52 protein-coding genes and 1 riboswitch (1 of these 53 only partly in view) are annotated in these 56,985 nt (G+C 71.7%); of the genes, 20 read left to right on the plus strand and 32 right to left on the minus strand.

The window, feature by feature from the left end:
• Positions 1 to 45: 45 nt before the first annotated feature.
• The 16 genes from ACFV0T_RS32815 to rsmH all read right to left on the minus strand — a co-directional run bounded on the left by ACFV0T_RS32815 (position 46) and on the right by rsmH (position 17,981).
• Positions 46 to 1,305, minus strand: a complete 1,260-nt coding sequence (locus ACFV0T_RS32815) for a DivIVA domain-containing protein (protein WP_385787236.1) — start codon at positions 1,303 to 1,305, stop codon at positions 46 to 48.
• A gap of 52 nt (positions 1,306 to 1,357) precedes the next feature.
• Positions 1,358 to 1,648 (minus strand): YggT family protein, encoded by a 291-nt coding sequence (locus ACFV0T_RS32820; protein ID WP_385787238.1) that lies wholly within the window; start codon positions 1,646 to 1,648, stop codon positions 1,358 to 1,360.
• Positions 1,649 to 1,698: 50 nt separating this feature from the next.
• Positions 1,699 to 2,340, minus strand: a complete 642-nt coding sequence (locus tag ACFV0T_RS32825; RefSeq protein ID WP_385787241.1) for a cell division protein SepF — start codon at positions 2,338 to 2,340, stop codon at positions 1,699 to 1,701.
• Positions 2,341 to 2,468: 128 nt separating this feature from the next.
• Positions 2,469 to 3,188, minus strand: a complete 720-nt coding sequence (locus ACFV0T_RS32830; protein WP_385787244.1) for a YggS family pyridoxal phosphate-dependent enzyme — start codon at positions 3,186 to 3,188, stop codon at positions 2,469 to 2,471.
• 6 nt (positions 3,189 to 3,194) lie between these two features.
• The gene (gene pgeF, locus ACFV0T_RS32835; protein ID WP_385787247.1) at positions 3,195 to 3,932 is read right to left on the minus strand and encodes a peptidoglycan editing factor PgeF; all 738 of its coding nucleotides are present in this window, start codon (positions 3,930 to 3,932) and stop codon (positions 3,195 to 3,197) included.
• The gene (gene ftsZ / locus ACFV0T_RS32840) at positions 3,929 to 5,125 is read right to left on the minus strand and encodes a cell division protein FtsZ (protein ID WP_385787250.1); all 1,197 of its coding nucleotides are present in this window, start codon (positions 5,123 to 5,125) and stop codon (positions 3,929 to 3,931) included. Before ftsZ ends, pgeF begins: the two co-directional genes overlap by 4 nt.
• Before the next feature lie 277 nt (positions 5,126 to 5,402).
• Positions 5,403 to 6,197, minus strand: a complete 795-nt coding sequence (locus tag ACFV0T_RS32845) for a cell division protein FtsQ/DivIB (protein WP_385787253.1) — start codon at positions 6,195 to 6,197, stop codon at positions 5,403 to 5,405.
• Positions 6,198 to 6,334: 137 nt separating this feature from the next.
• The gene (murG, locus tag ACFV0T_RS32850; protein ID WP_385787256.1) at positions 6,335 to 7,429 is read right to left on the minus strand and encodes an undecaprenyldiphospho-muramoylpentapeptide beta-N-acetylglucosaminyltransferase; all 1,095 of its coding nucleotides are present in this window, start codon (positions 7,427 to 7,429) and stop codon (positions 6,335 to 6,337) included.
• 6 nt (positions 7,430 to 7,435) lie between these two features.
• Positions 7,436 to 8,797, minus strand: coding sequence for a putative lipid II flippase FtsW (gene ftsW, locus ACFV0T_RS32855; protein ID WP_385787258.1), 1,362 nt, complete (start codon positions 8,795 to 8,797; stop codon positions 7,436 to 7,438).
• 95 nt (positions 8,798 to 8,892) lie between these two features.
• Positions 8,893 to 10,320: a UDP-N-acetylmuramoyl-L-alanine--D-glutamate ligase gene (gene murD / locus ACFV0T_RS32860; protein ID WP_385787261.1), complete on the minus strand. Its 1,428-nt coding sequence runs from the start codon at positions 10,318 to 10,320 to the stop codon at positions 8,893 to 8,895.
• A complete protein-coding gene (mraY, locus tag ACFV0T_RS32865; protein ID WP_385787396.1) occupies positions 10,302 to 11,372 on the minus strand; it encodes a phospho-N-acetylmuramoyl-pentapeptide-transferase in 1,071 nt (356 codons plus the stop codon). The genes murD and mraY overlap by 19 nt, the downstream gene beginning before the upstream one ends.
• Complete coding sequence (gene murF, locus ACFV0T_RS32870) at positions 11,372 to 12,802, minus strand: UDP-N-acetylmuramoyl-tripeptide--D-alanyl-D-alanine ligase (RefSeq protein ID WP_385787263.1); 1,431 nt, start codon at positions 12,800 to 12,802, stop codon at positions 11,372 to 11,374. The genes mraY and murF overlap by 1 nt, the downstream gene beginning before the upstream one ends.
• Positions 12,803 to 12,806: 4 nt before the next feature.
• The gene (locus tag ACFV0T_RS32875; RefSeq protein ID WP_385787266.1) at positions 12,807 to 14,462 is read right to left on the minus strand and encodes a UDP-N-acetylmuramoyl-L-alanyl-D-glutamate--2,6-diaminopimelate ligase; all 1,656 of its coding nucleotides are present in this window, start codon (positions 14,460 to 14,462) and stop codon (positions 12,807 to 12,809) included.
• Between the two features lie 52 nt (positions 14,463 to 14,514).
• Positions 14,515 to 16,485, minus strand: a complete 1,971-nt coding sequence (locus ACFV0T_RS32880) for a peptidoglycan D,D-transpeptidase FtsI family protein (protein WP_385787269.1) — start codon at positions 16,483 to 16,485, stop codon at positions 14,515 to 14,517.
• Complete coding sequence (locus tag ACFV0T_RS32885; protein ID WP_385787272.1) at positions 16,482 to 16,952, minus strand: septum formation initiator family protein; 471 nt, start codon at positions 16,950 to 16,952, stop codon at positions 16,482 to 16,484. Before ACFV0T_RS32885 ends, ACFV0T_RS32880 begins: the two co-directional genes overlap by 4 nt.
• Before the next feature lie 72 nt (positions 16,953 to 17,024).
• Positions 17,025 to 17,981 (minus strand): 16S rRNA (cytosine(1402)-N(4))-methyltransferase RsmH, encoded by a 957-nt coding sequence (gene rsmH, locus ACFV0T_RS32890; RefSeq protein WP_385787275.1) that lies wholly within the window; start codon positions 17,979 to 17,981, stop codon positions 17,025 to 17,027.
• Between the two features lie 421 nt (positions 17,982 to 18,402).
• On the opposite strand from rsmH, the gene ACFV0T_RS32895 reads away from it, so the two are divergent.
• The 4 genes from ACFV0T_RS32895 (at position 18,403) to ACFV0T_RS32910 (ending at position 24,085) form a co-directional block, all read left to right on the plus strand.
• The gene (locus ACFV0T_RS32895) at positions 18,403 to 18,948 is read left to right on the plus strand and encodes a beta-class carbonic anhydrase (protein WP_385787277.1); all 546 of its coding nucleotides are present in this window, start codon (positions 18,403 to 18,405) and stop codon (positions 18,946 to 18,948) included.
• A 192-nt stretch (positions 18,949 to 19,140) separates the two neighbouring features.
• On the plus strand, positions 19,141 to 20,178 hold the full coding sequence (locus ACFV0T_RS32900) for an AAA family ATPase (protein WP_385787280.1): 1,038 nt from the start codon (positions 19,141 to 19,143) through the stop codon (positions 20,176 to 20,178).
• Complete coding sequence (locus ACFV0T_RS32905; protein WP_385787283.1) at positions 20,178 to 21,593, plus strand: DUF58 domain-containing protein; 1,416 nt, start codon at positions 20,178 to 20,180, stop codon at positions 21,591 to 21,593. The genes ACFV0T_RS32900 and ACFV0T_RS32905 overlap by 1 nt, the downstream gene beginning before the upstream one ends.
• Complete coding sequence (locus ACFV0T_RS32910) at positions 21,590 to 24,085, plus strand: DUF3488 and DUF4129 domain-containing transglutaminase family protein (protein ID WP_385787286.1); 2,496 nt, start codon at positions 21,590 to 21,592, stop codon at positions 24,083 to 24,085. Before ACFV0T_RS32905 ends, ACFV0T_RS32910 begins: the two co-directional genes overlap by 4 nt.
• Before the next feature lie 110 nt (positions 24,086 to 24,195).
• Here ACFV0T_RS32910 and ACFV0T_RS32915 read toward each other — a convergent pair whose 3' ends face one another.
• The 3 genes from ACFV0T_RS32915 to ACFV0T_RS32925 all read right to left on the minus strand — a co-directional run bounded on the left by ACFV0T_RS32915 (position 24,196) and on the right by ACFV0T_RS32925 (position 26,394).
• Positions 24,196 to 24,588 carry a DUF3040 domain-containing protein gene (locus ACFV0T_RS32915; RefSeq protein WP_385787289.1) on the minus strand — a complete coding sequence of 131 codons (393 nt, stop codon included), beginning with the start codon at positions 24,586 to 24,588 and terminating at the stop codon, positions 24,196 to 24,198.
• Between the two features lie 266 nt (positions 24,589 to 24,854).
• The gene (locus ACFV0T_RS32920; RefSeq protein ID WP_385787291.1) at positions 24,855 to 25,625 is read right to left on the minus strand and encodes a class I SAM-dependent methyltransferase; all 771 of its coding nucleotides are present in this window, start codon (positions 25,623 to 25,625) and stop codon (positions 24,855 to 24,857) included.
• Positions 25,626 to 25,803: 178 nt separating this feature from the next.
• On the minus strand, positions 25,804 to 26,394 hold the full coding sequence (locus ACFV0T_RS32925) for an SAV_6107 family HEPN domain-containing protein (RefSeq protein ID WP_385787294.1): 591 nt from the start codon (positions 26,392 to 26,394) through the stop codon (positions 25,804 to 25,806).
• Positions 26,395 to 26,617: 223 nt separating this feature from the next.
• On the opposite strand from ACFV0T_RS32925, the gene ACFV0T_RS32930 reads away from it, so the two are divergent.
• The 5 genes from ACFV0T_RS32930 to ACFV0T_RS32950 all read left to right on the plus strand — a co-directional run bounded on the left by ACFV0T_RS32930 (position 26,618) and on the right by ACFV0T_RS32950 (position 32,929).
• On the plus strand, positions 26,618 to 27,517 hold the full coding sequence (locus tag ACFV0T_RS32930; RefSeq protein WP_385787296.1) for an ATP-binding cassette domain-containing protein: 900 nt from the start codon (positions 26,618 to 26,620) through the stop codon (positions 27,515 to 27,517).
• A complete protein-coding gene (locus ACFV0T_RS32935; protein ID WP_385787299.1) occupies positions 27,489 to 29,573 on the plus strand; it encodes a YhgE/Pip family protein in 2,085 nt (694 codons plus the stop codon). The genes ACFV0T_RS32930 and ACFV0T_RS32935 overlap by 29 nt, the downstream gene beginning before the upstream one ends.
• Before the next feature lie 47 nt (positions 29,574 to 29,620).
• Complete coding sequence (locus tag ACFV0T_RS32940; RefSeq protein ID WP_385787302.1) at positions 29,621 to 30,250, plus strand: TetR/AcrR family transcriptional regulator; 630 nt, start codon at positions 29,621 to 29,623, stop codon at positions 30,248 to 30,250.
• A gap of 506 nt (positions 30,251 to 30,756) precedes the next feature.
• Positions 30,757 to 31,371 (plus strand): DUF4126 domain-containing protein, encoded by a 615-nt coding sequence (locus ACFV0T_RS32945; protein WP_385787305.1) that lies wholly within the window; start codon positions 30,757 to 30,759, stop codon positions 31,369 to 31,371.
• A 46-nt stretch (positions 31,372 to 31,417) separates the two neighbouring features.
• Positions 31,418 to 32,929 carry a phytoene desaturase family protein gene (locus ACFV0T_RS32950; protein WP_385787308.1) on the plus strand — a complete coding sequence of 504 codons (1,512 nt, stop codon included), beginning with the start codon at positions 31,418 to 31,420 and terminating at the stop codon, positions 32,927 to 32,929.
• Positions 32,930 to 32,950: 21 nt separating this feature from the next.
• On the opposite strand, the gene ACFV0T_RS32955 is transcribed toward ACFV0T_RS32950, so the two are convergent.
• The 6 genes from ACFV0T_RS32955 to ACFV0T_RS32980 form a co-directional block, all read right to left on the minus strand.
• Complete coding sequence (locus ACFV0T_RS32955) at positions 32,951 to 33,904, minus strand: hypothetical protein (protein WP_385787310.1); 954 nt, start codon at positions 33,902 to 33,904, stop codon at positions 32,951 to 32,953.
• Positions 33,905 to 33,960: 56 nt separating this feature from the next.
• Positions 33,961 to 34,884, minus strand: a complete 924-nt coding sequence (gene metF / locus ACFV0T_RS32960) for a methylenetetrahydrofolate reductase [NAD(P)H] (protein WP_385787313.1) — start codon at positions 34,882 to 34,884, stop codon at positions 33,961 to 33,963.
• Positions 34,885 to 35,009: 125 nt separating this feature from the next.
• Entirely contained in the window at positions 35,010 to 35,669 is a 660-nt protein-coding gene (gene thiE / locus ACFV0T_RS32965; protein WP_385787315.1) for a thiamine phosphate synthase, read from the minus strand.
• 112 nt (positions 35,670 to 35,781) lie between these two features.
• Positions 35,782 to 36,147: an Rv2175c family DNA-binding protein gene (locus ACFV0T_RS32970; protein WP_385787319.1), complete on the minus strand. Its 366-nt coding sequence runs from the start codon at positions 36,145 to 36,147 to the stop codon at positions 35,782 to 35,784.
• A 56-nt stretch (positions 36,148 to 36,203) separates the two neighbouring features.
• Positions 36,204 to 37,448 carry an NAD(P)/FAD-dependent oxidoreductase gene (locus tag ACFV0T_RS32975; RefSeq protein WP_385787321.1) on the minus strand — a complete coding sequence of 415 codons (1,245 nt, stop codon included), beginning with the start codon at positions 37,446 to 37,448 and terminating at the stop codon, positions 36,204 to 36,206.
• Positions 37,449 to 37,750: 302 nt separating this feature from the next.
• The gene (locus tag ACFV0T_RS32980) at positions 37,751 to 37,981 is read right to left on the minus strand and encodes an HAD hydrolase-like protein (protein WP_385787324.1); all 231 of its coding nucleotides are present in this window, start codon (positions 37,979 to 37,981) and stop codon (positions 37,751 to 37,753) included.
• Between ACFV0T_RS32980 and ACFV0T_RS32985 the strand changes: the two genes are divergently transcribed.
• Both ACFV0T_RS32985 and ACFV0T_RS32990 read left to right on the plus strand, forming a co-directional pair.
• A complete protein-coding gene (locus tag ACFV0T_RS32985; protein ID WP_385787327.1) occupies positions 37,974 to 38,234 on the plus strand; it encodes a hypothetical protein in 261 nt (86 codons plus the stop codon). The two genes, ACFV0T_RS32980 and ACFV0T_RS32985, sit on opposite strands and share 8 nt — an antisense overlap.
• Before the next feature lie 78 nt (positions 38,235 to 38,312).
• Complete coding sequence (locus ACFV0T_RS32990; RefSeq protein ID WP_385787330.1) at positions 38,313 to 42,032, plus strand: S8 family serine peptidase; 3,720 nt, start codon at positions 38,313 to 38,315, stop codon at positions 42,030 to 42,032.
• A gap of 160 nt (positions 42,033 to 42,192) precedes the next feature.
• Here the strand turns inward: ACFV0T_RS32990 and ACFV0T_RS32995 are convergent, their stop codons facing one another.
• Complete coding sequence (locus ACFV0T_RS32995; RefSeq protein WP_385787333.1) at positions 42,193 to 42,555, minus strand: hypothetical protein; 363 nt, start codon at positions 42,553 to 42,555, stop codon at positions 42,193 to 42,195.
• A 52-nt stretch (positions 42,556 to 42,607) separates the two neighbouring features.
• A riboswitch (TPP riboswitch) is annotated at positions 42,608 to 42,719 on the plus strand.
• On the opposite strand from ACFV0T_RS32995, the gene thiO reads away from it, so the two are divergent.
• The 6 genes from thiO to ACFV0T_RS33025 all read left to right on the plus strand — a co-directional run bounded on the left by thiO (position 42,717) and on the right by ACFV0T_RS33025 (position 48,539).
• Positions 42,717 to 43,883: a glycine oxidase ThiO gene (gene thiO, locus ACFV0T_RS33000; protein WP_385787336.1), complete on the plus strand. Its 1,167-nt coding sequence runs from the start codon at positions 42,717 to 42,719 to the stop codon at positions 43,881 to 43,883. (Overlaps the previous riboswitch by 3 nt.)
• Positions 43,880 to 44,092, plus strand: coding sequence for a sulfur carrier protein ThiS (gene thiS / locus ACFV0T_RS33005; RefSeq protein ID WP_385787339.1), 213 nt, complete (start codon positions 43,880 to 43,882; stop codon positions 44,090 to 44,092). Before thiO ends, thiS begins: the two co-directional genes overlap by 4 nt.
• Positions 44,093 to 44,095: 3 nt before the next feature.
• Positions 44,096 to 44,890, plus strand: coding sequence for a thiazole synthase (locus ACFV0T_RS33010; RefSeq protein WP_385787342.1), 795 nt, complete (start codon positions 44,096 to 44,098; stop codon positions 44,888 to 44,890).
• 180 nt (positions 44,891 to 45,070) lie between these two features.
• A complete protein-coding gene (pknB, locus tag ACFV0T_RS33015) occupies positions 45,071 to 47,002 on the plus strand; it encodes a Stk1 family PASTA domain-containing Ser/Thr kinase (protein WP_385787345.1) in 1,932 nt (643 codons plus the stop codon).
• Positions 47,003 to 47,088: 86 nt separating this feature from the next.
• Positions 47,089 to 47,967 carry a deoxyribonuclease IV gene (locus ACFV0T_RS33020; RefSeq protein WP_385787348.1) on the plus strand — a complete coding sequence of 293 codons (879 nt, stop codon included), beginning with the start codon at positions 47,089 to 47,091 and terminating at the stop codon, positions 47,965 to 47,967.
• A gap of 77 nt (positions 47,968 to 48,044) precedes the next feature.
• Positions 48,045 to 48,539 carry a DUF4396 domain-containing protein gene (locus ACFV0T_RS33025; RefSeq protein WP_385787351.1) on the plus strand — a complete coding sequence of 165 codons (495 nt, stop codon included), beginning with the start codon at positions 48,045 to 48,047 and terminating at the stop codon, positions 48,537 to 48,539.
• 4 nt (positions 48,540 to 48,543) lie between these two features.
• Here the strand turns inward: ACFV0T_RS33025 and ACFV0T_RS33030 are convergent, their stop codons facing one another.
• On the minus strand, positions 48,544 to 49,176 hold the full coding sequence (locus ACFV0T_RS33030) for a sulfite oxidase-like oxidoreductase (protein WP_385787354.1): 633 nt from the start codon (positions 49,174 to 49,176) through the stop codon (positions 48,544 to 48,546).
• 175 nt (positions 49,177 to 49,351) lie between these two features.
• Between ACFV0T_RS33030 and bfr the strand changes: the two genes are divergently transcribed.
• Positions 49,352 to 49,831, plus strand: coding sequence for a bacterioferritin (gene bfr, locus ACFV0T_RS33035; protein WP_066992767.1), 480 nt, complete (start codon positions 49,352 to 49,354; stop codon positions 49,829 to 49,831).
• A gap of 14 nt (positions 49,832 to 49,845) precedes the next feature.
• Here the strand turns inward: bfr and ACFV0T_RS33040 are convergent, their stop codons facing one another.
• Positions 49,846 to 50,088, minus strand: coding sequence for a bacterioferritin-associated ferredoxin (locus ACFV0T_RS33040; protein WP_385787358.1), 243 nt, complete (start codon positions 50,086 to 50,088; stop codon positions 49,846 to 49,848).
• Between the two features lie 187 nt (positions 50,089 to 50,275).
• A complete protein-coding gene (locus ACFV0T_RS33045; RefSeq protein ID WP_385787361.1) occupies positions 50,276 to 51,628 on the minus strand; it encodes a class II 3-deoxy-7-phosphoheptulonate synthase in 1,353 nt (450 codons plus the stop codon).
• 111 nt (positions 51,629 to 51,739) lie between these two features.
• Between ACFV0T_RS33045 and ACFV0T_RS33050 the strand changes: the two genes are divergently transcribed.
• On the plus strand, positions 51,740 to 51,808 hold the full coding sequence (locus ACFV0T_RS33050; protein ID WP_385787399.1) for a trp operon leader peptide: 69 nt from the start codon (positions 51,740 to 51,742) through the stop codon (positions 51,806 to 51,808).
• A gap of 100 nt (positions 51,809 to 51,908) precedes the next feature.
• Positions 51,909 to 53,831, plus strand: a complete 1,923-nt coding sequence (locus tag ACFV0T_RS33055; protein WP_385787364.1) for an anthranilate synthase family protein — start codon at positions 51,909 to 51,911, stop codon at positions 53,829 to 53,831.
• A gap of 306 nt (positions 53,832 to 54,137) precedes the next feature.
• Here ACFV0T_RS33055 and ACFV0T_RS33060 read toward each other — a convergent pair whose 3' ends face one another.
• The 3 genes from ACFV0T_RS33060 to macS form a co-directional block, all read right to left on the minus strand.
• The gene (locus tag ACFV0T_RS33060) at positions 54,138 to 55,166 is read right to left on the minus strand and encodes a 6-phosphofructokinase (RefSeq protein ID WP_385787367.1); all 1,029 of its coding nucleotides are present in this window, start codon (positions 55,164 to 55,166) and stop codon (positions 54,138 to 54,140) included.
• Between the two features lie 222 nt (positions 55,167 to 55,388).
• On the minus strand, positions 55,389 to 56,066 hold the full coding sequence (locus tag ACFV0T_RS33065) for a response regulator (RefSeq protein WP_385787369.1): 678 nt from the start codon (positions 56,064 to 56,066) through the stop codon (positions 55,389 to 55,391).
• A 31-nt stretch (positions 56,067 to 56,097) separates the two neighbouring features.
• Positions 56,098 to 56,985: the 3' portion of a MacS family sensor histidine kinase gene (gene macS / locus ACFV0T_RS33070; RefSeq protein ID WP_385787402.1), read on the minus strand. It continues 417 nt past the right edge of the window; 888 of the gene's 1,305 nt are visible here — the last part of the coding sequence; its start codon lies beyond the right edge, outside the window — the gene reads right to left on this strand; the stop codon is at positions 56,098 to 56,100.

The following is a 56,985-nucleotide window of genomic DNA, read 5'->3' on the forward strand; positions in this document are numbered from 1 at the left end:
GCCTCGCCCTGAACGCTGCCGACGCCTAAGGCGTACCTATGACCGTCAGTTGTCGTCCTCGTCGATGAGGAACCCGCGCATCGGCGAGGGCGCCTGGCCCATCGGCGACGGGCCCTGCGGCCGCACCGGCGCCATCGGCTGGGTCATGGCCGGCGTCATCTGCTGCTGGCCGCCGTAGGACGGGGGAGCGGGGCTCGGCCCACCACCCATGCCCTGGCTGGTGCCGTACGACGGGGCGCTCGCGCCGGCCGGGGCCATGGAAGGCGCCGGGGACGGCGGCAGAGACGCGGCCGCCGGGGTACGCGGCGGAGCCAGCGAGTCGTCGGCCTGGGTCTCCAGCTGGCGCAGCTGCGACTCCAGGTAGGACTTCAGACGCGTGCGGTACTCGCGCTCGAAGCCACGCAGGTCCTCGACCTTGCGCTCCAGCGTGGCGCGGGCGGACTCCAGGGAGCCCATCGCGACGCGGTGCTTCTCCTGCGCGTCCCGCTCCAGGGCGTCGGCCTTGGCACGGGCGTCACGCTCGAGACCCTCGGCACGGCTGCGAGCCTCGCCGACGATCTTGTTGGCCTCGGAGCGGGCCTCGGCGATCGCCTGGTCGGCGGTCTGCTGGGCCAGCGAGAGGACACGGGCGGCGCTGTCGCCACCGGGGCCCTGACCGGGGCCGCCCATCGGACCGCCCATGGGGCCGCCCATCGGGCCACCCATCTGCTGCATGGGGGGCTGGCCACCCATCGGACCCTGGCCCATCGGACCCTGACCCATGGGGCCCTGGCCCATCGGACCACCCTGGCCCATGGGGCCCTGGCCCATCGGACCCTGACCCATCGGGCCGGGACCCTGCGGACCACCCTGACCACCGCCGGGACCGGCGGGCAGCTGCGGCGCACCGCTCGGCAGCTGGGGCGGGCCACCCATGGGGCCACCCATCTGCTGCTGCGGCGGGCCCGATATGCCGGCCGGCACGGGGCCGCCGGGACCACGCATGCCCTGCTGCGGCATCCCCTGCTGAGGCATGCCCTGCTGCGGCATCCCCTGCTGAGGCATGCCCTGCTGCGGCATCCCCTGCTGAGGCATGCCCTGCTGCTGGTCCTGTTCCGGAGGCTTGCGCATGTTCTGCTGGTTCTGGGCAGCAGCACGCGTGGCCGCGGCCAGCTTGGCGCGCAGGTCCTCGTTCTCGCGCAGCAGGCGCGTCAGTTCGGCTTCGACCTCGTCGAGGAAGGCATCGACCTCGTCCTCGTCATAGCCTTCTCGGAGGCGGACGGTCGTGAACTGCTTGTTCCGCACGTCCTCGGGGGTCAACGGCATCTCTTCACCTCAACGTAGTCATCGGCAGTCGGCAAGACCGTATCGTCCACAGTCACCTCGCGAGACTTCCCACGACGGAGATCAGGATGTAGACGATGATCATCAGTACGAAGAAGGACAGGTCTAGCGCCACGCCCCCGAGACGCAGCGGCGGAATGAACCGCCGCAGAAGCTTCAGCGGCGGATCGGTGACAGTGTAGGTGGCCTCCAGAACGACCACCATCGCCTTGCCGGGTTGCCACGAGCGGGCGAACTGGAAGACGTAGTCCATGACCAGTCGGAAGATCAGGATGATGAGGAAAAGCAGCAGCGCGTAGTAGATCACCTGCGCGAACACGCTCATGACTTGTGCTTCCCTCTCCCCTGTTCCGTACGACGTTCCGGTCCTGCGTCTCAGCTCTGGTTGAAGAACCCGCCCTCTGCGATGCGGGCCTTGTCCTCCGCCGTGACATCGACGTTAGCAGGCGACAACAGGAACACCTTCTGCGTCACCCGCTCGATGCTGCCGTGAAGACCAAACACCAAACCGGCAGCAAAGTCGACAAGTCGCTTCGCATCTGTGTCATCCATCTCAGTCAGATTCATGATCACCGGCGTGCCCTCGCGGAAGTGTTCCCCGATGGTACGGGCCTCGTTGTAGGTCCGGGGGTGAAGCGTGGTGATCCGGTACGGCTCTCGTTCCGACACGACCTTGGGCATGATCACCGGGGCGTTCTTCTCCAGGCTCTGGCGTTCTTGTGTGATGGATGCCACGGGCGCGATGCGCGCCGGACGCCCGGATTCCGCGGCGAGCGAAGCCGCGTGGGGCATCGGGTCACGCGGAGGTGACGGCTGCACCACTCGTACCGGTTCGTCCCTTTGCGCCTGATGTGCTCCGTGCAACTGGTGCGACGGCTCGTGCCGCCGGTGGTCCCGCTCGGGCTCCGGGTCCAGTTCGGGTTCGAAGTCGTCGTCGGGGTCGAAGCCCCGGCCGTCGTACCCATCGTCCTCCACGAGGCCGAGGTAGACCGCCATCTTGCGCATCGCGCCGGCCATGCTCTGAGTCCTCCGCTCTGTGGTGGATCCGCTGACGACTGCCAAGTCCCGCGATCCACGTGGTCTTTACATCCGCCTTTCGGCGGTAATGACCATATTTTCTGCTGTGGTCCGACTTCCTGGCGACGTTACCCGAGCCTGGGGCGGACTCCGAGTACCGCAGTGCCGACGCGCACATGTGTCGCCCCGGCCGCCACGGCCTCCTCGAGGTCCGCACTCATCCCTGCCGAGACCATGTTCGCAGCCGGATGGGCTCGGCGCAGGTCGGTCGACAAATCCATCAACCGCCCGAACGCCGCCTGTTGGCGCCCCGCGTACTCCCCGGTGAGCGGGGCCACCGTCATCAGTCCGTCGAGCCGCAGCCCCGGAGCACCGGCGACCAGATCGGCCAACTCTTCGATTCCGCCGGGCGCGACGCCGCCCCGCTCGCCCCGCGCGCTCTCCCCCGCGTCCAGTGCGACCTGGAGGAGACACCCCAGTTCGCGCCCGGCGCGCACGGCCTCCTTCGACAGGGCGGTCACCAGCCTGGAGCGGTCGACGGACTGCACGACATTTGCGTAACCCACCACTGATCGCACCTTGTTGGTCTGCAATTGGCCGACAAAATGCCAAATAAGGGGCAGATCCAAACATTCGGCGGCTTTGGGTGCCGCGTCCTGGTCCCGGTTCTCGGCCACATGACGAACGCCGAGTTCCGACAGGACCCGCACATCGCTCGCGGGATAGGTCTTGGTGACCACGATCAGGGTCACCTCCTCGCGCTTGCGGCCCGAGGCCACGCACGCGGCGGTGATACGCTGCTCCACTTTCGCCAGATTTGCGGCGAGTTCGTCCTTACGGTCCGTCATGCCCCATCAGTCCAGCCAGACGTAGCCGGCGAGCCGCCCTGTGGTGCGGTCGCGCCGGTACGAGAAGTGGTCGCCGGACTCGAGCGTGCACACCGGCGACTGCTCCCGGTCGTGCACCCCGAGCCGTTCGAGCTGCGCGTGCACGCCGGCGGCCACGTCGACGGCGGGAGTGCCCCAGCTCGTCTCGGCGTGCGCCGCCGGTTCGACGGCGGCGACCTCGGAACGCATCGCTTCCGGCACTTCGTAGCACCGGCCGCAGACGGCGGGTCCGGTGCGGGCGACGATGCGGGCGGGGTCGGCGCCGAGGGAGCGCATCGCGTCGACGGCGGCGGGTACGACCCCGGCGATCATGCCCGGCCGGCCGGCGTGCGCCGCGGCGACCACCCCGGCCACCGGGTCGGCCAACAGGACCGGGACGCAGTCGGCGGTGAGCACCGCGAGGGCGAGCCCCCGGGTGGTGGTCACCAGAGCGTCGACCGGCGGGGCGAGCCGGGTGGTCCACGGTCCGTCGACCTCGGCGACGTCGTTGCCGTGCACCTGGTTCATCCAGACCACCCGGGCCGGGTCGAGCTCCAGCGACTTCGCCGCCAGCTCGCGGTTGGCGCGTACGGCGTCGGGGTCGTCGCCGACCGCGCCGCCGAGGTTGAGCTCCTCGTACGGAACGGCGCTCACCCCGCCCCACCTGTCGGTGAAGGCGAAGTGCGCGCCGTTCACAGTGCCCGTTGCGGAGCGCTGTCCTATCACTTCAGGAAGTCCGGTACGTCGAGCTCTTCGGCCGCGCTGTCGGAGTAGCTGCGCGACGGCGGGACCGGCGGGCCGACCGGGAGGTCGTGCACCGGCTCCGGGGCGGGCTCCGGCTCCTCCTTCGGCGTGACGCTGCCGAGCGAGCCGAAGGACGGACGGCTCTCCTGCTGCCGCGCCGGGGCGGGCTCGTCGCGCCGGGCCGAGGACGAGGACGAACCGAGGACGGTGTCCCGGCGGGCCGGCGGCTGACCGCCGTCGAAGCCGGCCGCGATCACGGTGACCCGCACCTCGTCGCCGAGGGCGTCGTCGATGACCGCGCCGAAGATGATGTTGGCCTCGGGGTGGGCCGCCTCGCTGACCAGCTGGGCCGCCTCGTTGATCTCGAACAGGCCGAGGTCGGAGCCGCCGGAGATGGAGAGCAGGACGCCCCGGGCGCCGTCGATGGACGCCTCCAGCAGCGGCGAGGAGATCGCCATCTCGGCCGCGGCCACCGCGCGGTCGTCGCCGCGGGCCGAGCCGATGCCCATGAGGGCCGAACCGGCCTCGGACATGACCGACTTCACGTCGGCGAAGTCGAGGTTGATCAGGCCGGGGGTGGTGATCAGGTCCGTGATGCCCTGGACACCGGAGAGCAGGACCTGGTCCGCCGACTTGAACGCGTCGAGCACCGAGACCTGGCGGTCCGAGATGGACAGCAGCCGGTCGTTCGGGATGACGATGAGGGTGTCGACCTCTTCGCGGAGTTCCGCGATGCCGTCCTCGGCCTGGTTCGCGCGGCGCCGTCCCTCGAAGGTGAACGGGCGCGTGACCACGCCGATGGTGAGGGCGCCGAGCGAGCGGGCGATGTTGGCCACGACGGGCGCGCCGCCGGTGCCGGTGCCGCCGCCCTCGCCGGCCGTCACGAAGACCATGTCGGCCCCCTTGAGGACCTCCTCGATCTCCTCGCGGTGATCTTCCGCCGCCTTGCGGCCGACAGCCGGGTTGGCGCCGGCGCCGAGTCCGCGGGTGAGTTCGCGGCCGACGTCGAGCTTGACGTCGGCGTCGCTCATCAACAGCGCCTGCGCGTCCGTGTTGATGGCGATGAACTCGACGCCCTTGAGACCGACCTCGATCATCCGGTTGATGGCATTGACACCACCGCCGCCGACACCGATGACTTTGATGACTGCGAGGTAGTTCTGCGGTGCTGCCACGTCGAAGGCCTCTCGCCTCGAGTTACGTGTCGCCGCCTCGCCGTGTTGCGATCCGACGACTGATGCCGAAATGGGACGGTCCGTAACGCCGACCCGAACCCTAACCCTGAAGTTTAGGGTTACCAGTGTGTCTGTTCCCTGGAGTCTTCTGAACAGGACACTAAGTCGACAAGTGGCGCACGTTCAACGAACACGCCGAACCTCCCGTTTTTCTTTTCACCCTATGTGATCAGGCGTAGCGCTGCCCAACCAGGGTGCTGGCCTGCGCAGATGTGCGTCAACTCACCGCTGACGCAGGGGCGGTGGGCACGCTGACATCGAAGTACCGCGCGTCGGACGCCGCTTTCATCAGGGCGGTCAGAGTACGGGCCTTCAGCGGACCCTGCTCACCACTCCCCCACACGACGGTCCGGTCGGCGGTCAACTCCAGCGAGATGTCGTCGTAGGAACGCACCTTGACGACCCGGGTCGTGCGGGCGACGGCGGCCGGAATGTCCCCGGCGACCCGGACGGCCTCCAGAACCAGCCGGTCCTCGTCGAAGCGTCGCAGGCTCGCGGTGGCCGAACCCGTCCGGGAAACCGACAATTCCAGCGCCGGAATGCCACTCGGAGCCTCTGAAACCGTGGCGAAACGGACACCTTCGTCGTCCACTTCGACGAAGGCGGCGCCCTTTCGGACAAGCAGAACCGGAGAACGCTCGGTCACTTTCAGCCCGATTCCATGCGGCCAGGAACGGACCACGTCAACCGAGTCAATTCGGGGCAATTTCTGCCGCAGTCGCGCCTCGATCACATCGGTGTCGACCGAAATGAGCGGTGCTCCGACCGGTACGTCGGCGGCTTCGCGCACCTGCTCCGGGGTCAGCACGCCGGTGCCCGAGACCGAGACCCGCTCCACGCGCAGCCACTGCGAGCCGTACAACGCCCAGACGCAGCCCGCGCCCAGGAGGACGGCACCGAACGCGAGAATGATCATCACACGAAGCCGACGCCGTCCGAACCTTCGGACGAGGGGCGGGCCGGACGACTCCTGTCGGCGTTCACCGCGCTCTGCGATGGTGGGTCCGGCCACGCGCACTCCCTTCGTGGCTCGCTCGCCTCCGGGGCGCCCGGGTCGGTGTCGAGAGCTCAAGCGTGCCCGGCCTTTCGGGCCTTCGCGCGCTCAATCTCCCGACACCGCCGCGCCCCTTCGGCTCACTCGCCGATGCGTTACTGGTGACGGCGCGAGGCGATCGCCTCGTAGACCATGCCGACGAGCAGGTCGTCGGCGTCCCGGCGGCCGAACTCGCTGGCGGCGCGGGACATCTCGTACAGCCGGTGCGGGTCGGCGAGCACGGGCAGGACGGTCTCCCGCACCCACTCGGGCGTGAGTTCCGCGTCGTCGACGAGCAGACCGCCGCCGGCCTTGACCACCGGCTGGGCGTTCAGCCGCTGTTCACCGTTGCCGATGGGCAGCGGGACGTAGGCGGCCGGGAGCCCGACGGCGGAGAGTTCGGCGACGGTCATCGCGCCCGCGCGGCAGAGCATCATGTCGGCCGCGGCGTACGCGAGGTCCATCCGGTCCACGTACGGTACCGGGATGTACGGGGGCATCCCGGGCATCTGATGCACCTGCGGCAGTTCGTTCTTGGGGCCGACCGCGTGCAGGATCTGGATGCCGGCCTGCTGGAGCCACGGCGCGACCTGCTGGACCACCTCGTTGAGGCGGCGGGCACCCTGCGAGCCGCCGGAGACGAGCAGCGTCGGCAGGTTGGGGTCGAGTCCGAACGCCGCGCGGGCCTCCGGGCGTACGGCGGCCCGGTCGAGGGTGGCGATGGAGCGGCGCAGCGGGATGCCGATGTAGCGGGCGTCGCGCAGCTTGCTGTCCGGGGTGGAGACGGCGACCCGGGCCGCGTACCGCGAGCCGATCTTGTTGGCCAGGCCGGGGCGGGCGTTGGCCTCGTGGATCACGATCGGCACGCCGAGGCGCTTGGCGGCGAGGTAGCCGGGCAGGGCGACATAGCCGCCGAAGCCGACGATGGCGTCCGCCTTGGTGCGCTCCAGGATCTGCTCGGCCGCCTTGATCGTGCCGCGCAGCCGGCCCGGGACGGTGATCAGCTCGGGGGTGGGCTTGCGCGGCAGTGGCACGGCGGGGATCAGCGCGAGCTCATAGCCCCTCTCCGGTACGAGCCGGGTCTCCAGGCCGCGCTCCGTGCCCAGGGCCGTGATCCCCACCGTGGGGTCCTGCCTGCGCAGGGCGTCCGCGAGGGCGAGCGCGGGCTCGATGTGGCCGGCGGTCCCCCCACCAGCGAGTACGACATGCACCGAAATTCACCGCTCTCCGGACGAGCGCGCCGCCGAGGCACGCCGTCGCATCGTGTTCCATCTCCGAGGCCCCAGGTCGGGCGCGGGGCCTCCAGCCCGCTTTCTACCAAAGCGGGTCTGCCGCATCGCAAGCGCCGCCCGCGCAGCGGGTTCGTCGCGCGCGAAGGCGATCAGCAACCCGATGGCGAACATGGTCGGCAGCAGGGCGGATCCACCGTAGGAGAACAGCGGGAGGGGAACTCCGGCGATCGGCAGCAGGCCGAGCACCGCACCGATGTTGATCACCGCCTGAGCGACGATCCAGGTGGTCACGCCTCCCGCGGCATACCTGACGAAGGGGTCCTCCGTGCGTCCGGCCACGCGGATACCCGCATAGCCTAGAGCCGCGAACAGGGCGAGCACCGACAGTGTCCCCGCCAGGCCCAGTTCCTCGCCGGTGACGGCGAAGATGAAGTCGGTGTGCGCTTCGGGGAGTTGGCCCCATTTCTCCACACTCGCACCGAGCCCGGAACCGAAGATTCCGCCCGAGGCGAGGGCGTAGATGCCGTGCACGGCCTGCCAGCAGTCGACCGGGCCGCTCTGCGGTTCGGTGGCGCCGATGCAGGAGAGCCGGGCCATCCGGTTCGGGCTGGTCTTGATGAGGATCACGCCGATCGTGGCCGCGATCGACAGCACACCCACGAACAGCCGGGTCGGCGCGCCCGCCAGCCACAGCAGCCCGAACAGGATCGCCGTGAGGATGATCGCGGTGCCCATGTCGCCGCCGAGCATGATCAGCCCGAGCAGCAGGAAGGCCACCGGCACGAGCGGCACCAGCATGTGCTTCCACTGGGCCAGCAGTTTCTTGTCCTGTTTGCGCGCGATCAGGTCCGCGCCCCACAGCACCAGCGCGAGCTTGCCGAACTCGCTGGGCTGGATCTGGAAGGAACCGCCGAGCGAGATCCAGTTCTGGTTGCCGTTGACCGCGACTCCTATGCCCGGCACCTGCACCAGAGCCATCATGAAGACGGCGCCGGCCAGGATCGGGTAGGCCAGCGCGCGGTGCAGTGTCACCGGCATCCGGGAGGCGAGCAGCAGCAGTCCGCCACCGATGGAGGCGGCCAGGAACTGTTTGCGAAAGAAGAACGACCCCGGCAGCGCCATCTGCAACGCCGTGATCTGGGAGGCCGAGTAGACCATCACCAGACCGAGCACGGTGATCAGCAGACTGCCGCCGAGGATCAGGTAGTACGCGGTGAGCGGCCGGTCCCACGCTCTGCGGGCCCGCAGATAGAGGACCTGCAGCGGCCTGCCGCGCGCGGGCCGGGCAGCGGCCGGGCGCCGGGCCGCACGCTGCACGGGCGGACGCCCGGTACGGCTACCTGGCATCGGTGTCTCCGCTGTACGTCGGCCTCGACGGTCCCACGCGTCCCTCCCAGAGTCGCCCGGCAGGCGGCCGGGTCAGCGGAGATGTCCGATGGCGATCAGACACCCCCGGCGCCGAGTTCGCGCACCGCCTCCGCGAACGCGTCACCGCGCTTGTTGTAATTGGCGAACATGTCCATGGACGCGCAGGCCGGGGCCAGCAGTACGGTGTCGCCGGCGGAGGCGAGTCGCTGCGCCTCCCGGACCGCCGCGGACATCGCCCCAGTGTCGGTCCGGTCGAGGTCGACGACGGGTACTTCAGGGGCGTGTCGCGCCAGGGCTTCACGGATCAGGGCCCGGTCCGCGCCGATGAGGACGGCTCCGCGAAGCCGCTTCGCGGACTTGGCGACGAGTTCGTCGAAGGTCGCGCCCTTGGCCAGTCCGCCCGCGATCCAGACGATCGACTCGTAGGCCGCCAAAGAGGCCTCCGCCGCGTGCGTGTTGGTCGCCTTGGAGTCGTCGACGTACGCGACCCCGTCCACGTCGGCCACGTGCGCGATGCGGTGGGCGTCCGGCGTGAAGGCCCGCAGCCCGTCCCGTACGGCCGTGGCGGGCACCCCGAAGGCGCGCGCGAGGGCCGCCGCCGCGAGCGCGTTGGCGATGTTGTGCGGGGCGGCCGGCACGACGTCCGACACCTCCGCCAGTTCCTGGGCGTTCTTCTGCCGGTTCTCCACGAAGGCCCGGTCGACCAGGATGCCGTCCACGACGCCGAGTTGGGACGGCGCCGGTGCGCCGAGGGTGAACCCGACGGCCCGGCAGCCCTCCTCGACGTCCGCCGCGCGCACCAGGTCCTCGGTGGCCTTGTCGGCGACGTTGTAGACGCAGGCGATGCGATTTCCCTCGTAGATACGGCCCTTGTCGGCGGCGTACGCCTCCATGGAGCCGTGCCAGTCGAGGTGGTCGGGGGCGAGGTTCAGGACGGCGGCCGAGTGGGCGCGCAGGGAGGGCGCCCAGTGCAGCTGGTAGCTCGACAGCTCGACCGCGAGCACGTCGTAACGCTCGTCGCCGAGGACCGCGTCCAGCAGCGAGACGCCGATGTTGCCGACGGCGGCCGTGCGCAGGCCCGCCGCCTTCAGGATGGCGGCGAGCATCTGGACGGTCGTGGTCTTGCCGTTCGTGCCGGTGACGGCCAGCCAGGGCGCGGCGTCGGGGCCCCTGAGCCGCCAGGCCAGTTCGACGTCGCCCCAGACGGGGACGCCGGCCTCGGCGGCGGCCGCGAACAGCGGCTTGTCCGGCTTCCAGCCGGGCGCGGTGACGACGAGTTCGGTGCCTTCGGGCAGGGTGTCACCGTCACCGAGACGCACGGTGACGCCGAGCGCCTCCAGTTCGGCGGCCTGGGCCCGCGCCCGGTCGTCGTCGCCGTCGTTGACGACGGTGACCTTCGCGCCGAGCCCGTGCAGCACCTTGGCCGCCGGGACGCCGGAGACGCCGAGCCCGGCGACGGTGACGTTCTTCCCCTGCCAGTCGGTCACTTGTCCGCTGCCCATCCCGCGTAGAAGAGGCCCAGTCCGACGATCACACAGATGCCCTGGATGATCCAGAAACGGACCACCACAAGGACCTCGGACCAGCCCTTGAGTTCGAAGTGGTGCTGGAGTGGCGCCATGCGGAAGACGCGCTTGCCGGTGAGCCGGAAGGAGCCGACCTGGATGACGACCGACATGGTGATGAGGACGAACAGACCGCCGAGGATGGCGATCAGCAGCTCGGTGCGGGAGCAGATGGCGAGGCCCGCGAGGACACCGCCGAGCGCCAGCGAACCGGTGTCGCCCATGAAGATCTTGGCGGGCGAGGTGTTCCACCACAGGAAGCCGAGGCAGGAACCCATCAGCGCCGAGGCGATGACCGCGAGGTCGAGCGGATCGCGCACCTCGTAGCAGGCGTTCGGGTTCGTCAGGGTCATCGAGTTGGCGCAGGACTCCTGGAACTGCCAGACGCCGATGAAGGTGTAGGCGCCGAAGACGAGGACGGAGGCGCCGGTGGCCAGACCGTCCAGACCGTCGGTCAGGTTCACGCCGTTGGACATCGCCAGGATCATGAACAGCGCCCAGACGACGAACAGCACCGGGCCGATCGTCCAGCCGAAGTCCGTGATGAACGACAGCTTCGTCGAGGCCGGGGTCTGGTTGCGGCCGTCCGCGAACTGGAGCGAGAGCACCGCGAAGGCGATACCGACGGTCAGCTGGCCGGCCATCTTCGCCTTGGCCCGCAGACCGAGCGACCGCCGCTTGACGATCTTGATGTAGTCGTCCAGGAAGCCGACCAGGCCCATGCCCGTCATCAGGCCCAGCACCAACAGGCCCGAGTACGTGGGCGTGTAGCCGGTGATGACCTTGGACAGGAAGTAGGCCGCGATCGTCGCGAAGATGAACGCGATACCACCCATGGTCGGCGTACCGCGCTTGCTGGCGTGCTCGCGCGGACCGTCGTCGCGGATGTACTGACCGTAGCCCTTGCGTGCGAGGAGCTTGATCAGCAGCGGAGTGCCGATCAGGGTCAGGAACAGACCAATGACACCTGAGAACAGGATCTGCTTCATCATCGGGCGGAAACCTCACCCTCGGCACCGCTCTCGAGCAGCGCCTGCGCCACGCTCTCGAGACCGACCGATCGGGACGCCTTCACGAGCACGACGTCACCTGGGCGCAACTCGCTGCGCAACAGGTCGACCGCCGCCTGTGCGTCGGACACGTGCACCGACTCCTCACCCCACGAACCCTCGTTATATGCGCCCAGTTGCAGCCAGGCGGCTTCCCTGCCCCCGACCGCGACGAGCTTGCCGACATTGAGCCGGACGGCGAGCCGTCCGACCGCGTCGTGCTCGGCGAGAGCCTCGTCCCCGAGCTCGGCCATCTTGCCGAGCACCGCCCACGTACGGCCCCCGTTCGCCTGTGCGGCTTTGCCCATTGCCGCGAGCGCGCGCAAGGCGGCTCGCATGGACTCGGGGTTCGCGTTGTAGGCGTCGTTGACGACCGTCACGCCGTCCGGGCGCTCGGTGACCTCCATCCGCCAGCGGGAGAGGGAGCCCGCCTGGGAAAGCGCGGTGGCGATCTCTTCCGCGGACATGCCCAGCTCATGGGCGACGGCGGCCGCGGCGAGCGCGTTCGACACGTGATGCTCACCGTACAGGCGCATGGTCACATCACTGCACCCGGAGGGTGTGCGAAGACTGAAGGCGGGCTGTCCACTGTCCATGAGTCGCACGTTCTCGGCGCGAACGTCCGCTTCGTCGGACTCTCCGAAAAAGACCACCTTCGCCTTCGTACGGGAGGCCATGGCCCGTACCAACGGGTCGTCGGCGTTGAGGACCGCGACACCGCCGTCCCCGGCCGCGGGCAGTGCCTCCACGAGTTCGCCCTTCGCCAGGGCGATCTGCTCGCGGCCGCCGAACTCGCCGATGTGGGCGGTGCCGACGTTGAGCACGAGGCCGATCCTCGGCGGCGTCAGGTCGGTCAGGTAACGGATGTGGCCGATACCGCGGGCGCCCATCTCCAGCACCAGGAACCTGGTCTCCTCGGTGGCGCTGAGGGCGGTCAGCGGCAGCCCGATCTCGTTGTTGAGCGAGCCGGGGGTCCACACCGTGGGTCCCTTGCGCTGGAGCACCTGCGCGATCAGGTCCTTGGTACTGGTCTTGCCCGCGGAGCCGGTGAGGGCGACGAGGGTGGTGCCGAGTTCGCGCACCACGTGCCGGGCGAGGGCGCCGAGGGCGCTCTGGACGTCCTCGACCACGATCGCGGGGACACCGACGGGCCGGGACGCCAGCACGGCGACGGCGCCCGCGTCGACGACCGCCCGCGCGAAGTCGTGGCCGTCCACGCGTTCACCGACGAAGGCGACGAACAGGCCGCCCGGCACCACCTCTCGGGAGTCCCGGACGACCGGCCCGGTGACCTGGACGGACGGATCCGGTATGTCGTGCGTCTGCCCGCCGACGACTGCTGCGATCTCGGCGAGGGAGAGGGCGATCACAAGTTCATCCCTGAGTCTTCTGGATAGCTGCGCGAAGCACCTGGCGGTCGTCGAAGGGACGGACCACTCCGGCGATGTCCTGGCCCTGCTCATGGCCCTTGCCCGCGACCAGCACGGTGTCCCCCGCCTGGGCGCGGGCGACGGCGGCGGCGATCGCGGCGGCCCGGTCCTCGAAGAGGAGCACCTCGCCGCGCTCGTGCGCGGGTACGGAGGCCGCGCCCTCGAGCATGCTCGCCAGGATCGCCAGGGGATCCTCGGAGCGGGGGTTGTCGGAGGTCAGTACGGCCGTGTCGGCGAGCCGGGCGGCGGCGGCGCCCATCGGCCGGCGCTTGGTCGTGTCCCGGTCGCCGCCGCAGCCGAGCACGATGTGCACCCGGCCCTTGGTGACCTTGCGCAGGGCGCGCAGCACCGACTCGACGGCGTCGGTCTTGTGCGCGTAGTCGACGACCGCGAGGTACGGCTGCCCCGCGTCGACCCGCTCCAGGCGGCCCGGCACCCCGGGCACCGCCGACACGCCGTCGGCGGCGGTCTGCGGGTCGAGACCGGCCATCGCGAGGGCGACGATCGCGGCGAGGGTGTTGGCCACGTTGAAGGGACCCGGCAGCGGAGACCTGGCGGCGACCCGCTGCCCCTCGGGACCGGCCACGACGAACGTCGAGTCCATCGGGCCGACCCGGACCTCCTCGGCACGCCAGTCGGCGTCGGGGTGGCCCTCGGCGGAGAAGGTGACGACCGGGACGGTGGCCTCCCCGGCCAGCCTGCGGCCGTAGTCGTCGTCGAAGTTGACGACGCCGAGCCTGCTGCGTTCCGGGGTGAACAGCTGCGCCTTGGCCCGGAAGTAGTCCTCCATGTCGGAGTGGAACTCCATGTGTTCCGGGCTGAGGTTGTTGAAGACGGCGATGTCGAAGACACAGCCGTCGACCCGGCCGAGCACCAGGGCGTGGCTGGAGACCTCCATGGCGACCGCCTCGACACCGCGCTCGCGCATCACCGCGAACAGGGCCTGGAGGTCGGTGGCCTCGGGGGTGGTCCGCTCGGACTTGATGCGCTCGTCGCCGATGCGCATCTCGACGGTGCCGATCAGTCCGGTGGCGCGGTCCGCCTTCAGGCCGCCCTCGACCAGGTAGGCGGTCGTGGTCTTGCCGGAGGTGCCGGTGATGCCGATCTGGAGCAGGTCGCGGCCGGGGTGGCCGTAGATGGTGGCCGCCAGCTCGCCCATGCGGCCGCGCGGGTCGTCGACGAGCAGTACCGGCAGGCCGGTGGCGGCGGCGCGTTCGGCGCCGGCCGGATCGGTCAGGACGGCGACCGCGCCGAGCCCGGCCGCCTGCACGACGAAGTCGGCGCCGTGCGCGCGGGCGCCGGGCAGAGCGGCGTAGAGGTCGCCGGGGCGGACGGCGCGCGAGTCATGGGTGATGCCCGTGATGTCGGCGGCGTGTTCCGGAGTGGTGGCGCCCAGCTGATCGGCGAGCTCCGCAAGGGGGGTTACGGAGACCTGGACCGGCCGGGGCGGGCCCGGGTATGTCACGGGAACGCCCTTCTGGGTGATTTGGGACTGATCAGCGTGTGGCACGGCGGTGAGCGTACCGGGCGCACCGGGCTGCGAGCGAAGCGAGGGGCCTGGCGCGCCCCGGTTCCCGGGCTGGGGAGTGATCATGGTCACGGGCTGGTTTCCTGGCTGGTTCGGTGCTGAGCGGTGCTGTGTTCCGTGCCGGTCAGGGCTTGAAGGAGACGGGGAGGCTGGCGGCCTTCGCCCCGGTGGGCGGGACCTGGAGGGTCTTCAGCGCGAACTCCATGACCTGCTTGTAGATGGGGCCGCAGATCTGGCCGCCGAAGTAGCTGCCCTCGGTGGCGTTCTGGATCGCGCAGTAGACGGTGACGCGCGGGTTGTCCGCGGGGGCGAATCCGGCGAACGACGACGTGTATCCCTTGTACTTGCCGGTGGCCGGATCCACGCGGTTGGCCGTACCGGTCTTGCCCGCGACACGGTAGCCCGGGATGCGCGCCTTGGTGCCGGTGCCCTCCTGGTCGTCCACGACCGACTCCAGCATCTGGGCGAGGCTCTTGGCCGTCTTCGCACTGATGACCCGGGTCTTCTTGGGCTGCGCGGCCGGGGTGAAACGCTCGTCCGCTCCCTTGGTGCCGCGGACGAGGGTGGGCTCGACGCGGACCCCGCCGTTGGCGATCGTCGAGTAGACGGACGCCGCCTGCATGGCGTTGATGGACACGCCCTGGCCGAAAGGAATCGTGTACTGCTGCGACGTGGACCAGGAGTCCGGCGCCGCGAGGATGCCCCTCGTCTCACCGGGGAAGCCGAGTCCGGTGTAGCCGCCGATGCCGAACTTGCGCAGGTAGGAGGAGAGGACCCGGTTGGCCTCGCGCTGCGTCTTGCCGAGCTGCCCGGTGGCGAGGATCGTGCCGATGTTGCTGGACTTGGCCAGGACGCCGTTGAGCGTCAGGGACCAGGTCGAGTGGTCGATGTCGTCCTTGAAGAGCCGGTCGCCGCGGTGCAGCCGGTTGGGCACGGTGACGTGCGTCAGCGGCGTGGCGGCGTTCTCCTCCAGCACGGCGGCCATCGACATGACCTTGGCGGTGGAGCCGGGCTCGTAGGCGTCCTGGAGGGCCGCGTTGCCGAGGGCCGAAGGGCTGGCCTCGGACAGGTCGTTGGGGTCGAAGCCGGGCGAGTTGGCCATGGCCAGGATCTCGCCGGTGCGGGTGTCCTGCACGATGACGTAGCCGCGGTCCGCCTTGGACTTCCTCACCTGCTCGGTGATGGCGTTCTGCGCGGCCCACTGGATGTCGCGGTCGATGGTGAGCTCGACATCGCTGCCGGGCACGGCGGGCGTCTCGGTGGAGCCCACGGTCGGCACCTGACGGCCGCCCGACTGGGCGTAGCGGATCTTGCCGTCCTCGCCGGTCAGCAGTTGGTTCAGCTGCTGCTCGACGCCGCCGCCGCCCTTGCCGTCGGCGTTGACCCAGCCCAGTATCCCGGCGGCGAGGTCGCCGTTGGGGTACACGCGCCTGCTGGTGGGGTCGGCGAAGACACCGGCGAGGGCGTTGACGGTGGCGTCGTCCGTCTGCGCCTTCTTGGCGAGGGCGGCCTTCAGGTCCTTGATCTGCGTCCAGACCTGCGGGGTCTGGCGCCCGGCGAGCCTGACGTACTGGAGCTTCTTGTCGCCGGGCCTGAGCTTCCTGACGAGCACGGCCTGGTCCAGGCCGAGGATCGGGGCGAGCAGCGCCGCCGCCTGCTCGGGCCCGTCGCCGACCTTCAGCTGCTTGCGCGTGAACATCGTGGGGTCGGCGGTGATGTCGTACGCGTCGACGCTGGCCGCCAGCGCCACGCCGTTGCGGTCGGTGATCCCGCCGCGCTCGGCGGCCAGGGTGTGCACGACGTAGCGGTTCTGCTCGGCCTTGGCAGCGTACGCGCCGGCGTCGACGGCCTGCACCTGGAGCAGGCGTACGACGAACGCGATCAGCACCAGGGTCAGGGCGAGGCTGACCATGCGCAGCCGGGGACGAGGGCTGCCCAGCCGCAGGACCTGCGGCGCCGCGGGCCGGGCCGGGACGGGCCGACGGGCCGGCCGGGCACCGGGGCCGGGCCGTCGCCGGGCCGTGCCCGGCCGAGCGGGGCGGGCCGGGCCTGGCACGCGGCGGCGTGGCGGTTCCCTGTCGGACACTTTCGTCACCTGCCAGGGGTCGTGGTCGGGGTGGGCGGCGCGCTGGGCAGGGGTGCGGAGCTGAGCGCCTCCGGTGGGCGCAGCGCGATCGGGAGCTGCGTCGCGGACCGCCGGGCCGCCGCCGAGGGAACGCCCTTGACGGTGCCGTCCGGGTCGAGGAAGGCGGGATCGCCGCCGGGGACCATGCCCAGTTCGCGGGCGCGGCGCTGGAGGGCGTCGGGTGCGGAGTAGGAGTCCACGTCGCGCTGGAGCGCCTGCTCCTCGTCGGTGAGGTTCTTGGTGTCGGTCTGGAGGTCGTCCAGCTGGAACGAGCCTTCGCTGAGGGCCGAGTTGAGCACGAGGAGACCGATGAGGCCGCCGCCGAGGAGGAGGACGACGAGGAGGACGAACGGAGTCCGGGCCGCCCGGCCGGGACCTGACGGGAAGAGCCGCGCGAGACGGGCGGCCCTCCCCTTCAGTTCGGGTTTCCTACTCACTCGCCCTCCACTGAGCTGGAATTCCGAACCCGGGTCCGGGTGTCGTGTCGGCACGCCCGTCCTGCGCCTGCGTCACTCGACGTCCTCCCTGATGCGCTCCGCTCCACGCAGCCGGGCCGGGGCGGCCCGCCGGTTCTCGGCGACCTCTTCCTCGGTGGGAAGTTCGGCACCGCGTGTGAGCAGCTTGAGCCGGGGCTGGTAACGCTCGGGGACGACCGGCAGACCGGGTGGCGCGGTGTTGGCGGCTCCGGCCGCGAACACCTGCTTGACCAGGCGGTCCTCGAGCGAGTGGTACGACAGGACGGCGATCCGGCCGCTCACGTCGAGTGCCTTGACCGCCGCCGGGATCGCCCGCTCCAGGACGGACAGCTCGCCGTTGACCTCGATGCGCAGGGCCTGGAAGGTGCGCTTGGCCGGGTTGCCGCCGGTGCGCTTGGCGGCCTGCGGCAGCGCGTCCCGGATCAGCTCGACCAGCCGGGCGCTGTTGCTGAACGGCTCCTGCTCGCGCACCCGCACGATGGCGCCGACGATCCGCTTGGCCTGCTTCTCCTCGCCGTAGGCCCGCAGGATCCGGACGAGTTCGCCGGGCGGGTAGGTGTTGAGGACCTCGGCGGCGCTCATGCCGGTCGTCTGGTCCATGCGCATGTCGAGCGGGGCGTCCTGGGCGTAGGCGAAGCCGCGGTCGGCCTCGTCGAGCTGCATGGAGGAGACGCCGAGGTCGAACAGGACGCCCTGGACGCGCGGGATGCCGAGGCGGTCGAGGACCTCGGGGAGTTCGTCGTAGACCGCGTGCACCAGGGTGGCGCGGTCACCGAAGGGGGCGAGCCGCTCGCCGGACAGGCGCAGGGCCTCCTTGTCGCGGTCGAGGGCGACGAGCCGGGCCTGCGGGAAACGCGTCAGCAGGGCCTCGCTATGGCCGCCGAGCCCGAGGGTGCAGTCGACGACCACGGCACCCGGTCGGCCGAGGGCGGGGGCCAACAGGTCCAGGCACCGCTGGAGCATCACCGGGACGTGTCGACTCTGGCTCAAGGGGCCCTCTCAGGTCCGGCGCGGTATACGCACCGCCGGGTCCCCCGCCCGCTCGTGAAGGGGAGGCCTGCCGGCGCCGAAAGCGTCAGCCGACCGGGAGCGGGAGGAGGCCGAGCCGTACGTACGCGCCGCGCACGTGGGGAGATCTCCGGACAGCAGACCGGGGTCTCCGGGGGAATTCGTCCAGCAGGGAGAGCCTCGCCTCCCGCTTCGCGTCACTTTAGTCCACCGTGTGGCGGGGTCAATCAACCGGCCTGCGCGTCGCGCGCCGGTGTGAGTGCGAAGCGGCAAACCGGGGAAAATCACCCCTGCGGATGCACCGCGACCACCTGTGTGGGTTAGCTCACAAGAGGACGTGATGACACTCTTTTCCCCCTCTCACACCGCGACTGGATCGACTGTGACCAGTACGGTCATAGCTATGACGACTTCCGCATCGGTTCCCACCGGCTCCGAGGCCGCCATATCCGGCGGTACCGTGACCGACCGTCTCGTCGAGGCCAACGAGCGGTACGCCGCCGCGTTCGCCGACCCCGGAATGGACGCCCGGCCCGTCCTGCGCGTGGCCGTCGTGGCCTGCATGGACGCCCGTCTCGACCTGCACGCCGCGCTCGGTCTGCAACTGGGCGACTGTCACACCATCCGCAACGCGGGCGGCGTCGTCACCGACGACGTGATCCGCTCCCTCACCATCAGCCAGCGGGCGCTCGGCACCCGCAGCGTCGTCCTCATCCACCACACCGGCTGCGGTCTGGAGACCCTCACCGAGGAGTTCCGCCACGACCTGGAGATGGAGGTGGGCCAGCGCCCCGCGTGGGCGGTGGAGGCGTTCCGGGACGTCGAGCAGGACGTACGGCAGTCGATGCAGCGCGTGCGCACCTCGCCGTTCCTGCTGCACACCGACGACGTGCGTGGCTTCGTGTTCGATGTGAAGACCGGCCTGTTGCATGAGATAGACCCGGCCTAGCTGCGTATCAACCGTCGTAAGACCCGACATATCGCGGCCAGTTGTCCACAGGCGAGTGACACGAATCGGTAACGGCGGCAAGAATGCGGGTGTGGCGTCGCGCGGAACCCTTCGCGCGGTGCCCGAGTTTCGGGGTGGGCCGGTCCGCATCTCAGCGCGTCGGCCCGGGATGAACGGGCCGAGGAGGGCCGGGTGACGACCTATGACGATCGAGCGAGCCTCACTGATCTGACCGCCACTGTGGAGCGTGTCCGCAGTTCGGTGGAAGGGGTGATCGAGGGCAAGCCCGAGGTCGTACGGCTTTCGCTGACCGTGCTGCTCGCCGAGGGACATCTTCTGATCGAGGATGTCCCCGGCGTGGGCAAGACGATGCTGGCGAAGGCTCTGGCGCGGTCCATCGACTGTTCGGTGCGGCGCATTCAGTTCACTCCCGACCTGCTGCCGTCGGACATCACCGGCGTGTCCATCTGGGACCAGCAGCAGCGGGACTTCGAGTTCAAGCCCGGGGCGATCTTCGCGCAGATCGTGATCGGCGACGAGATCAACCGCGCCTCGCCCAAGACCCAGTCCGCGCTGCTGGAGTCGATGGAGGAGCGCCAGGTCACCATCGACGGGCAGACGTACGAGCTGCCCAGCCCCTTCATGGTGGTGGCCACCCAGAACCCGGTGGAGATGGAGGGCACCTATCCGCTGCCGGAGGCCCAGCGCGACCGTTTCATGGCCCGCGTCTCCATCGGCTATCCCAGCGCGGAGGCCGAGTTGCAGATGCTCGACATCCACGGCGGGGTGAACCCGCTGGACGACCTGCAGCCCGTGGCGCACGCGCACGACATCGTGAAGCTGGTGGACGCCGTCAGGGGCGTCCATGTCGCCGAGGCGGTCCGCAGATACGCGGTGGAGCTGGTCGCGGCCACGCGCACCCACCCCGACCTCAGACTCGGCGCCTCGCCGCGCGCGACGCTGCATCTGCTGCGCGCGGCGAAGGCGTCCGCAGCCCTGAGCGGCCGGGATTACGCACTGCCGGACGACGTGCAGGCACTCGCCGTCGCCGTTCTCGCCCACCGTCTGCTGCCCACCGCACAGGCCCAGCTCAACCGCCGTACCGCGGAGCAGGTCGTCCAGGAGATCCTCCAGCGCACGCCGGTGCCCGCGGCGCCCCGGCAACAGGGCGGGTACGGCCTGGACCACGGCACCCCGGCCTATCCGCAGCGGCCGCCGCGGAGGCTGTGATGACCTCCGGGGGGACGGGGCAGGCGGAGGCCGACCGGGGCAGGAGGAGCGGCATCCGCACGGCCCTGGCCGGGCTGACCACCCGAGGCCGCTCGTTCCTGGCCGCCGGGATCGCGGCCGCCGTCTGCGCCTACGTCCTGGGCCAGGCGGATCTGCTCCGGGTCGGACTGCTCCTCGCGGCACTGCCGCTGGTCTGCGCGGCCGTGCTGCACCGCACCAGGTACCGGGTGGCCGGCAGCCGCCGGCTCTCCCCCGGGCGGGTGCCCGCCGGCAGCGAGGCCCGGGCCCATCTGCGGATGGACAACGTCTCGCGGCTGCCCACCGGTCTGCTGATGCTCCAGGACCGGGTGCCCTACGTGCTCGGTCCGCGCCCGCGCTTCGTCCTGGACCGGGTGGAGGCGGGCGGCCGCCGCGAGGTGTCCTACCGGGTCCGCTCCGACCTGCGCGGCCGCTACCCCCTGGGCCCGTTGCAGCTGCGCCTGACCGACCCGTTCGGGATGTGCGAGCTGACCCGGTCCTTCTCGACGTACGACACCCTGACCGTCATCCCGCGCGTGGAGGCGCTGCCGCCGGTCCGGCTGAGCGGTGAGGCGAAGGGGTACGGCGACGGGCGGCAGCGCTCCCTAGCCCTCGCGGGCGAGGACGACGTGATCCCTCGGGGCTATCGCCACGGCGACGACCTGCGCCGCGTCCACTGGCGCTCCACCGCCCGCTACGGCGAGCTGATGGTGCGCCGCGAGGAGCAGCCGCAGCGCGCCCGCTGCACCGTGCTCCTGGACACCCGGAGCCTCGCCTTCCGCGGCGCCGGTCCGGACTCGGCCTTCGAGTGGGCCGTCGCGGGTACCGCGTCCGTCCTTGTCCACATGTTCGAGCGGGGTTTCTCCGTGCGGCTGCTCACGGACACCGGCACCTCGGTGCCCGGCGAGGGCGCCGACGGCTTCGCGGGTGCCAGTCACGAATCGGCGGACGCGGCCGGGCTGATGATGGACACGCTCGCGGTGATCGACCACTCGGACGGCACAGGCCTGTCCCGGGCCTACGACCTGCTGCGCGGCGGGAACGAGGGACTGCTGATCGCCTTCTTCGGCGACCTCGACGAGGAACAGGCCGCGGTGGCCGCCAAGATGCGTCAGCGCAGCGGGGGCGCGCTCGCGTTCGTGCTGGACGGCGACGCGTGGGGGCGGGAACCGCACCACCCGTACGGCCCGGTGAACAGGCTGGAGGAACGGCTGCGGATGCTGCGTGAGGCGGGCTGGACGGCCCTGAGCGTGCCGCGGGGCGCCACCATGGAGGACCTGTGGCGCCAGGCCGACCGGGACCGCGCCGGCCTCGCGGCGACGGGCGCGGCGAGCACGACGGGCGCGGCGAGCACGACAGGCGCGGGCGGGACGAGCGGTGGGGAGAGCGGCTCATGAGCGGGCAGGCACGGATGACGCTGTGCGCCTGGGCGGCCACGCTGCTGACGGCGAGCGCGCTGCTGCCGCTGGTCGTGTCGATCAACTGGCTGTTCCAGGCGGCCCTCCTGCTGTCGATCCAGGCGGGCGTGGGCGCGGCGGCCCGGCGGATACCCCTGCCCCGGTCACTGACGGTGCTGGCGCAGGTCCTGGTCACGCTGGTGCTGCTGACCCTGGCCTTCGCCCGGCAGCAGGCCCTCGCCGTGCTGGTGCCCGGCCCGGACGCCTTCCGTCACCTCGGCGACCTGTTGCAGGCGGGCACGGACGACGTGGGGCGGTACGCGATCCCCGCGCCGCTGTCCGACGGCATCCAGCTGATGCTCGTCGGCGGGGTGCTGGTCATCGGGCTGCTGGTGGACATCCTCGCGGTGACCTTCCGCAGCGCGGCCCCGGCCGGGCTGCCGCTGCTCGCGCTGTACTCCGTGGCGGCCGGTCTCTCGAACAGCTGGCTCGACTGGTTCTTCTTCATGTGCGCGGCGGGCGGCTATCTGCTGCTGCTGTTGTCCGAGGGGCGGGACCGGCTCGCGCAGTGGGGCCGGGTGTTCGGCGGGGCGGCCCGCGCACCGGGCGGCGAACCCGGCCCGTCGGCGCCGTTGCGCACCGGCCGCCGCATCGGCGCGGTCTCGCTCGGCATCGCCGTGCTGGTACCGCTGCTGCCGCTGCCCGAGATACAGAGCGGGCTGCTGGACAGCGCCAGGACCGGGGTGGGCGCCGGCAGCGGGGGCGGCGGCACGATCTCGGCGGTGAACCCGCTGGTGTCGCTGCGCGACAGCCTGAACGTGGACGAGGACCGCACGGTCCTGGTCCTGCGCACCAACAGCAACAACCTCTCGGACATGTATCTGCGGATCGTGTCCCTGGACGACTTCGACGGCACGACGTGGAAACCGTCCAAGCGGCGCATCGTCACGGTGCCGGACGAGTTCCCCACCCCGACCGGGCTGGGCGTCGACATCAAGCGCGCGCAGATCACGACCCGGATCGCGGCCGCCGACTGGTACGCCCAGGACTGGCTGCCGATGCCGTACCCGCCGAGCGATGTCAGCGTCAAGGGCAACTGGCGCTACGAACCCGAGGGCATGACGCTCGTCGGCGACCACGGCCAGACCACACGCGGCGCGACCTACGAGGTCAAGAGCCTGCAGGTGCAGCCGACGGCGGAGCAGCTCGCCACGGCGCCCGAGGCGCCCGACCCGCTGCAGGGCCAGTACACGGCGGTGCCGAGCTCGCTGCCGGCGGTGGTGTCCAGGACCGCCCGCGAGATCACCCAGGGCGCGACGACCGACTACGCCATGGCGGTCAAGCTCCAGGACTACTTCGCCGTCAACGGCGGCTTCCAGTACGACACCGACGTGGAGGTCGGCAGCGGCCGCGACGCGATCACCCGGTTCCTGCGGGACAAGCGGGGCTTTTGCGTCCACTTCTCCTTCACCATGGCGGCGATGGCCCGCACGCTGGGCATCCCGGCGCGGGTCGCGGTGGGCTTCGCCCCGGGTACCCCGCAGGCGGACGGCTCGGTGTCGGTGGGTCTGAAGGACGCGCACGCCTGGCCCGAGCTGTACTTCGAGGGCGTGGGATGGACCCGCTTCGAACCGACCCCCACCCGGGGCACGACTCCGTCGTACACGCAGCCCGAGTCATCGGGGAGCACGGTTCCCGATCTGCCGCAGGCGAGCCGTTCGGCGGGCGCGGCCCCGTCCGACGCGCCCTCGGCGAGCACGAGCTGCTCGGCGGTGGACAAGAAGCTGGAAGCCTGCGCGGGATTGCTGTCGCCGGCCGCGCCGGGCAAGGGCGACAGCGGCTTTCCCTGGTCCCAGCTCTTCTTGTGGGGCCCGCTGGGGGCCGCTGTGGTGGCGCTGCTGTCGTGGCCCATGCTGTGGCGGCTCCGGCGCCGCTCGGTGCGGCTGGCGTCGGCGCAGCACGCCCCGTCCGCGGCGGCCCGCCGGGACCGCGCCGGTGAGCGGTACGCGGAGGACATCGACGTGACGGTGCTGCCGCCCGTCGAGGTCACGTCCCAGCAGGCGACCCGGATGGCCGTCGGGCATGTGCTGGCCGTCTGGCGCGAGCTCACCGACACGGCCTGGGACTACGGCATCGCGCCGGACGACGCGCTCACGCCCCGCAAGGCGGTCGCGCGGATCGCGCGGCTCGGGCAGCTGGACGAGCCCGCGTCCGCGTCGGTGCACCGGGTGGCGTCGGCCGTGGAGCAGGTGCTGTTCGCACCGCGGCCGCAGGCCGAGCCGGGTCTGGCCGACGACGTGCGACGACTGCGTGAGGCGCTGCGGTCGCGGGCGAGCTGGACCACCCGGCTGCGGGCGGTCGTCGCGCCCCGCTCCGCGGTCCGCGCGGTGTGGGACCTCAGTGACCGCTGGACGGCGCTGCGGGACGACTGGGCCGCGCGGTGGGCGGACCTGGTACAGCGCCGGCGACCGTCCGGACAGCGGAGCGGCTGAGGGTCACCCGACGGTCGGGACGACATCCCCTCCGTCGCGGCGCACGACTGAGGGGGTGACCACCGCCCGGTGGTCACCCCCTCAGCTGTGTCCTGGGAACTGGCGGGGAGTCAGTGACCCTGTTCGTCACGGCGCCGCTGCCAGCGCTGCTCGATGCGGTCCATCATGGACCGCTTGGTTCGTCCCTGACGGCGGCCCTGCGGCGGGGTTCCGGCCGGCTGCTCGCCGGGCTTGGGTGCCTTGCGCCAGCCGGTCACGGCGAGGACCGCGCATCCCAGCATGACGAGGAAGCCCACCACACTGAGCCAGACCTGCTTGGCGACCATTCCGGCCATGAGGAGCGCAATACCTACGAGGAAGCCCGCGACCGCCTGGTAGACCCGCCGCCGGGTGTACGTACGCAGCCCGCTTCCCTCGAGCGCCGACGCGAACTTGGGATCTTCGGCGTACAGCGCTCGCTCCATCTGCTCGAGCATGCGCTGCTCGTGCTCCGAGAGCGGCACGGAGTCCTCCTCATCGTGCAGTCGCCGGGGCGACCCGGGGGGTCCCTTCAGGATAGGCAGGGAATCGCCCCCGTGAAACCCGCCCCTCTGCGCCAATTGGCCAACCGAGATCCGCCATGGACGTCCGGCTCGCTGAAACTTCCATTCCCCAGCGGCCGTCCCGTCATGCCGGGTGGTCTCCCTCGATCATACGGCGGACAACGCCCGAACGGAGGCCCTGTGGCGTACTCCATCTGCGGCCCCGCCCCTGATCAGCGGCGCACCGCTCAGGCCTCGGTGACCCCTTGTGTCTCACCGAGCACATGAAGCTGCGTGGCCACGGAGTGGAAGGCGGGCAGTTCGGCCGCGGCCTCCTCCAGCTTCAGCAGGGCTTCCAGGGCTCCGGGCTCGGTGTCGACGAGCACACCGGGGACGAGGTCGGCGAAGATCCGCACACCGTGCACGGCCGCGACGCCGAGGCCCGCGCCCTCGATCAGCTCGGTGAGCTGCTCGGCGGTGAAGCGGTGCGGCACGGGGTCGCCCGCGCCCCAGCGGCCGTCCGGATCTCCCAGGGCCTGCCGGGCCTCCTTGAAGTGGCCGGCGAGGGCACGGGCGAGCACGGCACCGCCGAGGCCGGCCGCGAGCAGGCTGAGAACGCCCTCGGGGCGCAGCGCGGCGACCGCGTTGCGGACGCCCTCGGCGGGGTCGTCCACGTATTCCAGGACGCCGTGGCACAGTACGGCGTCGTACCCGCCGCGCTCGACCACGTCGAACAGACCGTGGACATCGCCCTGGACGCCCCGCACACGATCGGCCACGCCTGCCTCGGCGGCGCGGCGCTCCAGCGCGAACAGCGCGTTGGGGCTGGGGTCGACGACGGTGACCCGATGGCCGAGGCGGGCGACCGGGACCGCGAAGTTGCCGCTGCCGCCCCCGGTGTCGAGGACGTCCAGCGACTCCCGTCCCGCGGCCTTGACCCGGCGGTCCAGGGCCTCCTGGAGGACCTCCCAGACCACGGCGGTACGGAGAGAAGCGCGGGGGCGCATCGGGTCCGACACGGCAGTTGACTCCTCGGCGCGGCACCGCCTCTTGCGCGGCGGAGCGAACGGGGGCGCCTTCCCGGCCCGGTGCGGGCGGCGGGAAGGCTCAGGCGTCCTCCACCCTATTGCCTCCGGCACCTGGCACGGTCACCACGGTCCCGGGCGGGCGGCGCCGGTCCCGGGCGGCGGACGCCGGTCACCCCGCGTCCGGCATGGCGTCGCGCGGTGCGGCGGACCGCGGGTCGTCCGCGCGCTCCGGGCCGCCTGTGCCGCCCGGGTCCTGGCGCGGCTGCGGAAGCACCGGCTGGAGCACCAGCATCCGCTCGACGAGGCGGACGAACATCGCCACGTCGCGTATCAGGTCGTCGGCGTCGCGGCGGGTGGCCGCGCCCTGGATGCCCGCCTCGGCCCGCGCGCGGCGCCGGGCTCCGGCGGCGAACAGCGCGCTCCACTCGGCGAGTTCGGGCGCTATCTCGGGGAGCACTTCCCAGGCGCTGCGGATCCTGGCGCGGCGCCGGGACGTGGGTTCGGGGCGGCCGCGCGCGGCGAGCACGGCGGCGGCGGTGCGCAGGGCGGCGAGGTGGGCGGTCGCATAGCGCTCGTTGGGGGTTTCCAGAACGGCTGCCTCGTCGAGTCCGGCACGGGCCTGGGCCAGCAGGTCGAGGGCGGCGGGCGGGGCCGTGGTCCGGCGGAGCACGGGGTGCACGTCGCTCGCCGGGCCGTTCAGTGAGGGGGCAGGGCCGGTGGCGCGGCGCCGGTGGGCGGCGGCTGCGTGGGAGCTGGCCATGACGAACCTCCTGTCGTCTGGGTGACGGCACTGTGGCCGTATGTGCCCATCGTGCGGTATGCCACTGACAATCCGATCTGACCTGGGCTTTTGCTTCGATCGAAAGTTCGGGTTAGTTTTTGCACTGACCAGTCAGTTCAAATTGGGGAGTTCGGGCTCGCCGCGCCGCGGCTCGGCGAGCCCGAAGTCTCCTGCGGGATTCCAGGGGATGGACGGGATGGACATGGGGGGAACCGGGGACGGCACCGCCGTCACGGCCCGGGACTTCGGGCTCGAGGGCCCTCGGGGGTGGGCCTTCCGCGGGGTCCGCGTCGACGCCGGGCCGGGCGCGCTGATCGCGATCGAGGGACCGTCCGGGTCGGGTCGCACCTGCCTGCTGCTCGCGCTGACCGGGCGGATGAAGGCCACGGAGGGCACGGCGACCGTGGGCGGGGCCCGGCTGCCGAAGCGGTTGGCGGCCGTGCGCCGGGTCAGCGCCCTGGCCAACGTCACCGGGGTCACCGACCTCGACCCGGCCCTGACCGTCGGGGAGCACCTGCGTGAACGGGCGCTGCTCCAGCGGCGGTTCGGCGGTTCCGTACGCGGGCTGCTGCGCCCCCGGGCGGAGCGCGTGACGGAGGCGAGGCTGCGCGTCGACACCGCGCTGGCCGCCGCCGGACTCGACCCGGAGACCCTGCCCAAGGGCGCCCGCACCGCCGTACGCGACCTGGAGCGGCTGGAGGCACTGCGCCTGTCGATCGCCCTCGCGCTCATCGGGCGGCCCCTGCTGCTCGGCCTCGACGACGCCGATCTGAAGCTCTCGGCGGCCGAACGGGCCGACGTGTGGGCGCTGTTGACATCCCTCACCGAGGCCGGGACGACGGTCGTCGCGGTGTGCAGCGAGGCCCCGGAGGGCGCGATCGCCGTCACCGCCCGGCCCATCCCTGACACCGACACGGACACGGACACGGGCGCCGGTGTCGCCACCGGCACCGGCATGGCATCCGGTACGGAATCCGGCGCCGCCACCGACACGAAGGCCGCCGCCGAGGCCGACGCGAAGACCGACACGAAGACCGACACGAACACCGACGACGAAGCGAAGGAGGCGGCCGATGCGCTCGCCGAAACTGGCCGCGCTTGAGCTGCGCCGCTTCGGCCGGGGCCGACTCCCCCGTGCCGCGCTGGTCGCGCTCCTGCTGCTGCCGCTGCTGTACGGCGCGCTGTACCTCTGGTCGTTCTGGGACCCGTACAGCCGTCTCGACCGCATCCCCGTGGCGCTGGTGAACGAGGACAAGGGGGCGACCGCCGACGGGAAGAGGATCACGGCGGGCGACGACATCACCGAGGGGCTGCGCGACAGCGGGACGTTCGAGTGGCACGAGGTGAGTGCCGCCGAGGCACGCGCGGGCGTGGAGGACGGCACGTACTACCTGTCACTGACCATGCCCGCCGACCTCAGCCGGCGCGTCGCCTCCAGCGCGGGCGACTCCCCCGAGACCGGCGCCCTCCAGGTGCGCACGAACGACGCGAACAACTACATCGTCGGGCAGATCTCCCGGACGGTGTTCAGCGAGGTGCGCACGGCGGCCTCGACCAACGCGTCGCGGTCCTTCCTGGACCGCATCTTCGTCTCGTTCTCCGACATCCACGGAAAGACGGTGAAGGCCGCCGACGGTGCCGACCGGCTCAAGAACGGCATCGGAAAGGCCGAGCAGGGCTCGCAGGACCTCGCGGACGGACTGAAGGACGCCCGGGACGGCAGCACCGAACTGTCGAAGGGCCTGAAGAAGCTCGACACGGGCGCGGGCGACCTGGCGGACGGCTCGCGGCAGGTCGCCGAGGGCACCCGGACGCTCGCCGACCGGGTCCACGGGGTCGCGGACACGGTGGGCCCGTTCGTGGCGGACAACGAGAAGACCATCGGGGACACCGCCCGTCTGGTCGCCGACTCGGCGGCGGCGATCCGCCACGACCTCGACACCCTGGTGAAGACCGCCCCTGTCGCCGCCAGGGGCGCGCACGCGGCCTCGGACGCCCTCGGCGACATCTACGAGCGGCGCTGCGAGACCCCGGTGCTGCCCGACACCGCCTGCGCCGACCTGAAGAAGGCCCGGCAGGCCGCCGCCGACGTGGCGGTGATCGCCGACGACCTCAACACGCTGATCGCCGACCAGGACGGCGACCTGGCGAAGCTCGACACCGACCTGAGCGCCCTCCAGAAGCAGGCCCGGGCACTGGCCGACCGCGCGCCGCACCTCTCCGAGGACCTGGACGACGCCGTCTCCAAGATCGACAAACTGAACGCCGGCGCCACGAAGGTCGCCGCCGGGGCGAAGCAGCTGCACACCGGACTCGGCACCGCCCGGACCGGCGTGGGCGACCTCGACCAGGGCATCGGCAGGCTCGGTTCGGGCGCCGAGGACCTGAACGGCGGCATGTACAAGCTCGTCGACGGCTCCGGCACCCTGGCCGGCGGCCTGCACGACGGCGCCCAGCGGATCCCCGACTACGACACCCAGGACCGCGACCGGCGCACCGAGGTCATGGCCGACCCGGTCCAGCTGGCCTCCAGGGACCTGCACAAGGCGCCGAACTACGGCACCGGTTTCGCCCCGTACTTCATCCCGCTGTCCCTGTGGGTGGGCGCGATGGTGGCGTACATGCTGATCCCGCCGATGAACCGGCGCGCGCTCGCCGCGGGCGCCTCGGCCTGGCGGATCGCGCTGGCCGGCTGGCTGCCGGTGGTCGCGGTCGGCGTGCTCCAGACGTCGGCCCTGATGGCCGTGCTGCACTGGGCGATCGGCCTGGAGATGGCGCGGGCGGCCGGAACCGTCGGCTTCCTGTTCCTGGTGGCCGCGTGTTTCGCGGCGCTCGTGCAGTGGCTGAACGCCCGCTTCGGAGCGGCGGGCCGGATCCTCGTCCTGGCGCTGCTGATGCTCCAGTTGACGTCCGCGGGCGGCACGTACCCCGTACAGACCAGTCCCCGCTTCTTCAACGCGATCCATCCCTTCCTGCCGATGAGCTACGTCGTCGAGGCCCTCAGAAGGCTCATCACGGGCGGTGGCCTGGGCCCGGTGTGGCAAGCGTGCGCCGTGCTCACGGCGTTCACCGCGGGCGCGCTCGCGCTCACCGCGCTGTCGGCGCGCCGCCGCCAGGTGTGGACCCTCGACCGGCTGCACCCGGAGCTGAGCCTGTGATCCCCCGAGGGACGGACGCGGACACGGTTGCTGTGAGAATCAGGCCCATGGAAAGCAGCAGCGCCAGGTCGGGCGGCAGCACGCGCCGCGAGGCCACCCGGCAGAAGCTCTACGAGGCGGCCGTCACGCTCATCGCCGAGCAGGGGTTCTCCGCCACCACGGTGGACGAGATCGCCGAGCGTGCCGGGGTCGCGAAGGGCACGGTCTACTACAACTTCGCGAGCAAGTCCGTCCTGTTCGAGGAGCTGTTGCGGCACGGTGTGGGACTCCTCACCGCCTCCCTGCGGGAGGCGGCCGCGCGGACCGATCAGGAGGGCGGCACCAAGGTGGACGCCCTGGACGCGATGGTCCGCGCCGGGCTCGTCTTCATCGACCGCTACCCGGCCTTCACCCAGCTGTACGTGGCCGAGCTGTGGCGCACCAACCGGGCCTGGCAGTCGACGCTGATGGTGGTCCGGCAGCAGGCGGTGGCCGTCGTCGAGGGCGTGCTGCGCGAGGGCATCGAGGGCGGCGAGTTCAGCGAGGAGATCGACGTGCCGCTGACCGCGGCCGCGCTGGTCGGCATGGTGCTGGTGGCGGCCCTGGACTGGCAGGCGTTCCAGCCGCAGCGGTCGCTGGACGACGTGCACTCGGCGCTGTCCCGGCTGCTCCAGGGCCGGGTCAGCGGCGGCCGCTGAGCGCTCCGCCGCGAGCACGGTGACGATCCCGCGGGCCGCCCGTGGCCGGTCGCGCGGTTCCCCGTGCCCACCGGGCACCCGCTCGGCGACGCCCGCCGCGCCCGCCCCTCGGTCACCCGCCCGGCAGCGCCCGCCGTGCCACCACGCGCGAAAGCGCCGGTCCGTCGTGGCCGCGTCCCCCGCGGGCCACCTAGAACCGGCGCTTCCCCGTGCTTCCCCCCGTACTCCCCCGTCTCCCCCATCCGGGTTCCCGTCCCCCGGGCCCCGGGTCCCCGTGCCTCGCTCCCGCCGACCGGGCCGGCGGAAGGAGCGGTCGAGGGCCGGGCCGTTCCGCCGCCCCGTGTCGGCGGTGCCGGCGCCGTGCCCCTTCCCGTGCCTCCACTCTCTCGTTCCCGCAGGTGGCGGCCCATCCGCGCGCGTACTCATCTCCCTCACTAGGTACGCCTACTCAGCCCTGCGCACGCGAGCCCAGGACGGAGCGCCGCCCAGTGGTTACGATCGCGGACGTGTCCGTACTCCCTCTGGTGTTCACCAGCGGCTGGGCCAGCGGCATCAACGCCTACGCGCTGGTGCTGCTGCTCGGCGTCTTCGGCGCGACCGGGGTGAGCGACGACATCCCCGCGACCCTCCAGCGCCCCGAGGTGCTCGCCGTGGCCGGCGCGCTGTTCCTGTGCGAGGCGGTGGCCGACAAGATCCCGTACGTGGACTCGGCGTGGGACTCGGTGCACACGGTGGTCCGGCCGCTCGCCGGCGCCTGGGTCGGGGCGCTGCTCGCCGGGCAGAGCGGTTCGCTCTCCGACGTGGCCGCGGGACTCATCGGCGGTTCGACCGCGCTGGCCAGCCACACGGTCAAGGCCGGGACACGGATGGCGGTGAACACCTCGCCGGAGCCCTTCAGCAACATGGTCGTGAGCCTGGCCGAGGATCTGGGGGTCGGCGGAGTCGTCACCTTCGCGATGTTCCACCCGCTGCCGGCGGCGATCATCGCGGGCACCCTGCTGCTGGCCGGACTGCTGGTGCTGTTCTTCCTCGTCGCGCGGATCCGGCGCTTCCTGCGCCGCAGGGCCCAGCGGCGCGAGGAACGGCGGCTGGCCGCGCACCCGGGACGGCCGCCGGACTGACCGCCCGCGCCCCGGCCTGTCGGTGCCGGTCGATAGAGTCGCGGACATGGCACGGATTGCGGTGATCGGCGCCGGGATGGGCGCGATGGCGGCCGCTGCCCGGCTGGCCGTCGCGGGCCACCGGGTGGCGGTGTACGAGCGTACGGGGACGTACGGCGGCGCGGTGGGCCGCTTCGAGCGGGACGGCTTCGCCTTCGACACCGGTCCCGGGCTGCTCCCGGTGCCCGCGGTCTACCGCGACCTGTTCGTCAAGACCGGCAGGGAGCCGCTGGAGGAGTGCGTCGAGCTGGTCCAGGTCGACCCGTCCTCGCGGCACGTCTTCGCGGACGGCACGGAGGTGTCCCTGCCGAACGCCTCCCGCGCGGGTGTCGTCTCCGCTCTGGACCGGGCGCTCGGAGCGGACGCGGGGCAGCGCTGGGGCGACTTCCTGGTGCGGGCCCGCGAGGCCTGGGACCGCACCCGCCGGCCGCTGCTCGAAGAGCCCCTGTGGTCCGACTGGTCGGTGCTGGCCGAGCGCGAGCCCTATCCGGCGGTCCCGCACAAGCGGCTGCTGCGCACCCGGCGGGCCGGCACGCTCGCCGAGGTCGGCGCGTGGGAGCTGCGCGACCCCCGGCTCGCCGCGCTCCTGGAGAGCCACGCCCTCGCGTTCGCCCTGGACCCGCGCAGGACCCCGGCGAGCGCGGCCGTCCTGCCCTACATGGAGCACGCCTTCGGCACCTGGTACGTCCGCGGCGGCCTGCGGGAGCTGGCGCGCGCGGTGTACGAGCGGTGCGTGGCGCGCCGGGTCGAGTTCGTGTTCGGTGCCGAGGTGCGCACGGTCCTGGAGAAGGACGGCCGGGCGGCAGGAGTGGAGCTGGCCGACGGATCGGTGGCGGAGGCGGACCATGTGGTGGCGGGGGTCGACCCCGACGTGCTGGACAGGATGACCGAGCATCAGCTCTACGGCGACGGCGATCTGCGACCCGGCCGTCTGGACTGGTGCCAGTCCGGACGGTTCTCCGTGCTGCTGGCGCTGCGCGGGTCCCGCGAGCCGGGCGCGGCCCACCGGACGGTGGTGCACGCACCCGACCGCACGGCCGAACTGGACTTCCTCAGCATGGTCACGGACGATCCCGTGCGTCCCACGGTGACCGTGCTGCGGCCGGACGACCCCGCGCTGCGCCCCGACGACGAGCACGAGTCCGTGGTCCTGTCGGCCGCGATCCCGCCGGGCGCCGAATGCGGTTCCGACGACGCCGAGGAAATCCTCGCGGACCTGCTCGTCGAGGCCGCCGAGACCGCCGTACCCGGCCTGCGCGAGCGTCTGCTGTGGCGCGAGTGGCACTCGCCCGAGCACAGCGAGGACGAGACGGGTTCCTCGTTCGGAGGCCTCCCCGCGCCCGCGCTCGCCGCCGGTCGCGGCCGCTTCCTGCGTCCGGCCAACGTCACCGCGCTGCCGGGGCTCTACCGGGTGGGGGGCTGGTCGCACCCCGGCGGCGGTCTCCCGCACGCCGGGATGTCGGGTGCGCTGGTCGCCGGGCTGATCGTGGAGGGGCCGGACTTCCGGGGCTCGCAGTGACAGGCCGGTAGGCCCGGGCCGTCAGAAGCGGTACTGCTCGTCGAAGCCGTTGCCGCCGTTGCCGTGCTGCTGTCCGTCGCCCTGGTACGGGTACTGCTGCTCCGGCGGGAGTTCACCGCCGTAGGGGTCGTCGGTGCTGCGCTGCTGCGGCACCCACACCCCGCCGGCGGGGGTCTCGCCGCCGTACGTGCCGTTGCCGTACTGGTCCTGGCCGTAGCCCTGCTGGGTGTACTGGCCGTCGTAACCGGCGTCGTACGAGCCGCCGCCGTACGTCTGGGTGCCGATGTACGGGTCGGAGTAGGCCGCGTACTGCTGCTGGCCGGTCGTGTCGTATCCGTACTGCTGCTGCTGGTAGCCCGAGTAGCCGTCGTACCCGTACGTCTGGTCGGCGCCCTGGGCGGCCGTCGCGTACTGGTCCTGGGGCTGGCCCGTGGCGGCGTAGGAGTTGTCGTATATGCCGTAGGAGCCGGTGTCGTCGGGCAGCGGCTGCGGCTCGTACACCGAGGTGGTCTCGGCGGCCGTGGGGTCGGCCGCCTGCCCCGGGGTGAACACGTCGTCCCGGTCGTACTCCTCGTCCTGCCGGTAGGCGGGCTGCTCCTCGGCGTACCTGCCGTCGTCGGTGTGGCCGCCCTCCGCGGACTCGAGGTCGGAGACCTCCAGGGCCGGGTCGTGACGGTCCGCCTTGCCGCGGCGGCGCTTGGTGCCGGCGTCCTCGGCGTCCGGGCGGCTGACCGCCCAGCCGGCCGCGAAGCCGCGCCGGAACGACAGGGTGACGTAGGTCTGGCCGACCGCGAAGGCGGCGGCGCCCAGTCCGATGACGATCACGGACGGGATGAGCACACCGACGACGACGAGAAGAAAGCCGCCGAAGGCGAGCAGGCGCCAGCGAAGCCGCGCCTTGTACTGCAACAGCACCTCGCCGAGCAGCCACAGTGCGACGATGCCGAACGCGATGTAGAGGACCGTCCAGCCCATGTACGCCCCTCTCCCAGTGGCCGCTACGCAGTGTGTCGTATCCCGGTGCGGCCGGTCTAGGCCTGCGGTGGGTGGTGCAGGCCCAGATGTTCGTAGATTTCCAGCGTGGCCGTGGAGTTGTTGAGCGTGATGAAGTGCAGACCGGGCACTCCCTCGGCCAGCAGCCGTGCGCAGAACTCCGTGGCACAGTCGATGCCAATGGAGCGTACAGCGGCCGGATCGTCTTTGGCTGTGAGGATCCGCTCTTTCAGACCCGAGGGGATGGTGGCGTTGCTGAGTTGGGGCAGTCGCTCGAGCATCTTCACGCTGGTGACCGGCATGACCTCGGGGATGATCGGCGTCTCGCAGCCGGCCGCCGCCACCCGGTCGCGCAGGCGCAGGTACGACTCCGGCTCGAAGAACATCTGCGTGATGGCGTAGTCGGCGCCCGCCCGGCACTTGTCCACGAAGTGGACGACGTCCGTGTCCCAGTCGGCGGAGCGCGGGTGCATCTCCGGGAAGGCGGCGACACCCACGCAGAAGTCGCCCGACTCCTTGATGAGCCGGACGAGTTCGGCGGCGTAGGTCAGACCCCGCGGATGCGGAACCCAGTCGGCCATGGGGTCGCCGGGCGGGTCGCCGCGCACGGCGAGCATGTTGCGGATCCCGGCGTCGGCGTACTGGCCGATGATGTTGCGCAGTTCGGCGACGGAGTGGTCGACCGCGGTGAGGTGGGCGACCGGGGTGAGGGTGGTGTCGGCGGCGATCTGCTCGGTCGCCCGCACGGTGCCCGCACGGGTGGAGCCGCCCGCGCCGTACGTCACGGAGACGAAGTCCGGGGCGACCGCCTCGACCCTGCGCAGCGCGTTCCAGAGGTTGCGCTCGCCCTTCTCCGTCTTGGGGGCCCAGAACTCGAAGGAGTAGACCGTCTTGCCGGTGGCGAGCATGTCACGCACCGTGCGCGCGTGGTCCGTCCTGGTGGATGCGGTTCCGAGGGCCATACCGGCAGGTTAGCCAGGCGGGGGCGGCCACCCAACCGAATGCGGGAAAAATGCCCGGATTGTCGACTTGTTGTCCACCCTTTGGACACCACGGCCGATCCGACGGCCGATCCGACGGCGGGGCGCTACGCCTGCCGCAGCCGCTTGGTGAACTCCGTCGCCGCGGCGCCCGGGTCGTCCGCCTCGGTGATCGCCCGGACGACGACGACCCTGCGGGCGCCCGCGTCGAGCACCTCGTCGAGGTTGTCCAGGTCGATGCCGCCGATGGCGAACCAGGGGCGGTCGGTGCCGAGGGCGGCGGTGTGGCGGACCAGGTCGAGGCCGGGAGCGGGCCGGCCGGGCTTGGTGGGCGTCGGCCAGCAGGGGCCGGTGCAGAAGTAGTCCACGCCCTCCTGGACGGCGGCGGCCGCCGCCTCGGCCTCGGCGTGCGTGGAGCGGCCGATGAGGACGTCGGCGCCGAGGATCGCGCGGGCCGCGGGAACCGGCAGATCGCCCTGGCCGAGGTGGAGCACCCGGGCGCCGGCGGCGTGGGCGACGTCGGCCCGGTCGTTGACCGCGAGCAGCTTGCCGTGGCGGGCGCAGGCCTCGGCGAGGACCGCCAGGTGGTGCAGCTCCTCGGCCGCCTCCATGCCCTTGTCGCGCAGCTGCACGATGTCGACACCACCGGCGAGGACCGCGTCCAGGAACTCGGCGAGGTCGCCCTGGCGCCTGCGGGCGTCCGTGCAGAGGTAGAGCCGGGCGTCGGCGAGCGCGGCGCGTGCGGTGGCGGCAGCGGTGTCGGGCATGCGTGATTCCCCCCGGGTGCCCCCGGCGGGGGCGCTGGTCGGTGGCGTACGGCCGCGGCGTGCCATGGGCGGGGCCGCGGCCGTACGTCGGACGGTTGTTCGGATCAGCAGGTCAGACGGCGAGCGCCTGGGCGCGGCGCTTCACCTCCGTGCCACGATTCTCACTGAGCGCCTGCGCGGGGGTGCCGGGCAGGCTCTCGTCGGGGGTGAACAGCCACTCCAGCATCTCCTCGTCGGAGAAGCCGTCGTCCCGCAGGAGCGTCAGGGTCCCGTGCAGGCCCTTGACGACCTTGTCCTCGTCGATGAAGGCGGCGGGGACGTGCAGCGCCTTGTTCTCGCCCCGGCGTACGGCGATGAGCTGGCCCTCCTTGACCAGCTGCCGCACCCGGGTCACCTCGACGTCGAGCATCTCGGCGATGTCCGGAAGGGTGAGCCAGGCGGGGACGAGAGCATCAATCTTTGCGTCAATCTCGGTCACGCCTTCAAGACTGCCATCCCGGACTGACAGTGGGTAGCCGGGCTGCCCCCTGCGGGCTACGCGGTCGCCGCCTTCAGCGGCAGCGCGGGGTCCTCGAGCAGCCCGGCGTCCATCGCCGTACCGGCCTCGATCAGCCTTCTGCCCTGGGCCAGGTCCCGCGGCCGCCCCACGGCGAGCAGGGCGACCAGACGGCCCTCGCGCAGCCAGCACACGCTCCACGCGGGGCCGGCCGGGTCGCCGCGCCGGACCACCGTGTCGGCGGCGGCGTAGTGGCCGGCGTACTGCACGAAGCGGCCGAACTGCTCGGACCAGAAGTACGGCACCGGGTCGTAGACCACGGGAGGCTCGTCGGTGGCGTCGCCGATGATGTTCGCCGCGACCGTGCGCGGGCCCTGGAGGGCGTTGTCCCAGTGGTGGACCAGCAGGCGCTCGCCGTACCGTCCCGACGGGAAGGAGGCGCAGTCGCCGACCGCGTACACGTCGGGGGCGGAGGTGCGCAGATGGGCGTCGGCGAGGACCTCGTCGTGCTCGCCGAGGGCGATGCCGGAGCCGGTAAGCCATCGCGTGGCGGGGCGGGCGCCGATGCCGACCACGACCGCGCCCGCGGGCAGCCGCGTGCCGTCGTCGAGCACCACCGCGCCGGGCTCGACGCGCTCCACGCGTGCGTGCGTGCGCAGCCGGGCGCCGCTGTCGGCGTACCAGGCGGACATCGGGGCGGCCACGTCGGCGGGCAGCGCGCCGGCCAGCGGGCGGTCGGCGGCCTCGACGACCGTGACCGCGCAGCCCGCCTCGCGCGCGGCCGTGGCGAACTCCGCGCCGATCCAGCCGGCACCGACGACCACCACGTCGTGCTGCCGGGCGAGCACGGGGCGCAGCCGCTCGGCGTCGTCGAGGGTGCGCAGCAGGTGCACGCCGGGCACGCCCTCCGTGCCCGGCAGCCGGATCGGTTCGGCGCCGGTGGCGAGGACGAGCACGTCGTACGGCACGGGGCCCTCGTCGGTGTCCAGCTCGCGGTCTTCCGGCCGGGCGCCCAGCACCTCGCGGCCGAGCCGCAGCCCGATGCCGAGCGCCTCGAAGTCGACGTCGAAGGCCGAGCCCTCGGCCTTGCCCAGCAGAACGGCCTTGGACAACGGGGGCCGGTCGTAGGGCTGATGGGGCTCCGCGCCGAGCACGGTGACCGTGCCGGTGAAGCCCTGCTCCCGCAGGGCGACCGCGGTCTGTACCCCGGCCATGCCCGCGCCGACGACGACCACCCGCCGCTCCGCCGCCGACGTGCCTCGTTGCTGCGTCTGCTCGCTCACCTGATCACCATAGACTCGTGAAAGCTGTCGCCTACCCGCATAGGTGTCACGCCATACCCGGGTGACCAGCGTCGTACCCCGCATCATCGGTCGTCGCCTGCCGTGGCCTGCCGCCCTCGGACGGCCACAGACGGCCCAGCCAGGGGCGCATCGCGCGGGCGTCGGCTTGTCGCACCGTCCTCCGCGCGGGACTTGCCCATATCCAGCGTCATCCCGAGCTCTTCGACGGCTGCCTCACCGAGACCGGACCGGCCATCACCCCACACCGACCGGCCCCAACCCGAGAGGCTCAGCAACTACCTTCAAGGGTGGGAGAGTTGAGAGCCGGAAAGTGCTTCTCTCCGCTCTCGTCGAACCGTCAGTTCCTCGACGGACGCTCGAGGTTCCGAGATGCCTTCAAGGCTGTCGAGGGTGATGTCACCGCCTGCGGTCGCGAGTTCGGCTCCCTCGGTCCTGCCCGAGGTGACGCCGACGCCCGAAGCGCCACCCTCAAGTCCTGTGCGGACGTCCTCGGGGGAGTCTCCGATGATCACGGTGTCGGCGCGGGTGAAGACCGTTCCGTGTGCGGCTCGGGCGCGTTGCTGCGGGAGGCCGACGAGGGAGGTCCGGACCGGCAACCGCGGCGCGGTCGTCGGGGTGATCCGCGAGCAGGACGCGGAAGAGGCGGTGCGCCCGCCTCGTCCGGTGACGGTCTTGCCGGTGCGCGAGGAGCCGCGGCTGTTTGGCGAACAAGTGTCATGGCCTCAATGCGCCATCTCCATGATCTGGTTCAGCGTCAACTCCTGATCTGAGTATGGCCCCGGCCCACACACCGGTGCGGAGCCGCTCTTGGATGTCTGCGCTTTCGAGGAGCTGGTACAGGGGATGGGATCGAGATCGAGGACCGCGGCCGTGGTCGCGGCCACCGCGGTGGCGATGGTCGCCGCCGGGCTGCCGGCGGCGGCCGGGCAGGAGCCGAGCGCCGGCACCGGGCATTCGATGGCGCCGTCGGCGGCCGCGTTCGCGCAGCGTACCGTCACGCTGATCAGCGGCGACCGGGTCGGCTTCACGGGCAGCGGGAACGGGCTGCAGGTCAGCGGGGTGACCCCGGGCGCCGGGCGGGGGAACATCGCCTTCACCAGGGCCAGGATCGACGACCACGAATACGTGGTCCCCGTCGACGCCACCCAGGCCCTGGCCGACGGGCGGGTGGACCGGCAGCTCTTCGATGTCACCGCGCTTGTCGCGCAGGGCTTCGACGACGCCGCCCGGGCGGACATCCCGCTGATCACCACCGCGCAGGCGGCTCCCGCGCTGCGCGGGTCGGCCGGGCGGGAGGCGTTCCCCGGGCTGGGACTGACGTCTCGTACGGTGCGCAAGTCCGAGGCGTCCACGGCCTGGCGGGGATTCCTCGCCGCCGCGTCGGGCACCTCCCGCGCCGCGTCCGGGAAGCTCTGGCTCGACGCGAAGGTCAAGGCGAGTCTCGACCGATCCGTCGCGATGATCGGCGCACCCGTCGCCTGGCGCAAAGGCCTCGACGGCAAGGGCGTGAAGGTCGCGGTGCTGGACACCGGATACGACCCGACCCATCCCGACCTGAAGAACAAGGTCATCGCGGAGAAGAACTTCTCCTGGGACGAGACTGTCACCGACCGCAATGGCCACGGTACGCACGTCGCGTCGACCATCGCCGGGAGCGGAGCGGCCTCGCAGGGGCGGTACAAGGGCGTCGCACCGGGGGCCGGACTCGTCATCGGCAAAGTCCTCGACTCCAGCGGGACCGGCGATATCAGCGGCATCCTGGCCGGCATGGAGTGGGCGGCCGCCGAACACGCCGACATCGTCTCGATGAGCCTGGGTTCCAGCCTGCCGAGCGACGGCAGCGATCCGCTGTCGCAGGCGGTGGAGACCCTGTCCCGCGACGGTGGGCCGCTGTTCGTCGTCGCGGCCGGAAACGAGGGCAGGCCGCACAGCATCGGCGCGCCCGCCGCCGCGCCCAGCGCCCTGACCGTCGGGTCGATCACCAAGCAGGGCGGGATGTCGCCGTTCTCGTCCCAGGGGCCCGCGGTGACCGACGGCGGCGTCAAGCCCGAGATCACCGCGCCCGGCAGTGCGATCACCGCCGCCCGCGCCGCGGGCACCCTGGGCGCGGTCGCGAACAGCCAGTACTACGCGACGCTCAGCGGCACGTCCATGGCGACCCCGCACGTGTCCGGCGCGGCCGCCATCCTCAAGCAGCGGCACCCCGGTTGGGACGCCCAGCGCCTCAAGGCGGCTCTCGTCGGCACGGCCGTCCCGGTCGACGGAGCGGGGGTGTACGAGCAGGGCGCGGGCCGCGCGGACGTGCCCGGCGCGCTCTCGTCCCGGATCACCGCCTCCCCGCCCGCGGTGTCGGCCGCACCGGTCTGGCCGTACGGCGGCAGCCCGGCCCGCACGGTGACCTACCGCAACGACGGAGGCAAGGACGTCCGGCTGAGCCTGTCCCTCAGCGGGACCGCACCCGTCTCGGTCGCCCCGCGCCAACTGACCGTCCCGGCCGGCGGCACCGCCGAGGTGACCGTTCGGATCGACACGCGCCGGTTGTCCGCGGGCGCCCACAGCGCGTGGATCACCGCTCGCGGCAGTGACGGCAGCGCGGTCCGTACCCCTGTCGGCATCGATGCCGAGGCGCCGACCGCCACGTTGACCCTCGAGCCCGCCGCCCTGCGGCCCGGGGTCGAGACGGCGTACACGAACCTGGTGGTGCAGAACGAGAAGACCGGCCAGGCGCAGTTGGTCGGCCTCACCACGGCCCCCGAGGAACTCCGGCTGCCGCTCGGCGACTACCGGGTGTTCGGCGGGGTGTGGGAGTACGTCCGCCACGGCAGGGCGAGCGTGCCGGAGAGGTCCGTGTCCGTCGCCCGGCGCGTCACCCTCTCCGGCGACCGGACGCTGAAGACCGACGTGTCCGCGGCGAAGCCCGTCACCATGGGCATCGACGACCCGAAGATGCGGATCAGCGAGCAGGGGTCGGCGACCGGGCTGGTCTCGTCGACCGGCGCGGGCGCCCCGGTCGGGCTGGCAGCGCCGATCTACGCCGGTGCCTACACCTCTTACGCCGTCGGCAGCCCCCGGATACCCGGGCTGACGTACTTCTCGGCCGCAGCCTGGGAGCAGCCGTACGTCCTGGCCACGACCGTCGGGGGCACAGGCGCCCCGGTGGACGTTCCGGTGTGGCTCGTGTCCTGGCAGCGGATGGATTGGAACGTGGAGGCGCAGGTCACCGACGCCGGCTACGGCGCGGACCTGACAGGGCTGCGGCTCAAGGACCGGATCGTGCTCCTCGAGACGGACTGGAGCCTGCCCTGGGAAGAGCAGACGCGGCGGTACGAGGCCGTCAAGGCGGAGCATCCGGCGGCGATCCTGCTGGCGGGCTCGGCGTCGATCGACCCTGCCGACCCGACGCTGGGCACCGGCGACCAGGGGGTGGCACTGCTGCGTGAGCGGCTGGCCGAGGGCGAGCTGACCCTTCGGATCAGCGGCGCGCGCAACGGTGACCGCAGCTACTTCACGTTCCACACTCATGGCGACGGAGTGCCGGCCGGTGCGCACTGGCAGGACCGGCGCCGGGACCTGGCCCGCGTGGACCACGGTTTCCGTACCACCGGATACCCGAACGACCCCAAGGGGATCTACGGGTGGGCCACGTACAACGGTCTGCAACTGGCCCAGCAGTGGACGCTGTTCCGGGCACCGCACCGGATGACGGCGTACTACACACCCGACGTCCCGTGGACGACGGCCACGTTCGAGTACGCGACGGACGCCGGGGCGCTCGGAGCGCAGTACACCAACCCGACGGTCTACCGCCGGGGGCGCACGGTGACCGACAACTGGCTCACGGGGCCCTTCAATCCGTCGCTGTCGGCGAACGGACCCGACGGCCGGGCACAGGCGACCCGCGACGGGGACAAGCTGCGCCTTGCGCTGCCGATGTTCTCGGACGCGGCGGGCCACCGGTCGGAGCCCGCGCGGTCGGTGGAGTCCGGCGAGACGGTGCTGCGCGACGCCTCGGGCAGGGTGCTCGACCGCAACGACGTGCCGGGTCAGGGTGTTTTCGACGTGCCCGCGCGTGGGCAGTGGTACGAACTCGCCTCCTCCGCGCATCGCGACGCCGCGGAGTGGGCGCTCGGCACGCACGTGACGGACACCTGGCGGTTCCGCTCGGAGCACACCGGCGGTGAGCGCCCGCTGCCGTTGCTCGACACGCGCTACGACATGGCCGGGCTGGACGGTGACAACTCGGTGCCCGAGGGGTCGGAGTTCACCTTCGGCCTCGGCATCGACCGCCCGGGGGCGGGCGGCGGCGCCGACGGCGAGCGGGTGTCGGTGCAGTACTCCACGGACGACGGCGCCACCTGGCAGCCGGCGAAGGTGCGGGGCCGGGACGGGGACCGGCGGGTGACCGTACCCGCCATGGACACCGGCTGGGTCTCGCTGAAGGTGACGGCCTCGGACCGTACCGGCGCGTCCGTCACGGAGACGGTCACCCGGGCCTATCGGGTGGGCTGCCCCGAGTACTGGTGCGCCTTCGCCCCGGCATGGCCGCACTGGCCGGCCGGATAGTCCGCAAGCCGATGCGACGACGGTGCGGGCCGGGCCTCGGGGGCCCCGGCCCGCACCGTCGTGCCGTGCCGGTGCTTGCCGAAGCCGAAGCCGAAGCCGATGCCTCCGCCCGACGACCGAGCGGCCGTGCGCACGCACCCGGCGGCGCTCTGGCCACCGGTCAGGCGACCTGCTCCGCAACCGGCTCGGTCAGCTGCTCGACGACGCTCGTCCCGCTGCCCGGCTGCGACTCCCACTCCCAGGCCTCCTCCAGGCGTACCCGGCCGTCGGGCAGCTCGACGACCGTGGACACACAGTGCCCGGACGAGGTGCTCCCGTCGTGCTTGAGCTGCACGTACCGGAAGTCCAGCCGGTCACCTGACCGAGTGCCCACCAGCCGTCCGCGCACGACGTCACCGCCCGCGTACTCCGCCCAGATCGCGCCGTCCTTCTCGTGGTACGCGAACCGGGTACGCGTACCCACCTGACCTGGGGCCTGGTCCGCCACCGGGGCGAGGACGAGTCCGTCGAGCGAGCGGGCCATGGGCGGAGGCTCCCTTACTGAGACTTACGGCAGCGGGCTAGGGTGGAAAACGTAAAGCACTCGCGGGAGCCCGGACGCACCGGGCTGAGAGGGAGGCTGGCGGCCTCCGACCGTACGAACCTGATCCGGGTCATGCCGGCGAAGGGAGGGGCTGGACGCCCATGTCGCCTACGCGTACGTCAGACGTCCTCGTCGTGGGGGGCGGAATCATCGGACTCGTGACGGCGTGGCGGGCCGCGCAGCGCGGGTTCGCCACGGCCGTCGTGGATCCCGAGCCCGGCGGCGGGGCCGCGCAGGTGGCGGCCGGGATGCTGGCCGCCGTCACGGAGCTGCACTTCGGCGAGCAGACCCTGCTCGGCCTGAACCTCGCCTCGGCCCGCCGCTACCCGGACTTCGCGGCCGAGCTCACCGAGCTCACCGGCCAGGACCTCGGCTACCGCCGCTGCGGCACGCTCGCCGTGGCGCTGGACGCCGACGACCGCGCGCATCTGCGCGAACTGCACGTCCTGCAACGGCAGTCGGGCCTGGACTCCGAGTGGCTGTCCGGGCGGGAGTGCCGGCGCCTGGAGCCGATGCTCGCGCCGGGCGTGCGTGGCGGGCTCCGGGTCGACGGCGACCACCAGATCGACCCGCGGCGGCTGGCGGCCGCCCTGGTGACCGCGTGCGGACGGGCCGGTGTGGTCTTCCACCGGGAGTGGGCCGAGCGGCTGGACGTCGCGCGGGAGCGGGCGGCGGGGATCGTCACCCGCGAGGGCACGACGCTGGGCGCGGAGCAGGTGGTGCTCGCGGCCGGCAGCCTCAGCGGGCGGCTCGCGGGCGTCCCGCCGGACGTACGGCCGCCCGTGCGGCCCGTGAAGGGGCAGGTGGTCCGGCTGGCGGTGCCACGGCGGTACGCGCCCTTCCTGAGCCGGACCGTACGGGCCGTGGTGCGCGGCAGCCAGGTCTACCTGGTGCCGCGGGAGAACGGCGAACTGGTCCTCGGGGCGACGAGCGAGGAACTGGGCTGGGACACCACGGTGACGGCGGGGGGCGTGTACGAGCTGCTGCGCGACGCGCACGAGCTGATGCCGGGCATCACGGAGCTGCCCCTCACCGAGACCCGGGCCGGGCTGCGCCCCGCCTCCCCCGACAACGCGCCCCTGCTGGGCCCGACCGCGCTGGACGGGCTGCTGCTGGCCACCGGGCACCACCGCAACGGCGTGCTGCTCACGCCGGTCACCGGTGAGGTGCTGGCGCATGCGCTGGCCACCGGTTCGCTGCCGGCCGAGGCACGTCCCTTCACCCCCGCGCGGTTCGCCGCCGCCGTACTCACGGAGCAGCCCGCATGAACACCTCCCTCACCATTTCCGTCAACGGGGAGCCCCGGGAGATCACGCCCGGCACGGCTCTCGACACCCTCGTCCGGACACTCACCGCGGCGCCGTCCGGCGTGGCCGCCGCGCTCAACGAGACCGTCGTCCCGCGCGGGCAGTGGCCGGCCACGGCCCTGTCCGAGGGCGACCGCGTCGAAGTCCTCACCGCCGTCCAGGGGGGCTGACCCATGGCCGACGATCCCTTCGTCATCGGCGCTACGTCCTTCTCGTCCCGGCTGATCATGGGTACGGGCGGTGCGCCCAGCCTCGACGTGCTGGAACGGGCGCTGGTCGCCTCCGGCACGGAGTTGACGACGGTCGCGATGCGGCGGGTGGACCCGTCCGTACACGGGTCCGTGCTGTCGGTGCTGGAGCGGCTCGGGATCCGGGTGCTGCCGAACACGGCGGGCTGCTTCACCGCGGGCGAGGCCGTGCTGACGGCACGGCTGGCGCGGGAGGCGCTCGGTACCGACCTGGTCAAGCTGGAGGTCATCGCGGACGAGCGGACGCTGCTGCCGGATCCGATCGAGCTGCTGGACGCGGCGGAGACGCTGGTGGACGACGGGTTCACGGTGCTGCCGTACACGAACGACGATCCCGTGCTGGCCCGGAAGCTGGAGGACGTGGGGTGCGCGGCGGTCATGCCGCTGGGGTCGCCGATCGGGTCGGGGCTCGGGATCAGGAACCCGCACAACTTCCAGCTGATCGTCGAGCACGCGCGGGTGCCGGTGATTCTCGACGCGGGGGCCGGTACGGCTTCGGACGTGGCGTTGGCGATGGAGCTGGGATGTGCCGGTGTGATGCTCGCCTCGGCGGTGACGCGGGCGCGGGAGCCGGTGCTGATGGCTGCCGCCATGCGCAGCGGGGTGGAGGCGGGGAGGCTGGCCCGGCGGGCCGGACGGATTCCACCGCGGCACTTCGCGCAGGCGTCGTCGCCGGTGTCCGGACTGGCCACGCTGGACCCGGAACGCCCGGCCTTCTAGACCTGTCCTCCACCCGCACACCGCCCCGTTTCCACCGTTTCCGGCCGACCGGAAACGGTGGGCGCGGGAGCGGATCGGGGCACCCGGACGGTCGTGGAAAGCGTCACAGGTCGGCTGCAGTACCGGGCCGATATCGGCTGAGGCGGGTGGTCCGTCCGCGGTGGCTCGTAGACTCACCTGGTGGATACGACCCTTAAGGACCCCCTCGTCGGGCAGATGCTCGACGGCCGGTATCGCGTCGACGCGCGGATCGCCGTCGGTGGGATGGCCACGGTCTACCGGGCCGTGGACACCCGTCTGGACCGCGTCCTCGCGCTCAAGGTGATGCACCCGACGCTCGCGGTCGACGGTTCCTTCGTCGAGCGGTTCATCCGCGAGGCCAAGTCCGTCGCCCGGCTCGCCCACCCCAATGTCGTTCAGGTGTTCGACCAAGGGAACGACGGGTCGTATGTGTACCTGGCGATGGAGTACGTCGCCGGCTGCACCCTGCGCGACGTGCTGCGCGAGCGCGGGGCGCTGCAGCCGCGCGCCGCCCTGGACATCCTGGAGCCGGTGCTGGCCGCGCTGGGCGCCGCCCACCGGGCCGGGTTCGTGCACCGCGACATGAAGCCCGAGAACGTCCTGATAGGGGACGACGGACGGGTCAAGGTCGCCGACTTCGGTCTGGTGCGGGCCGTGGACACGGTCACCAACACCACGGGGACCGTGCTGGGCACCGTCTCCTACCTGGCCCCCGAGCAGATAGAGCAGGGCACCGCCGATCCGCGTGTCGACGTCTACGCGTGCGGTGTCGTCCTGTACGAGATGCTGACCGGCGACCGGCCGCACGAGGGGGACTCCCCCGCCATCGTGCTCTACAAGCACCTGCACGAGGACGTGCCGCCGCCCTCGACCGTCGTGCCGGGGCTGCCGTACGCGCTGGACGCGCTGGTCGCGACGGCCACCGCGCGCACCCCGGACGTGCGGCCGTACGACGCCGTGGAACTGCTCTCCCAGGTCCGCCGGACGCGTGACGCGCTGAGCCCGGCCCAGCTGGACGCGGTACCGCCGCAGGCGGCCGCGTCGGCGCACGACATCGCCGAGGACCGCACGAGCGTCATCCCGCGCGCCCTGACCGTGCTGCGGCCGCTGCCCGTCAACGAGGACGAGGGGCCCGAGGCCGGGTTCCACCGCACCAGCGTGCTGGAGAGCCCGGCTCCGCTCCCGCCGCGCCGGCGGTCCGCCGGGGCCCGGCGGCGGCTCGCCACGATCGTCGCCGCCGTCCTGCTGGTGTTCGGTGTCGGTGCGGGCGTCTGGTACATCAACTCCGGCCAGTTCACCAAGGTCCCACCGCTGCTGGCGAAGACCGAGGACCAGGCCAGGGCCCGGCTGGAGGCGGCCGGGCTGGAGGTCGGCACCGTCCGGCAGGCCTACAGCGACACCGTGAGGCGCGGCACGGTCATCGGCACGGACCCGGCGCCGGGCGAGCGGATCCGCGACCACGACGCCGTGACGCTCACCCTCTCCAAGGGCCCGGAGACCGTGAAGGTGCCGGACCTGTCGGGTTACCGGCTCGACAAGGCGAGGGCCGCGCTGAAGGCCGAGGGGCTGGAGCCGGGTCTCGTCACCCGGGAGTTCAGCGACGACGTCCCCCGGGGCTTCGTCGTCGCCACGTCCCCGGAGTCGGGCACGACCCGGCACGCGGGTTCGGTGATCGCCCTCACCCTCAGCAAGGGCACTCCGGTGGATGTGCCGGACGTCACCGGGGAGGACGTGGCGGACGCCAGGGCCGACCTGACGGAGGCGGGCCTGAAGGTGAAGATCGCCGCTGAGCGGGTCACCTCCGAGTACGACGCCGGACAGGTCGCGAGGCAGAGCCCGGACGCCGACGGCGAGGCGGCCGAGGGCGACACGGTGACACTGACGGTGTCCAAGGGGCCGGAGATGGTCGAGGTCCCGGACGTGGTCGGCGCCGGGGTGGACGAGGCCAGGCAGCTGCTGGAGTCCTCCGGCTTCACGGTCGAGGAGGACCGGGGCCTGCTCGGTCTGTTCGGCGACACCGTCAAGCGGCAGTCGGTGGACGGCGGCGACACGGCACCCAAGGGCTCGACGATCACGATCACCATCCGGTGACCGGGAGTCGCGGGACAGGCCGTCGGACGGCGGACCGCCGGACCTCCGGTGCCGGGGCGCACCCGCCCGCATGACACCCTGAACGGGTGAAGAACGAGCAGTCCGGCCCCTCCCGCAACCCCGTCGGCGGTCACGTCCCCGTGGCCGGCGGCCTCAACTCGGTGGGGCTGACCTACGCCCGCGACCTGGGGGCGGAGACCGTGCAGGTCTTCGTCGCCAACCCGCGCGGCTGGGCCACACCCCCCGGCAACCCGCGGCAGGACGAGGAGTTCCGCGCGGCGTGCGCGGCGGAGTCGATCCCGGCGTACGTACACGCCCCGTACCTGATCAACTTCGGCTCGCACACCGAGGCGACCGTGCAGAAGTCGGTGGAGTCGCTGCGGCACTCGCTGCGGCGCGGGCGGGAGATCGGCGCGCTCGGCGTGGTCGTGCACACCGGGAGCGCGACCGGCGGGCGTGAGCGGTCCGTGGCCCTGAAGCAGGTGCGCGAGCACCTGTTGCCGCTGCTCGACGAACTCACCCACGACGACGACCCGTACCTGCTGCTGGAGTCCACCGCCGGCCAGGGTGCCTCGCTCTGTTCCCGGACCTGGGACTTCGGGCCGTACTTCGAGGCGCTGGACGCCCACCCGAAGCTGGGCGTGTGCCTGGACACCTGCCACATCTTCGCGGCGGGCCACGACCTGACCGGCCCGAGCGGCATGCACCAGACCCTCGATCTGCTGGTGGACACCGTCGGCGAGGGCCGGCTGCGGCTGATCCACGCCAACGACTCCAAGGACGTGGCCGGCGCGCACAAGGACCGGCACGAGAACATCGGCGCCGGTCACATCGGCGAAGACCCGTTCCGGGCGCTGCTGACGCACCCCGCGACCGCGGGCGTCCCGCTGATCATCGAGACGCCGGGCGGCAAGGAGGGACACGCGGCGGACGTGGCGCGGCTGAAGAAACTCCGTGATTCCTGACCCACTGACGGAATACCCCTAGGGGGTATACGGTTCTTGCTGCACGCGGCAACCGCACACCGGCATCGGGGGCACGCATGCAGCACGAGGCACACGCACACGCGCACGAGGGGACGGCCGACGGAACCGCGGGCGCCACCTGGTCGATGGCCGCCCAGGCCACCCTGCACTGTCTGACCGGGTGCGCCATCGGCGAGGTGCTCGGCATGGTGATCGGCACCGCGCTGGGCTGGGGAAACGTGTCGACCACGGTCCTGGCGATCGTCCTGGCGTTCGTCTTCGGTTACTCGCTCACCCTGCGTGGAGTGCTGAAGGCCGGTGTCGGCTTCCGGGCCGCCTTCCGGGTGGCACTCGCCGCGGACACCCTGTCGATCGCCGTGATGGAGCTGATCGACAACGGCGTGATCGCGCTGTGGCCGGACGCGATGGACGCGGAGCTGGGCGACCCGCTCTTCTGGGGATCGCTGGCGATCTCCCTGGTGATCGCCTTCGTCGTCACGACACCCGTCAACAAGTGGATGATCGGCCGCGGCAAGGGGCACGCGGTGGTGCACCGGTACCACCGGCACTGACCACTCAGAGTTCGGGGCCGTCCCCGGGCTTCTCCTGGTAGGAGTAGCGCTGCTCGCGCCAGGGGTCGCCGACGTTGTGGTAGCCGCGCTCCTCCCAGAAGCCGCGGCGGTCGGCGGTCATGTACTCCACGCCGCGCACCCACTTGGGGCCCTTCCAGGCGTACAGGTGGGGGACGACCAGGCGGAGCGGGAAGCCGTGTTCCGCCGTTAGCAGTTCGCCGTCCTTGTGGGTGGCGAAGATGGTGCGCTCGGCGGCGAAGTCCGCCAGCCGGAGGTTGGAGCTGAAGCCGTACTCCGCCCACACCATCACATGGGTGACCGCCGCTGCGGGCGGGGCGATCTCCAGGATGGTGCGCGCGGGGATGCCACCCCACTCGGCGCCGAGCATGCTGAACTTCGTGACGCAGTGCAGATCCGCCACCACGGAGGCGTACGGCAGGGCCGTGAGCTCCTCGTGGTTCCAGCAGCGCTTGTCGCCGTCGGCGGTGGCCCCGAAGACCCTGAACTCCCAGCGCTCGGGCCGGAACTTGGGCACCGGCCCGTAGTGCGTGACCGGCCAGCCGCGCTGGAGTCGCTGTCCCGGCGGAAGCTCGGTCCGTACCGCTGCTCCTGATTCCCGCTCCACCGGCTGACCCATGTCTCCATCCTGACAGACCTCGGGCAGTGCATCGGACCAGGGACTACCGAAACGGGCAACTGGTACTAAGCATGCACTAACTTACTAAGTACGCACTTACTGGACGATCTTCGACACCGGTGAAATCATGCGCCCGCAACCTCCCCCGTTCCCCACCGTGGAAGGAGCCTCTGCGATGCAGGGCGACCCCGAGGTCATCGAGTTCCTGAACGAGCAGCTCACCGGCGAGCTCACCGCGATCAACCAGTACTTCCTGCACGCGAAGATGCAGGAGAACTTCGGCTGGACGAAGCTCGCGAAGTACACGCGGCACGAGTCGTTCGACGAGATGAAGCACGCGGAGGTGCTGACCGACCGGATTCTGTTCCTGGAGGGTCTGCCGAACTACCAGCGGCTGTTCCACGTGCGGGTGGGACAGACGGTCAAGGAGATGTTCGAGGCCGACCGGCAGGTGGAGGTCGAGGCGATCGACCGCCTCAAGCGCGGGATCAAGGTGATGCGCGAGAAGGGCGACATCACGTCCGCGAACATCTTCGAGGACATCCTCGCCGACGAGGAGCACCACATCGACTACCTCGACACCCAGCTGGAGCTGGTGGAGAAGCTCGGTGAGGCGCTCTACCTCGCGCAGCTGATCGAACAGCCGGAGAGCTAGGGCCGGGCAGGCCCCTAGGCCGCCTCTTCCAGGCCGGGCAGCCCGGACAGTTCGGCGAGCACCGGCATACCCTCGTCGGCCAGCTCACGCCGCGGGCACGCGCCCCGGCCGAGGAGAGCCTGGATCCGGCGCACGCACGACCCGCAGTCCGTGCCCGCCTTGCAGGCGGAGGCTATCTGGCGAGGGGTGCAGGCACCGTTCTCCGCGTGCTGCTTGACCTGCGCCTCGGTCACACCGAAGCAGCTGCACACGAACACGCGAAGTCACCTCCCGACAGGGTCACTGGTCTGGGGCCAAAGGTCTTGCCGAACCGAATTACCGAAGCCCGATGATCGGTGAGGCTAACCTAACCTTACCCGCCACACAGGAACCATAAAAGTCGGGTGGGGCGTGGATCCGATGTGATCCACGCCCCACTTCACGCTCCGGTGACCGACCGCACCGTCACTGTGACCGGTACATCTCCGCGACCAGGAACGCCAGGTCGAGCGACTGGCTGCGGTTCAGACGCGGGTCGCAGGCCGTCTCGTAGCGCTGGTGCAGGTCGTCGACGAAGATCTCGTCGCCGCCGCCCACGCACTCGGTGACGTCGTCACCGGTGAGCTCCACATGGATGCCGCCCGGGTGGGTGCCCAGGCCCTTGTGGACCTCGAAGAAGCCCTTGACCTCGTCGAGCACGTCGTCGAAGCGGCGGGTCTTGTGGCCGGAGGCCGCCTCGTACGTGTTGCCGTGCATCGGGTCGGTGATCCAGGCGACGGACGCGCCGGAGGCGGTCACCTTCTCGACCAGCTCGGGCAGCTTGTCGCGGACCTTGTCCGCGCCCATCCGCACGATGAAGGTGAGGCGGCCCGGCTCGCGGTCCGGGTCGAGCCGCTCGATGTACTGCAGCGCCTCCTCGGCCGTGGTGGTCGGGCCGAGCTTGACGCCGATCGGGTTGCGGATCCTCGACGCGAACTCGATGTGCGCGTGGTCCAGCTGCCGGGTGCGCTCGCCGACCCACACCATGTGCGCCGAGACGTCGTACAGCTGTCCGGTGCGGGAGTCGACCCGGGTCAGGGCGGACTCGTAGTCGAGCAGCAGCGCCTCGTGCGAGGAGAAGAACTCGACCGTCTTGAACTCCTCCGGGTCCGTGCCGCAGGCCCGCATGAAGTTCAGCGCGTTGTCGATCTCGCGCGCCAGTTGCTCGTAGCGCTGCCCGGACGGGGACGACTTCACGAAGTCCTGGTTCCAGGCGTGCACCTGCCGCAGGTCGGCGTAACCGCCGGTGGCGAAGGCGCGCACCAGGTTGAGCGTGGAGGCGGAGGCGTTGTACATCCGCTTCAGGCGCTCGGGGTCCGGGATGCGGGCCTCTTCGGTGAACTCGAAGCCGTTGACCGAGTCGCCCCGGTAGGTGGGCAGCGTCACGCCGTCGCGGGTCTCGGTGCCCTTGGAGCGCGGCTTGGAGTACTGGCCGGCGATGCGGCCCACCTTCACCACGGGCACCGAGGCGGCGTACGTCAGCACGGCGCCCATCTGGAGCAGGGTCTTGAGCTTGTTGCGGATGTGGTCGGCCGACACCGCGTCGAAGGCCTCGGCGCAGTCGCCGCCCTGGAGGAGGAACGCCTCTCCCTTGGCGACGGCCGCCATCCGGGCGCGCAGCTGGTCGCACTCGCCCGCGAAGACGAGCGGCGGATACGACTCGAGGTCCGCGATCACTGCGCGCAGAGCCTCGGTGTCGGGGTACTCGGGCTGCTGCGCCGCGGGCAGGTCTCGCCAGGTGTTGCCAGCGCTGGCGCTGGTCTTAGCGTTCACGGTCACACCCCCAACATTACGGGGTCGTGTCGAGTCGTTTTCGTCCGGCTCGACAGGTGAGACGTCGTCTCGCGGATCGGTCCGCCCGCCGGGCGGGCATGGGGTAGGGTGCCAGACATGTTCGCGCCTTCTCCCGGGATCTCGACCCGGAACTGGTGGTGGACCGCTCATCCGGCGGCCCACTGACTGCGCGTACGCAAGACTTTCGCGAAGGCCGCCCGAGGGCGGCCTTCGGCGTTTTCCGCCCGCGCCGGGCCGTTCCTCCCACCTCGAAGGACACGGACCCATGCGCCTGCTCGACCTGCTCGACGACCCCCGCCCGTTCGCCCTGCTGCGCCGCCGCGCCCCCGGCCACGACGACGCGGTCGTGGAGGTGCTGCTCGGACCGGTCGACACGTACGACCGGCTCGCCGACCTCCCCGCCGAGGGCCTGGCCCTCATCCCCTTCCGCCAGATCCGTGAGCGCGGCTTCGACGTACGCGACGACGGCACGCCGCTGGCGTTCCTGACCCCCGAGGAGACGTACGCCGTCCCGCTCGCCGACGCCCTGGCCCAGCTGCCGGGACACGAGGTACGGGTCGAGGAGGGCGGCTTCGACGTCGAGGACGAGGAGTACGCGCGGATCGTCGGGCGGGTGCTGCGCGACGAGATCGGGCGGGGCGAGGGCGCGAACTTCGTGATCCGGCGGACCTACACCGGTGAGCTCCCCGGGTTCGGCCGCGCGGACGCCCTCGCGCTGTTCCGCCGGCTGCTGGCGGGCGAGCGGGGCGCGTACTGGACCTTCGTGGTGCACACCGGGGAACGCACACTGGTCGGCGCCAGCCCGGAGGTGCACGTCCGGATGTCCGGCGGCACGGTGGTGATGAACCCGATCAGCGGAACGTACCGCTACCCGGACGGGGGACCCACGCCGGAGCACCTGCTGGACTTCCTCGCCGACGGCAAGGAGATCGAGGAGCTGTCGATGGTCGTCGACGAGGAGCTCAAGATGATGTGCACCGTCGGCGACCGGGGCGGGGTCGTCGTCGGCCCGCGGCTGAAGGAGATGGCGCACCTCGCGCACACCGAGTACGAGCTGCGCGGCCGCTCCTCGCTGGATGTGCGGGAGGTCCTGAAGGAGACCATGTTCGCGGCCACCGTCACCGGCTCTCCCGTGCAGAACGCCTGCCGGGTCATCGAGCGGTACGAGCCGCTCGGGCCGGACGGGGTCGCACGCGGCTACTACGCGGGGGCCCTGGCACTGCTCGGCCGGGACGCCGGCGGGGCCCAGACCCTCGACTCCCCCATCCTCATCCGCACCGCCGACATCGACCCGGCCGGGCGGCTGCGGGTGGCGGTCGGCGCCACGCTCGTGCGCGGCTCCGACCCGGCGAGCGAGGTCGCGGAGACCCACGCCAAGGCGGCGGGGGTGCTGGCGGCGCTGGGGGTGCGTCCGTCCCGGCCACGCGGGGAGCGCTCGCGGCCCCGGCTGGCGGACGATCCCCGGGTGCGGGCCGCGCTGGACGGGCGGCGGGCCTCGCTGGCGCCGTTCTGGCTGCGGATGCAGGAGCGGACGGCGGAGCTGGACGGGCACGCCCTGGTCGTCGACGGGGAGGACACCTTCACGGCGATGCTCGCGCACCTGCTGCGGTCGGGCGGGCTGGACGTGACCGTCCGGCGCTACGACGAGCCAGGACTGCGGGAGGCGGTGCTCGCGCACGAGGGGCCGGTCGTCCTCGGGCCCGGCCCCGGCGATCCCTCGGACCTCACCGACCCCAAGATGCGGTTCCTGCGGGAGCTGACCGCGCGGGTGCTCCGGGAGCACCGGCACGGCGTCCTCGGGGTCTGCCTCGGGCACGAGCTGATCGCGGCCGAGCTGGGGCTGGAGATCGTCCGCAAGGAGGTGCCTTACCAGGGGGCCCAGACGGAGATCGACCTGTTCGGGCGGCCCGAGACCGTGGGCTTCTACAACAGCTTCGTGGCGCGCTGCGACGACGACGCGCTCGCGGAGCTGGCCGCGCGGGGCGTGACGGTCAGCCGTGGCGCGAACGGAGAGGTGCACGCCCTGCGCGGACCCGGCCGTACCGGGGACGCGCCCATGAACGCGGTCGCCGGCGTCCAGTTCCACCCCGAGTCGGTGCTGACGCTGAACGGCCCCGCCGTCGTCCGGGAGCTGGTCGGTCAGCTGCGCGGCGCGAGCACGTTCCGCGAGCGGCGGCCGGCCGTGTAGTCGAGGACGAGCCGCTCGATCAGGGGCTTCTCGTCCGTCTGGACGCCGAAGGCGAGGATCTCCACGACCGCTCCCGTTTCGCTGGGTTATGGGCCGAATGCACGGCCCATAACCCGGTATCGCCGGTTCGGTCGATTGAGCCGGTTCAGGCAGTTCGATCGGTCAGTTCGTTCTCGTCCCGTTCGTTCTCGTCCGGTTCGTTCTCGTCCCGTTCGTTCTCGTCCGGTTCGTTCTCGTCCGGTTCGTTCTCGTCCGGTTCGTTCTCGTCCGGTTCGTTCTCGTCCGGTTCGGTTCGGTTCGTTCGGTTCAGCCGAAGAACACGCCGACTTCCTCGTACAGCTTGGGGTCCACCGTCTTCAGCTTGGCCGTGGCCTCCGCGATCGGGACGCGGACGATGTCCGTGCCGCGCAGCGCGACCATCTTGCCGAAGTCGCCGTCGTGGACGGCCTCGATGGCGTGCAGCCCGAAGCGGGTGGCGAGCCAGCGGTCGAAGGCGCTCGGGGTGCCGCCGCGCTGGACGTGCCCCAGCACGGTGGTGCGGGCCTCCTTGCCCGTGCGCTTCTCGATCTCCTTGGCGAGCCACTCGCCGACGCCGGACAGCCGGACGTGTCCGAAGGAGTCGAGCGACTGGTCCTTGAGGACCATGTCCCCGTCCTTCGGCATGGCGCCCTCCGCCACGACCACGATCGGCGCGTACGACGCCTTGAAGCGGGAGGTGACCCAGGCGCACACCTGGTCGACGTCGAAGCGCTGCTCCGGGATGAGGATGACGTTGGCGCCGCCGGCCAGACCGGAGTGCACGGCGATCCAGCCCGCGTGACGGCCCATCACCTCGCAGACGAGGACGCGCATGTGCGACTCGGCGGTGGTGTGCAGACGGTCGATCGCCTCGGTCGCGATCCCCACGGCGGTGTCGAAGCCGAAGGTGTAGTCGGTCGCGGACAGGTCGTTGTCGATGGTCTTCGGCACGCCGACGCACGGCACGCCGTAGTCGTCGGACAGCCGGGCGGCGACGCCGAGGGTGTCCTCGCCGCCGATCGCCACGAGCGCCCCCACCTCGTGCTTGGCGAGGTTGTCCTTGATACGGCGGATACCGTCCTCCACCTTCAGCGGGTTGGTCCGCGAGGAGCCGAGGATCGTGCCGCCGCGGGGCAGGATGCCGCGCACCGCGGGGATGTCGAGGCGGACGGTGTCCCCTTCGAGGGGCCCCCGCCAGCCGTCCTTGAAGCCGACGAACGCATAGTCGTACTCCTGTACGCCCTTGCGCACGATGCCCCGGATGACGGCGTTGAGCCCGGGGCAGTCACCGCCTCCGGTCAGTACTCCGACCCGCATGGAAATGTCCCTTCGCCGGGTTGCCTGGTGAGGGTCACGGTAATAGTGATCCAGGTCACTTCGGCATGGGTGGGAAAGGCAATTCCGGTGAATTGTCGGGCGGTTTGTTTACGTGTGGGGTCCGCTCATCGGCTTTACGCGTCGGCAGCGCCCGTCCCGACCGTCGTCGGCCCGACGGCCATTCGTCGTCGGGCCTGCGGCTACTCGTCGTCGAGCCCGCGGCTACTCGTCGTCGAGCCCGCGCTCTATCGCGTACCGCACCAGTTCCACCCGGTTGTGCAACTGGAGCTTGCCCAGGGTGTTCTGGACGTGGTTCTGGACCGTGCGGTGGGAGATGACCAGACGCTCGGCGATCTGCTTGTAGCTCAGACCCTTGGCGACCAGCCGCAGCACCTCGGTCTCGCGGTCGGTGAGCCGGGGCGCGTCGGGCCCGTCGGCGCCGGCCGAGGGCGCGGGCTCGGCGGCGAGGCGGCGGTACTCGCCGAGGACCAGACCGGCCAGGCCGGGTGTGAAGACCGGGTCGCCCACGGCCGTCCGGCGCACGGCGTCCAGCAGTTCCTCCGTCGACGCCGACTTCAGCAGATAGCCGGTCGCGCCGGACTTCACCGCCTCCAGCACGTCGGCGTGCTCGCCGCTCGCGGACAGCACCAGCACCCGCAGTGCCGGGTCGGCGGCGACGACCTCCTTGCAGACCTGGACGCCGGGCTTCGCGGGCAGGTTCAGGTCGAGGACCAGGACGTCGGGCACGGCCGCCTTCGCGCGGCGCACCGCCTGCTCGCCGTCGCCCGCGGTGGCGACCACCTCGAAGCCGGCCTCGTCCAGGTCGCGGGCCACGGCGTCGCGCCACATGGGGTGGTCGTCGACGACCATGACCCTGATCGGTCCCTGCTGTTCACTCATCGCTGCTGCTCCGCCTTCCCCCGCGTCCGCGTCACGTCGTCGCGTCGTTCTTCGTGTTCTTCGTGTTCTTCGTGTTCTTCGTGCTGGTCGTGCTGGTCGTGTTCTTCGCGTCGGTCGTGTTCTTCGCGCCGGTCGTGTTCTTCGTCGCGTCCTTCGGCACCGTCAGCTCCACCTCCGTGCCCTGCCCCGGTGTGGAGCACAGCTCTGCGCTGCCGCCCAGGTCGCGCAGTCGTCCCCGGATCGACAGGGCCACGCCGAGCCGGCCCTCGCCCTCGGCCTGCGCGAGCCGGCCCTCGGGGATGCCGGGCCCGTCGTCCCGGACGGTCACGACGACCGAGCCGGGCTCGTCCTCGACCAGGATCCAGGCCCGCGCGTCCGGCCCGGCGTGTCCGCGTACGTTGTCCAGGGCCGCCCCGACGGCCGCGGCCAGCTCCTTAGCGACGGCCGGGGCCAGCAGCACCGGGGCACCGGGCTCGGCGAGGCTGACCCGGGCGGCGGCGTAGCGGGCGAGCAGCGCGCGCAGGTCCACCGGGCCGTCGTCCTCGGATTCGTCGACCGCGTGGACCAGCGCCCCGTCGGCGGCGTCCCGCGACACCCGGGACACCGGGACCATGCCGCCCGAGACCAGGGTGCGCAGCGCCACCTCCTGCTCCCCCGCCATCCGGCCCAGCTCGGCCGCCTCGCCGCCGATGACCGCGCCGCGCCTCTGGACCATCGCCAGCACCTGGAGCACGCCGTCGTGGATGTCGCGGGCGAGCCGCTCCCGCTCCCTGGTCGCGGCCTCGATCTCCAAGGCGCGGGCGAGGGTGCGCTCGGAGGCGCGGGCGACCTCGACGACGTAGCCGATGGCGATGGAGGCGACCCAGACGAGGATCACGTTGTGGACGGTGTCGCGGGCCGGAGTGCCGCGCTCGACGAG

Source organism: Streptomyces sp. NPDC059582 (genome assembly GCF_042735715.1).
GTDB lineage: Bacteria > Actinomycetota > Actinomycetes > Streptomycetales > Streptomycetaceae > Streptomyces.

Bases quoted from the DNA above. Each gene is read 5' to 3' on its own strand.
- mraY (WP_385787396.1), bottom strand. From the start codon at position 11,372: ATGAAGCAGATCCTGTTCTCAGGTGTCATTGGTCTGTTCCTGACCCTG.
- ACFV0T_RS32950 (WP_385787308.1), top strand. From the start codon at position 31,418: ATGGCACGGATTGCGGTGATCGGCGCCGGGATGGGCGCGATGGCGGCC.
- ACFV0T_RS33065 (WP_385787369.1), bottom strand. From the start codon at position 56,066: ATGAGTGAACAGCAGGGACCGATCAGGGTCATGGTCGTCGACGACCAC.
- murD (WP_385787261.1), bottom strand. From the start codon at position 10,320: ATGGGCAGCGGACAAGTGACCGACTGGCAGGGGAAGAACGTCACCGTC.
- ACFV0T_RS32825 (WP_385787241.1), bottom strand. From the start codon at position 2,340: ATGGCCGGCGCGATGCGCAAGATGGCGGTCTACCTCGGCCTCGTGGAG.
- ACFV0T_RS32925 (WP_385787294.1), bottom strand. From the start codon at position 26,394: ATGGCCAGCTCCCACGCAGCCGCCGCCCACCGGCGCCGCGCCACCGGC.
- metF (WP_385787313.1), bottom strand. From the start codon at position 34,884: ATGGCCCTCGGAACCGCATCCACCAGGACGGACCACGCGCGCACGGTG.
- ACFV0T_RS32995 (WP_385787333.1), bottom strand. From the start codon at position 42,555: ATGGCCCGCTCGCTCGACGGACTCGTCCTCGCCCCGGTGGCGGACCAG.
- ACFV0T_RS32830 (WP_385787244.1), bottom strand. From the start codon at position 3,188: ATGACGGACCGTAAGGACGAACTCGCCGCAAATCTGGCGAAAGTGGAG.
- ACFV0T_RS33055 (WP_385787364.1), top strand. From the start codon at position 51,909: ATGCGCCTGCTCGACCTGCTCGACGACCCCCGCCCGTTCGCCCTGCTG.
- ACFV0T_RS32905 (WP_385787283.1), top strand. From the start codon at position 20,178: ATGACCTCCGGGGGGACGGGGCAGGCGGAGGCCGACCGGGGCAGGAGG.
- ACFV0T_RS32910 (WP_385787286.1), top strand. From the start codon at position 21,590: ATGAGCGGGCAGGCACGGATGACGCTGTGCGCCTGGGCGGCCACGCTG.
- thiE (WP_385787315.1), bottom strand. From the start codon at position 35,669: ATGCCCGACACCGCTGCCGCCACCGCACGCGCCGCGCTCGCCGACGCC.
- ACFV0T_RS32940 (WP_385787302.1), top strand. From the start codon at position 29,621: ATGGAAAGCAGCAGCGCCAGGTCGGGCGGCAGCACGCGCCGCGAGGCC.
- thiO (WP_385787336.1), top strand. From the start codon at position 42,717: ATGTCGCCTACGCGTACGTCAGACGTCCTCGTCGTGGGGGGCGGAATC.
- ACFV0T_RS32930 (WP_385787296.1), top strand. From the start codon at position 26,618: ATGGGGGGAACCGGGGACGGCACCGCCGTCACGGCCCGGGACTTCGGG.
- ACFV0T_RS32820 (WP_385787238.1), bottom strand. From the start codon at position 1,648: ATGAGCGTGTTCGCGCAGGTGATCTACTACGCGCTGCTGCTTTTCCTC.
- thiS (WP_385787339.1), top strand. From the start codon at position 43,880: ATGAACACCTCCCTCACCATTTCCGTCAACGGGGAGCCCCGGGAGATC.
- ACFV0T_RS33030 (WP_385787354.1), bottom strand. From the start codon at position 49,176: ATGGGTCAGCCGGTGGAGCGGGAATCAGGAGCAGCGGTACGGACCGAG.
- ACFV0T_RS32955 (WP_385787310.1), bottom strand. From the start codon at position 33,904: ATGGGCTGGACGGTCCTCTACATCGCGTTCGGCATCGTCGCACTGTGG.
- ACFV0T_RS33010 (WP_385787342.1), top strand. From the start codon at position 44,096: ATGGCCGACGATCCCTTCGTCATCGGCGCTACGTCCTTCTCGTCCCGG.
- ACFV0T_RS32985 (WP_385787327.1), top strand. From the start codon at position 37,974: ATGATCACGGTGTCGGCGCGGGTGAAGACCGTTCCGTGTGCGGCTCGG.
- ACFV0T_RS32895 (WP_385787277.1), top strand. From the start codon at position 18,403: ATGACGACTTCCGCATCGGTTCCCACCGGCTCCGAGGCCGCCATATCC.
- ACFV0T_RS32815 (WP_385787236.1), bottom strand. From the start codon at position 1,305: ATGCCGTTGACCCCCGAGGACGTGCGGAACAAGCAGTTCACGACCGTC.
- ACFV0T_RS33025 (WP_385787351.1), top strand. From the start codon at position 48,045: ATGCAGCACGAGGCACACGCACACGCGCACGAGGGGACGGCCGACGGA.
- ftsW (WP_385787258.1), bottom strand. From the start codon at position 8,797: ATGCCAGGTAGCCGTACCGGGCGTCCGCCCGTGCAGCGTGCGGCCCGG.
- ACFV0T_RS33060 (WP_385787367.1), bottom strand. From the start codon at position 55,166: ATGCGGGTCGGAGTACTGACCGGAGGCGGTGACTGCCCCGGGCTCAAC.
- ACFV0T_RS32990 (WP_385787330.1), top strand. From the start codon at position 38,313: ATGGGATCGAGATCGAGGACCGCGGCCGTGGTCGCGGCCACCGCGGTG.
- bfr (WP_066992767.1), top strand. From the start codon at position 49,352: ATGCAGGGCGACCCCGAGGTCATCGAGTTCCTGAACGAGCAGCTCACC.
- ACFV0T_RS32935 (WP_385787299.1), top strand. From the start codon at position 27,489: ATGCGCTCGCCGAAACTGGCCGCGCTTGAGCTGCGCCGCTTCGGCCGG.